A 56096-nucleotide genomic window follows, 5' to 3' on the forward strand; every position below is an offset into this window, starting at 1 on the left:
ATCGGGCTGCTGCGCACCAAGAAGATCAGACGTCGCACCTTCTACCGCCGCGACGAGTACCGCATCGCCGAGGTCAGCCACTTCTTCGAGAAGGGCTGGTAGGAGCCTCCGGGGCCCCGGTTGGGTGTGCGGGGCCGGCCCACCCGGCGTTACGCTGTTCACCGGCCGCGATCTTGCCTCGCGGCGCGGCGGTGGGGCCCGCCGTACCCGAACCGCGGTGTCGGTGCCGCCAACGGTCCCTACTTGCGATGGAGCGTGCTCGGGCGACCGGGCCCCGGCGAGTAGGAGACGTACGCACATGACAGTCCCACGGCCAGAGCGAGTCGACCGGGTCGGGATTCCCGCGCGGCCGGTGTCCCCGTGGCACGGCCAGGGGCCGGTCGTCGCGATGGTCGCGCTCGGCGGCGCCATCGGCGCCACGGCCCGCTACGGCGCGTCGCTGCTGTGGCCCGCGCAGCCGGGCGGATTCCCCTGGACCACGTTCTGGGTCAATGTCGTCGGCTGCGCCGTGATCGGCGTCTTCATGGTGGTCGTCACCGAGGTGTGGGTGGCCCACCGGCTGGTGCGGCCGTTCTTCGGCACCGGGGTACTCGGCGGATTCACCACCTTCTCGACGTACGCCGTCGACATCCAGAAACTGGTCGACGAGGGCCACCCCGGCACTGGTCTCGGCTACCTAGCCGCGACTCTGTTCGCGGCCCTCGCGGCGGTCTGGCTCGCGGTCGCGGCAGCACGCCGCGTACTGGCACGGAGGCGGCGATGACGAGTCGGAGGCGGCCATGACCAGGGCGGAGACGGCGATGACCAGGCGGAGGCAGCGATGACGAGGCTGACGGGTCGCGCCCTGCGCGTGACGATCTTCATCGGCGAGAACGACACCTGGCACCACAAGCCCCTCTACACGGAGATCGTGCACCGCGCCCGTGCGGCAGGCATCGCGGGCGCGAGCGTCTTCCGCGGTATCGAGGGCTTCGGCGCCTCTTCGCTGATCCACACCTCGCGGCTGCTCTCGCTCAGCGAGGACCTGCCGGTGGCCGTCGTGATCGTGGACACCGAGGAGCATGTACGCGCCTTCCTGCCGACGCTCGACGCACTGGTCACCGAGGGGCTGGTGATCCTCGACGACTGCGAGGTCATCCGATACGTCGGACGGGAGCCGAAGCAGGGCGAAACGGACAAGGAAGGTAAGAGGTAGTTGTGAACTGGCTGCTGGTGATCATCGGTGCCGCGGTCGGCGCGCCGCTGCGCTATCTGACCGACCGCGCGGTGCAGCTGAGACACGACTCGGTCTTCCCCTGGGGCACCTTCGCCGTCAACGTCACGGGCTGTCTGATCCTCGGCCTCCTGACCGGCGCGGCCTCGGCGGGACATGCCTCCTCCCACCTGCAGCTGCTGATCGGCACGGGCCTGTGCGGGGCACTGACCACGTACTCGACGTTCTCGTACGAGACGCTGCGGCTGACCGAGACGGGCGCCGGGTTCCATGCCGCGGCGAACGTGATCGCGAGCGTCGCGGCGGGCCTCGGGGCGGCGTTCGCGGGGGTCTCCTTCGCGCAGACTGTGTGGTCGTAGGCGACGAACGCTTGCTCGCACGTAGTAGGACGGTCGACAGCACTGTCGGCCAACTCCCAGAACTGGATCCCATGAGCGTCATCAACGTCGGTCAGGCCGTCGTCCTCGGAGCCGTCGAGGGGGTGACCGAATTCCTCCCCGTCTCCTCCACCGGACACCTCAAGATCACCGAAGGGCTGATGGGCATCCCCGTCGACGACAACGCCGTGGTCGGGTTCTCGGCCGTCATCCAGGTCGGCGCGATCGCCGCCGTGCTCGTGTACTTCTTCAAGGACATCGTGCGGATCCTCTCCGCTTGGGGCCGCGGCCTGCGCGACCGTGAGGAGCGCTACCACCACGACTACAAGTTCGCCTGGTGGGTCATCTACGCGACCATCCCGATCGTGATCGTCGGTCTGGCGGCGAAGCCGCTCATCGAAGGCCCGCTCGCCTCGCTGTGGGTGGTCGCGGCCTCGCTGATCGTCGGCAGCGGCGTGATGTGGGCGGCGGACCAGATGGGCCGGCACAAGCGGGGCGAGGACGACACCTCGTTCAAGGACGCGATGCTGGTCGGCAGCTCCCAGATCCTCGCCCTGCTCTTCCCGGGCTTCTCACGCTCCGGCGCCACCATGTCCACGGCGCTCATCCTCGACCTCGACCGCGTCGCCGCCACCCGGCTCTCCTTCTTCCTCGGCATCCCCGCCCTGACCGGCGCCGGTCTTTACGAGCTGAAGGACGCCCTGGGTACGGGGGTCGGCGCGGCCCCGCTCGTCGTCGGCACGCTGGTCTCCTTCGTGGTCGCGTACGGCTCCATCGCCTGGCTGCTGAAGTATGTCGCCAAGCACTCCTTCAACGCCTTCGTGATCTACCGGCTCGTGATCGGCGTCGCGCTGTTCGGCCTGCTCGGGGCGGGTGTGCTCAGCTGAGTCCTGCGACGGTGCGACGGTGAATCCGCCCGCGGTATGAGAGCCGGTGCCCGTTCCTCGGGCACCGGCTCTCACGCCTTCCACCCTTGACAGCCGCCTCCCGTTCCCCGGAGTATCACCCCCGTGAACCTGTCAGACAGCCAGACAGGTGGCTCGGTACCGCGGCGCGTCAGCGCCATGGAAGCGGTGCTCACCCACCTCCGCAGCGCCATCGAGCGCGGCGAGTACGCCATCGGCGACAAGCTTCCCTCCGAGGCGGAGCTGTGCCGCCGCCTGGAGGTCAGCCGCCCCGTGCTCCGCGAGGCGCTACGGGCCCTGCAGGTGATGGGCCTGACCGTCTCCCGTACCGGCAAGGGCACCTTCGTGCTCGCCAACACGGTCGAGGACCCCACCTTCGGCGACTACGCGGCCAGCGACCTGCTCGAGGTGCGCCGCCACGTCGAGATCCCCGTCGCCGGGTACGCGGCGGTGCGCCGCACCCCGGAGAACCTCGACCACCTCGCGCATCTCCTGGAGCGGATGGAGCGGGAGATCGACACCACCGCGTGGGTGGCGATGGACACGATCTTCCACATCGCCGTCGCCGAGGCCTCCCAGAACCCGGTCTTCCGCAGGGTCATCGAAGAGATCCGGGACGCCCTGGCACGTCAGTCGGCCTTCCTCAACGAACTCGGCGACCGCCGCGAGCAGTCCAACCGCGAACACCGCGCGATCGTCGAGGCGTTGATCGACGGCAGCGAGCACGACGCGGTGGAAGCCATGTCCCATCACCTCGACCGCGTCGAGAACACCCTCACCTCCATCGTGCACCCCGAGCGCACGGACACCCCCACGAAAGGCGGACCCGAGGCGTGAGCGAGCAGTCCCTGAAACAAGAAGCGCGCGCGGCGAGCGGCCATGTCGACGCCGGCGACGCGGGCTACAGCAAGTCGCTCAAGTCCCGGCACGTCAACATGATCGCCATCGGCGGAGCCATCGGCACCGGCCTCTTCCTCGGCGCCGGAGGCCGCCTCGCCGACGCCGGACCCTCGCTGTTCGTCGCCTACGCGGTCTGCGGCCTCTTCGCCTTCCTGGTCGTCCGCGCGCTGGGCGAACTCGTCCTGTACCGGCCGTCGTCGGGCGCCTTCGTGTCGTACGCCCGTGAGTTCCTCGGTGAGAAGGGCGCGTACATCGCGGGCTGGATGTACTTCCTCAACTGGGCCACCACCGGCATCGCCGATATCACCGCCGTGGCCCTCTACACGCACTACTGGGGCATGTTCTCCGACGTCCCGCAGTGGGTGATCGCGCTCATCGCGCTCGCCGTCGTCCTCACCGTGAACCTCATATCGGTGAAGATGTTCGGCGAACTGGAGTTCTGGTTCGCGATCATCAAGGTCGGCGCACTCGTCGCCTTCATGCTCATCGGCATCTTCCTCCTCGTCACCCAGCACCCCGTCGACGGCCACGCCCCCGGCCCGTCCCTGATCACCGACAACGGCGGTGTCTTCCCCAACGGCATGCTGCCGATGCTCCTGATCATCCAGGGCGTCGTCTTCGCCTACGCCTCCGTCGAACTGGTCGGCGTCGCGGCGGGCGAGACCGAGAACCCCGAGAAGATCATGCCGAAGGCCATCAACTCCATTATGTGGCGCGTCGGCATCTTCTACGTCGGCTCCGTGCTCCTCCTGTCGATGCTGCTGCCCTGGAACAAGTACACCGGGGGAGAGAGCCCCTTCGTCACCGTCCTGTCGAACATCGGCATCCCCGCAGCGGGCGGCGTCATGAACCTCGTCGTCCTCACCGCCGCCATGTCCTCGCTCAACTCCGGCCTGTACTCCACCGGCCGCATCCTGCGCTCCATGGCCATGTCCGGTTCCGCACCGAGGTTCACCGGAGTGATGAGCCGCAGCCAGGTCCCGTACGGCGGGATCCTGCTCACCAGCGGCATCTGCGTACTCGGCGTCGGCCTCAACTTCGTCGTGCCCGCCGACGCCTTCGAGATCGTGCTGAACTTCGCGGCGATCGGCATCCTCGCCACCTGGGGCATGATCATGCTCTGCCACCTGCTGTTCTGGCGCAAGACGGAGAACGGCGAGCTGTCCAGGCCGAGTTACCGCCTCCCCGGTTCGCCGTGGACCGAGGTCGTGACCATCGGCTTCCTGCTCTCCGTGCTCGTTCTGATGTACGCCGACGGTGGCGCCGGACGGACGACCGTGCTGTGTCTCCCGCTGATCGCGGCGGCTCTCGTCGCCGGCTGGTACGGAGTGCGCCGCCGGGTCGCCGGGATACGCGACGGAGCGGACGCGTGAACCAGGCAGTCAGGTACGGCAGTTCACTCGCGGCGGCTCCAGTGATCCGCGAGCCCCTGCACGCACCCGTCGCCCATCTCGTACGCGGCGGAGTCATCGAAGGCATCCACTACGGCTCGGTCGTCGTGCTGGCAGCCGACGGCCGCGTGGAGCTGCAGATCGGCGACATCGAGGCCGCCTTCTACCCGCGCTCGGCACTCAAACCCCTCCAGGCCGCGGCGATGCTGCGGGCCGGACTGCCGCTCGACGGCGAGCTGCTCTCGCTGGCCGCGGCCAGCCACTCCGGCGAGGAACGCCATCTGGCCGGCACCCGGCGGATCCTGGAGCTGGCCGGACTGCGCGAGGACCAGCTGCGCAACGTCCGGGACCTGCCCTTCGACCCGGTCGTACGCGAGGACTGGGTCCGTGAGGGGCGGCTGCCCTCCCGGCTCGCGCAGAACTGCTCGGGCAAACACGCCGCCATGCTGTACACCGCCAAGCTCAACGGCTGGTCGCTCGACGACTACCTCGACCCCGGGCACCCGCTCCAGCAGGCCATCGCGGAGATCGTCGAGGACCTCACCGGGCAGGCGATCGCGCGGGTGAGCGTCGACGGCTGCGGGGCGCCCCTGTTGTCGGTCTCACTGCACGGGCTCGCGCGCGCCGCCGCGCGGATCACCACCGCGGCCCCGGGCACCCCCGAGGCGATGGTGGCCGACGCCATGCGTGAGCACGCCGAGATGGCCTCCGGTTCCGGGCGCGACGTCGCCGCGCTGATGCGGGCCGTGCCGGGGCTGCTCGCCAAGGACGGATTCGAAGGTGTGCAGGTCGCGGCGCTGCCGGATGGTCGGGCTATCGCCGTGAAGATTGCCGACGGGGCCGATCGGGCGCGGGTTCCGGTGGCTGCGGCTGCCTTGGTCCGGGCCGGGGTCGATCCGGGCGCTCTTGCGGAGTTCGGCGGTGTGCCTCTCCTCGGGGGTGGCGTGGTGGTCGGTCACGTCCGCCCTGCCCGTGCGCTTGATCCGCTGCCGGCGCATGACATGTGCGCCTGAGCGCCGTGCGACGAGGGTTGTGGGGCGGGTGCGGGGCCGTTGTGGCTGGTCGCGCAGTTCCCCGCGCCCCTAGGTCCGCTGCCGCTTACCCATTCTTCTACGCCTCCCCCTTCGAAAGAGGACCGCTCAGCCATGATCACCGTCGCCGTAGCCCACCGCAGCGAACACGACCTGCTCGGAGACCGGGACGTTCCCGCCGAGGCGTACTGGGGGATCCACACCCTGCGGGCCACGGAGAACTTCCCCATCACGGGCACCGCGATATCCGCCTATCCGCACCTGATCGACGCCCTCGCCGCCGTCAAGGAGGCCGCCGCTCGCGCCAACGAGGAACTCGGCCTCCTTGAGCCCCGCAAGGCGGCCGCCATCGTCGCGGCCTGCCGGGAGATCCGGGACGGCGAACTGCACGACCAGTTCGTCGTCGACGTCATCCAGGGCGGCGCCGGCACCTCGACGAACATGAACGCCAACGAGGTGATCGCCAACCGGGCGTTGGAGCTCCTCGGCCACGCCAAGGGCGACTACCTGCATCTGCACCCCAACGAGGACGTCAACCTCGGCCAGTCGACCAACGACGTCTACCCGACCGCGGTCAAGGTCGCCACGGTCTTCGCGGTACGCGGGCTGCTCAAGGCGATGGCCGTGCTCCAGGATGCCTTCGCCCGCAAGGCGGTCGAGTTCCGTGACGTTTTGAAGATGGGGCGTACACAGCTCCAGGACGCGGTGCCGATGACGCTGGGGCAGGAGTTCTCGTCGTACGCCGTGATGCTGGACGAGGACCGGCTCCGCCTCGCCGAGGCCGTCGAGCTGATCCACGAGATCAACCTCGGGGCCACCGCGATCGGCACCGGGCTCAACGCCCCCGCCGGATACGCGGAGTCGGCGCGCCGCCATCTCGCGGACATCACCGGGCTGCCGCTGGTCACCGCCGCCAATCTGGTCGAGGCGACCCAGGACTGCGGCGCGTTCGTCCAGATGTCGGGCGTGCTGAAGCGGATCGCGGTCAAGCTGTCCAAGAGCTGCAACGACCTGCGGCTGCTGTCCTCCGGGCCGCGCGCCGGGCTGAACGAGATCAACCTGCCGCCCGTGCAGGCCGGTTCGAGCATCATGCCAGGCAAGGTCAACCCGGTGATCCCCGAAGTCGTCAACCAGGTCGCCTTCGAGGTGATCGGCAACGACGTCACCATCACCATGGCTGCCGAGGCGGGACAGCTCCAGCTCAACGCGTTCGAGCCGATCATCCTGCACTCGCTCTCGGAGAGCATCACGCACCTGAGTGCCGCCTGCCTGACCCTCGCGGAGAGGTGCGTCGACGGGATCACCGCCAACACGGAGGTGCTCCGCGCGGCGGTCGAGAACTCCATCGGCCTGGTCACCGCGCTCAACCCGCACATCGGGTACACGGCGGCCACCGACATCGCCAAGGAGGCCCTCGCCACCGGCCGCGGAGTCGCCGAACTCGTCCTGGAGAAGGGCCTGTTGCCCGCCGAACGCCTTGAGGCACTGCTCCGGCCCGAGGTGCTCGCGGGCAGCGGCACCCCGCAGGCCACCTCGGGGACCGCCCCGAGGGCGCTCTGAGCCGATGAGCACCGGGACCGGCCGGACGGCACAATGGTGATCATGTCCCCGTCGCTGACCTTTCAGCCGGTCCTGGAACGCATCGCCACCGAGATCGCGCAGACCCCCGGCCGCGGGCGGCCCGCCGACTACATCCCGGCGCTCGCCGCCTGCGACCCACGCCGCTTCGGCATGGCCGTCGCCGAGCTCGACGGCACGGTCTACGGCGTGGGGGACTGGCGTGTGCCCTTCTCCACCCAGTCCATCACCAAGGTCTTCACGCTCGCCCTCGACCTGGCCCGCGAGGGCGACGCGCTGTGGGAGCACGTCGGCCGCGAGCCCTCCGGCAACGCCTTCAACTCCCTGGTGCAGCTGGAGTACGAGAACGGCATCCCGCGCAACCCGTTCATCAACGCGGGAGCCCTCGTCGTCACCGACCGCCTGCAGACACAGACCGGAGACGCGGCCGGGTCCCTGCTCGCCTTCCTGCGCGCCGAGAGCGGCAACCAGGACCTGACCTTCGACAAGGACGTCGCCGCCTCCGAGGCCGCGCACGGCGACCGCAACGCGGCCCTCGCCCACTTCATGGCGTCGTACGGCAATATCGACAACCCCGTGCCGGTGCTCCTGGAGCAGTACTTCCGGCAGTGCTCGATCGAGGCCTCCTGCGCCGATCTGGCGCTGGCCACCGGCTTTCTGGCCAGACACGGCCTCCGGGCCGGCGGCTCCCGGCTGCTCACCCAGACCCAGGCCAAACAGGTCAACGCGGTGATGCTCACCTGCGGCGCCTACGACGCGGCGGGCGAGTTCGCGTACCGCGTGGGGCTGCCCGGCAAGAGCGGTGTGGGCGGCGGGATCATCGCGGTCGTGCCGGGGCGGTGCACGTTGTGCGTGTGGAGCCCGGGTCTCGACCAGAGCGGGAACTCGGTGGCGGGCGTCGCGGCTCTCGACCGGTTCACGACGCTGACAGGCGTGTCCGTCTTCTGATCTGCCGCCCCGGTGGCGGCTGTCCGTGCCCGGAACCGGTCCTCGTCGCGCGGATCTCACACGGAGGTCACGCGTAGGCCGCCGTCCGGAGAGAAGTACGTCGCTTTACGGCCACTCGGCGTTGACACGCTTCTCGAGTGTTGGCCATGGCTTTTCCCGTCGATCTCCGCCGCTGTCAGGCTCTCGGTCTGGCCGGCTCCGCCTTTCTCGCTCTCGGCGGTGAGACGGCCGGAGCCCTGCCCGCGCGGGAGTTTCTCGCCCCCGAGTCCGCCGAGGCCGTACTCGGCCTGGTCGGCGTGTACTTCGGCGTCGTCCTGCTCATAGCGGCATGGGCGCTCCTCGGCACCGTCGTACGCGGCCCCGAACCGCCGACTCCGCGGTCGCTGCTGCTCGTTCTGGCCGTCTGGGCGGCGCCGCTGCTGCTCGCGCCGCCGCTGTTCAGCCGCGACGTGTACAGCTATCTCGCGCAGGGCGCGATGGTCGACGCGCACATCGACGTGTACGCGCACGGCCCGGCGCAGCTCGGCGGTCCGCTCGCCGACGAGGTGGCGCCGGTGTGGCAGCAGAGCACGACGCCGTACGGCCCGGTCTTCCTCGCCGTCGCCTCCGCACTGTCCGGCCTCACCCGCGGGGAGCTCCCGGCCGGACTGCTCGGCATGCGTCTGGTCGCCCTGCTGGGTGTCGGCCTGATGGCGGCGGCGCTGCCCCGGCTCGCCCGGCACAGCGGAGCCGATCCGGCCGCCGCGCTGTGGCTGGGCGCGCTCAACCCCCTCGTCCTGCTGCACCTGGTGGCCGGAGCGCACAACGACGCCATCATGCTCGGACTGCTCGGCACCGGACTGGTGGCCGCGCGCGGCCGCTGGCCGGTCGTGGGCGTCGTCCTCATCACCCTCGCGGCGCTGGTCAAGGCGCCCGCCGCGCTCGGCCTGCTTGCGGTGATCGCGCTGCGCGGGCGGCGGGGGCTGGTGCGCTCCACCCTGACCACCGCCGTCGCGGCTCTCGCCACCACCGTCGTGGTGACCACCGTCACCGGCACGGGCTACGGCTGGATCGCGGCTCTGAAGACCCCCGTGTCGCCGCACAACTGGTCGCTCACCAGCCTGCTCGGCCGTGCCACCGGCACCCTGCTCGAGAAACTCGGCAGCGGCCTCGCACCGCTGGCCCTGCCCGCCTGGCACACGGCCGGAATCGTGGTGACCGTACTCATCGTCCTGTTCATATGGCTGCGCCTCAGGCCGGGACCGATCTACGCACTGGGCCTGAGCCTCGCCGCCGTGGCCGTGTTCGGTCCGGCGATCCGGCCCTGGTATGCACTGTGGGGGCTGTTCCTCATCGCCGCGGCGGCGCCCAGCGGTTCGGTGCGCCACCGGGTCGCGGCCGTGAGCGGAGTCCTCGCGCTCGCCGTGCTGCCGAGCGGGTACGCGCCGGACGCCGAACAGGTGATCCTGGCCGTCTCCGGCGGACTGCTCGCCCTCGTCGTCCTCTGGCAGGCCCATCAAGCGGCGCAGGCGCCGGTACTGGAGCGCACCGCATGAGACGCCCGCGCTCCTTTCCCGGACTTCCCCGCGTCACTCCGAGACTTCCCCGTACGGACCGGGGACGCCTGTTCCTGGTACTGGGACTCACCGCCGCCGTGACCGTGTTCACCGCCACCGTGCCGCTCCTGCGCGACTGGTTCGACCTGCGCGTCTACTACGGGACGATCGACGCCTGGGCCCACCACGACGGCCGGATCTACGACTACCTCGTGCCCGGGACGACGTACGGCTTCACCTATCCGCCGTTCGCGGCTCTCAGCATGCTGCCCATGGCGCTGGTCGGACTGCACACCGCGATCGCCATCGGACTGCTCCTCAACCTCGCCGCGCTCGCAGCCGTGGTGTGGATCCTCGTCGGGCCCGCGCTGCGCCGCTACGGCTGGTTCGGCTTCGCCCTGGCGGCCTGCCTGCTGGCCCTGTTCGAACCGGTCCGCGACACCTTCACCTTCGGCCAGGTGAACCTGCTGCTCCTGGCCCTCGTCCTGAGTGACCTGTGGCTGCTGGCCACCGGCCGGGGCCGCCGGGCGGGCGTCGGTATCGGCCTCGCCGCGGCCATCAAGCTCACCCCCGCGATCTTCATCGGCATGCTGCTGCTGGCAAGGCGCTGGCGTGCCGCCGGAGTTGCCACGGGCGTCGCCGCCGCGGCCACCGCCCTTGCGGCCTGGGTGGCGCCGGACGCCTCGCGTTTCTACTGGACCCACGCGCTGTGGGACACGGACCGCATCGGACGCCTCGGCTATGTCTCCAACCAGTCGTTGCAGGGCGTCCTGGCCCGGCTCGCCGCGCCGGGCGAACCGAGCAAGGCCCTCTGGGCGGCCACCGCCCTGGTGGTCCTGTGCGTATGGGCCTGGCGGACTTCCCGTGCGGTGGCCGCCGAGGACTGGACGGCCGCGTTCGCCCTCACCGGCCTCACCGCCTGCCTCGTCAGCCCGATCACCTGGGTCCACCACCTCGTCTGGCTGCTCCCGGCCTTCGCCGTGCTGCTGCGCAGGCGCCGACTGCGGGTCGCGGGCATCCTGTACGCGATCCTGTGCACCAGCGTGGTGTGGCTGTGGTTCGACGACGCGTCCGGCGTCGACGGCTTCGTCGGCAGCAACGCGTATACGTGGATCACGCTCGGGCTGCTGCTGTGGCTGCCGGTCGGTCAGCCGCGCGTCGGCCGGCCGACTCTGATCCGCAGGGCCAGGGCGACGATTCCCGCGCCGAGACAGGCCGCGCCCGCGATCGCGGCGGCCGCGGGCCAGCCGGGTCCGTCGGTCGCGGGCAGCGCCACCGGCAGGGCGGCGGCGGGTCCTGCCGCCGGCACGGGACGCGTGTCGAGGAGCGACCCGACGGGCTCTACCCGCCCGGACGCCTTGAAACCCCAGTCGAGCAGCGAGCGGGCCTCCTCGTACACCGTGAACCCGCCGCCCGCCTGAGGGTTCATCACGGTGACGATCAGGGTGCGCCCGCCCCGGCGCGCGGCGGCCACGAGTGTGCTGCCCGCGTTGCTGGTGGAGCCGTTCTTGACGCCGATCAGGCCCGGGTACGGCTCCACTCCGTCGGCGCCGGTCAGCAGCCGGTTGGTGTTCTCGATCTCGAAGGACCAGCCGCCCCCACCGGGGAACATGGCCTCGACGGTGGAGCAGTACCGTGCGAAGTCGGCGTTGCGCAGCCCGGCCCGCCCGAACACCGCCAGGTCGTAGGCCGACGAGACCTGCCCCGGCGTGTCGTACCCGTCGGGTGACAGGACATGTGTGTCGAGGGCGCCCAGAGCCCGGGCCTTGGCCTGCATCCGGGCGGCCGTGGTGCGCCAGCCGCCGTTCATCGCGGCGAGCACGTGGACGGCGTCGTTGCCGGAATTGAGGAAGACACCGCGCCAGAGGTCCGCCACCCGGTAGGTGCGTCCTTCGGCGACGCCCACCAGGCTGCTGCCGTCGCCGATGCCCTGCAGTTCCTCTTCGGTGACGGTGTGCCGGATGCCGCCGGGCAGTACGGGGAGCACCGTGAGGGCGAAAAGGGTCTTCAGTGTGCTCGCGGGCGGCAGTTTGCGGTGCGCGTTGTGCGCGGCGAGCACTCCGCCGGTGCGGGCGTCGGCCACCAGCCACGACAGTGCGGAGACGTCCTCGGGGACCTCGGGCGCTCCGGCTCGTGGCCGTACCTGCGTCCCGGCCCGGTACAGCGGCGGCTGCGAGGCCGAGGCTCTAGGTGTCCCCGGGTCCGTGCCGGCTCGGGCGGCGGCCGCACTCGGTGCGAGGGCCAGGGCCCCGGCCACACAGACGGCGGAACAGCGGACGGCGGCGCGGGAAGAGAATCCGATGGTCATTCCGCAAACGTAGGAACGTACATGCCGTACGCCGGGGTGCCAGGCCCGAACGGCGGGATCGAGCACCCGGATGCCGCACGCGGGAGGTGCGGACGGCAGTGGTCAGGCGTGCAGCGTGGGCTGGACCTGGCGGAGGAAGGACGCGTTGTCCGGGGTGGCGCGCATCCGCTCGAGGAGGGTTTCCAGGCCGGTCTGGCCGTCCCGGGTCTGCAGGGCGCGGCGCAGTCCTCGCATGGTGTTCAACTCGGTGGCGGGCACGAGGAGTTCCTCGCGACGGGTGCCGGACGGCGTGATGTCGACGGCCGGGAACACTCGCCTGGAGGACAGGGTGCGGTCGAGGCGGAGCTCCATGTTGCCGGTGCTCTTGAGCTCCTCGAAGAAGTAGTCGTCGGCACGGGAGCCGGTGTCCACCAGGGCGGTGGCGAGGATGGTCAGCGAGCCGCCCTCCTCGGCGAGGCGTGCGGCACCGAAGAACCGCTTGGGGCCGTGCACCGCGGCCGCGTCGACGCCGCCGCTCAGGGTGCGGCCACCCGAGGAGGCCGCGTTGTTGTGCGCCCGGCACAGCCGGGTGAGCGAGTCCATCAGGATGACGACGTCCTCGCCCTGCTCGACGAGCCGCTTGGCGCGCTCGATGACGAGTTCGGCGAGTGCGATGTGCTGCTTGGGCGCCTGGTCGAAGGTCGAGGCGAAGACCTCGCCCCGGACCGAGCGCCGCATGTCGGTCACTTCTTCGGGCCGCTCGTCGAGCAGCAGCACCATCAGGTGGACTTCGGGGTGGTTGCCCGCGACGGCCGCGGCGATCTGCTGGAGCAGCACCGTCTTGCCGGTCTTGGGCGGGGCGACGATCAGGCCGCGCTGGCCCTTGCCGACCGGTGACACCAGGTCGACGAGGCGTCCGGCGATACCGCTCGCGGGGTGCTCCAGGCGGAGCCGGTCCCGGGGGTGCAGCGGGGTGAGGTCACGGAAGTGCGGGCGGTGGCGCAGCTCTTCGGGAGTACGCCCGTTGATGCGCTCCACCTCGGCGAGGGCGCGGGGCCCGCCGCGTACGCCTTCGACGGTGTCGCCCTTGCGCAGGCCGTAACGGCGGATCAGCGCGGCGGAGACCTGGACGTCGGTCGGCGTGGGGAGGCAGCTCGCGGCGGCGCGCAGGTACCCCTGCCCGTTGTGCGCGATGTCGAGGACACCGGTGGCCTGGGCCGGGAGCTGCTGCTGTCGTACTGGAGGGTGTTCGAGTGTGGTGGTCATGATGGGTGGTCCTTTCAAGGACGGGTTCATGAGGTCATGAGGAAGGGAGGGGGATGTGCCGGGGGAGGCGGCGTGCTCACGCATCCGTGCGGCGGGGAGACATCACAGCGCGTACGGCGACGGCAGGAACTGCCTGTGGCCGTGCTCAAGAAGTGATGTGCTGGAAAGCTGTTCCGCCGGTCGGAAGTCGACGGGCGTGTCAGCGGGAAGAGATGAGATAAACACCGGCGCCCGAGACGGGGCGTACACAAGTGCTGATCGCACTGTAGCACCCCATGGCGGGGATCGGCTGTGATGTGTGTCTCAGCGGCCCGCGAGCAGGCCGTACAGCAGCGGGATGTGGGGCTCGGTCTCCGGCAGCCGCCACCAGCCGGACGGGGTACGGGTCATCTGCGGCCACCGGGGCCAGGGCAGCTCGTCGCTCTCCCGTAGTCGCCGGATGCGCAGGCCCGCCCCGATCAGCGCGTTGATGACGTCGTCCAGGCCGTGCATCCACTCGTAGCTGTCGGTCGCGCCGCGTACGGCCGGACCGTCCGTGTAGGTGTACGTCGCGTCCCGGTGGACGGCGTCCCTGCCGCCCAAGTAGTCGTGCCGCAAACGCAGTTCACCACCCTCGTCCGGCGCCGGCTTGGGACCCAGCGAGTTGAGCAGGGGATGGAACTCGGCGATGTACAACCGCCCCTCGGGGCGCAGGAGTTGGGCGATGGTGGTGGCCCAGCGGTCCAGGTCGGGCAGATAGCACAGGGCGCCCTTGCCGGTGTACACCACGTCGAAGCGCCGACCGCCCAGGGCTTCGACGGCGTCGTACACATTGGCTCGTACGTACGCGACGTCGGCGCCCGCCCGTGCCGCGATGCCGGTAGCGGCCGCCACCGAGGCCTCGGAGATGTCGAGGCCGACGGCGCGGGCGCCGCGCTCGGCGAAGGCGATCGTCTCGGTGCCGAGGTGGCATTGGAGGTGGAGCACGTCGCGGCCGGCCAGTTCGCCGAGGTCCTCCCACTCGAAGGCGCCGAACCAGCGGGCCGGGTCGAGTTTCTCGTGCAGCCCGTAGAACCGACTGGCGAGGTGAACGGGGGTACGCGCGTCCCAGTTGGCCTGGTTGGCCCGCATCATCCGCTCGTGCTCGTGCTCGTGCTCGTGCTCGCGTCCGTTCCGGTGCCCGCCGTCCATCTCGGTCATGGGGACATCCAATCGTGCGCGGCCGGGGAGCGGCGGGAAGAACTCCGGATCGGCGCGAGTTGGTGGGTGTCGAGTCGCCGACCACGAGAGAGGGTCCTCGCATGCGCGCACTGATCGTTGATCCCACGGCACCCGGAAGACTGCGCCTGGGCGACGCCCCTGATCCCGTACCCGGGCCAGGGCAGGTTCTGATCGAGGTCCGGCACACGTCCCTCAACGCGGCCGAGCTCTTCTTCGCGGAGCGGGCCGCGCCCGGCGAGGTCATCGGCTTCGACGCGGCAGGCGTCGTCGTGACGGCCTCCGCGGACGGCACCGGCCCCGTCGTCGGCAGCCGGGTGGTGGGATTCGCGGAGGGCGGCGGCTTCGGCGCGCTGCGGGCCATGGATGCGGCGGACGTGGCCGTGGTGCCCGACGGTGTCGAGCTCGGCGAGGCGGCCACGCTGCCGGTCGCCGCGGGCACGGCTCTGCGGGCCCTGGAACAGGCGGGGTCGCTGCTCGGCCGCAGGGTGCTGGTGACCGGCGCGTCAGGTGGCGTCGGGGGGTTCGCGGTGCAGCTCGCGGCGCTCGGTGGTGCGTACGTCATCGGAGTCGCCGGTTCCGAGGAGAGCGCCCGTGGTCTCGCCGAGCTCGGGGCGGACGAGGTGGCGATCGGGCTCAGCGGGGTGACCCTCCCGGTGGACGTGGTGGTGGACACGGCCGGCGGAGACCAACTGGTCGCCGCCTACGGTCTGCTCGCCCCCGGTGGCAGCCTCCAGAGCGTCGGCTGGGCCGCCGGACACGGAGCCTCGCTCCCCGTGGGCTCCACACTGGGCAGCCCCATCCCCAAGACGATCGTCTCCGTCTACAACGGCGCCGGACTCACCGACCGCCGGGCGCAGTTGGACCGGCTGCTCGCCCTGGTCGCGGCGGGGAGGCTGCGCGTGCCCGTCGGCTGGCGCGGGCCGTGGGACAAGGTCGCGGACGCGGTGGAGGCACTGGGGAACCGGCGGTTGCGGGGGAAGGCGGTGCTGGACGTCGGGTGACGCCCTCGCCGACATGTCCGACGCCCGAAGCCCGCTCAACAGTCCTTCGAGGGCGCCGGGTTGACCGTACGGTCCGAGAGGGCTCGCTGACGGCCGGCCAAGGCTCGATCGTCCTTCCCGGTTACCCGGCCGCCGGGCGCGAGGCGGCCGGAATCGACCGCCCGGGAACCTACCCTGGCTGACGCCGCGCATACCAGCCATACGACACCGCGATGGCCCTGAGCCGACCCTTTTCTTGTTCTGGTCAAAGGCCGTACCTACGCTTCCAGCACCGCACACCGGCGGCACTGGACAAGGGACATGGCAATCATGGGTCGACTGGCCGGGAAAATCGCTTTCATCAGCGGCACGGGGGCTGGAATAGGGCGGGCCGCGGCTCAGATATTCGCCGACGAAGGCGCCACCGTATTCGGCTGCGACATTGACTCCGACGCCGCCGCCGAAACGGTCGAACTCGTCGAGAAGGCCGGCGGAGTCATGAAATCCCTCGCCCCCGTGGACCTGTCCACCGAAGCGGGCGCCCGGGAGTGGATCGGCGCGGGCATCGCGGCCTTCGGCGGGGTCGACATCCTCTACAACAACGCCTCCGCCCTGCGGAACGGGCCGTTCGAGACCATGCCCGCCGAGGACTGGTACTTCACCATCAGGAACGAGCTCGACATCCCGTACTTCTGTACGCAGGCGGCCTGGCCGCACCTGATCGCCCGCGGCGGCGGAGCCGTCCTCAACGTCGCCTCGGTGGCCGCGGTGCGGGGCGCGCCGTTCATGCCGATGGTGCCGCACGGCGCCGCCAAGGGCGGGGTGCTGGCGATGAGCAAGCACCTGTGCGCGGCAGGCGCCCCGCACCACATCCGCGTCAATACCATCGCGCCCGGCATGACCTACACGTCCGCGACCGCGCCCTTCCTCGACGATCCCGACGGGCCGAAGGCGCAGTTGGAGGCGCGGATCCCGGTCGGGCGGGTGGGGCAGCCCGAGGACATCGCGCGGGCCGCGGCCTTCCTCTGCTCCGAGGAGGCCGCGTTCGTCAACGGCGCGAACCTCATGGTCGACGGCGGCGACAGCGCGATGGCGGGCTGAGCGCCCGTGACCACACGACTCGACCACGTGGGCGTCAACGTACGCGACCTGCCTGCCCAAACCGCCTGGTACCAGAAGGCGTTCGGCCTGAAGACCGTCTTCGAGTTCACCCTCGAAGGGCCCGGGCTGAGCGCCGTGGTCCTGGAGCATCCGCACGGCTGGCGCCTCGAACTGCTCGCCAGGCCCGGCTCCACGCCCGGGCTGCGCGCGCCCGACCCGCTGACCGCCGCCCTCACCGAGGGATACGGGCACTTCGCGGTCACCACCCCTGAACTCGACCCCGTCCACGCGGCCCTGGTGGCCCACGGAGCGGGTGAGGCCATGGAGCCGGGGCCGTCCCCTGAACCCGGTATTCGCATGGCCTGGGTCACCGACCCCGAGGGAAATCTCATCGAACTCATAGAGAAAAACGTCGAGCACGACCATCTGAAGAACGCAGAGTGAGGGCACGTACGATGACGGATTCGATCTCCTTGAACTCCCTGAAAAGACTGGACAGAGGGACACTCATAGCCTGCTGTCTCGCAGTGGCCGCGGCGCAGTTGTGCATTACCGTTCCCTCTCCCATCAACGGGGAAATTCAGGCCGCTTTCGGGGCCTCGGGTTCCCAGGTGGCCTGGGTGACCTCCGCCTTCATTCTGCCCACCGCGATTCTCGAGCTGAATTTCGGTGTACTGGGAGACCTGTTCGGCCGCAAGCGCCTGCTGGTGCTCGGCGGACTGGTGCTCGCGCTCGGTGAACTCCTCAACGCCACCGCGCAGAACATCACCATGATGTGGACGGGCCAGGCTCTCGCGGGTGTCGGTGCCGCCGCGCTCTTCCCCAGCTCCCTCGCCGTCATCGCGGCCGCCACTCCAGACGGGAAGGACCGTGCGAAGGCGGTCTCCACCTGGGCGCTCAGCATCTCGCTCGCCTCCGCCGTGGGCCCTCTGTCCTCCGGGATTCTCGCCACGGTCGCCGACTTCCGCTGGGCGTTCGTGCCGCCGGTCGTCCTCGGTCTGGTGGTCGCGGTCGCGTGCTGGAAGCTGGTCACCGACTCCAAGGCCCCCGAGGGCCGCAGCCTGGACTGGCCTGGGCAGATCACCATCGCCGTCGGTCTCACCGCTCTGCTCTGGGGCATCATCGAGGGCGGCGAGCGCGGCTGGAGCAGCCCGGCGATCGTCGGCTCGCTCGCCCTCGCGGCCGTGGCCCTCGTCGGATTCATCGTCGCGGAGACCCGCGCCGCCTCACCCATGTTCAACCTGGACCTGCTGAAGATCCCGTCGTTCGCCGCTGCCGCCGTCGTCGCGCTCGCCGGCATGTTCGGCTTCATCGGCACCGCATACTGCGTCTCGATCCGGCTCGGCGCGGTGATGCACCTGAGCGCGCTGCGGGCGAGCATGCCGTTCGTGATCCTCCAGCTGATCCCGCTGCTCCTTGCGCCGGTGCTCAGCAAGATGCTCACCCGCGTCGACGCCCGCTGGCTCCTGATGGGCGGCCTGCTGCCGATGGCCGTGGGACAGTTCTGGATCGCCGCGCTCCCCATCACCACGACCTCCCTCGCCGCCTTCATCGGCCCGGTGCTGCTGCTCGGCATCGGCTTCATCTGCGTCGTGTCCTCGCTGACCTCGGCCGCAGTGAACGCCGTACCGATCCACATGACCGGGATGGCCAGCGGCGCCACCAGCCTGGTGCGCGAGTTCGGCCAGGGCCTCGGCCCGGCCGTGATCAGCACCATCGCGATGAGCGCCGCGTCCTCGGCCCTTGTGGGCAAGCTCAGTGGGGCGGACGCGGGCATGGAGGCGGCGGCCGGTCCCCTCGCCGTGGTGAACGCGGGCAGCGACAGCGCCAGGGCGGCGGCCCAGACCGCGCTCGGCCACGGCATGGCCATCGGCGTGGTGATCTGCGGCTGCGCCTCACTGCTCGGTGCGCTGGTCACCCTGCTGCTGGTGCGGAAGAACACCGCACGCTCGACGGTCGGCGTCACAGGTGAGACGGCGGAGGCGGCGGCCGTCTAGTACATAGGCATACGAGGAGGGAGCCGGGGCCGAGCGCCCCGGCTCCCTCGTGTGTCCGTCCATGCGCAAGAGAACCTGGAAGGGTGTCGATTCGGCGCCTGCCCGTTCGTCGGTGGGGTGTAGGAGCTCAAGAGCACCAGGAGGAACCATGAAGTACATGCTGCTGGTCTGCGGTGACGACACCGTCGACGCCTCCGGCATGGCGCCCGTCGAACCCTGGGTCGAGGAACTGGGCGCCGAGCGCGGCGTACGGCTGCACGGCCACCGGCTGCGGCTCCCCGCCGACGCGGTCACCGTCCGCGTACGCGACGGCGAAGTGCTGCGCACCGACGGGCCGTTCGCGGAGACCAAGGAGTACATCGCCGGGTACGACATCCTCGACTGCGACACCCTGGACGAGGCCGTCGAGGCCGCTGCCAAGCACCCCGTGGCGAGCATCGGCGCCATGGAGGTGCGCGCGTTCTGGGACGACGAGGACGCCGAGGCGGAGATCCGCCGGATCGACGCGGAACTCACTGCGGCCGGCCGGGAGCGGGACTTCGACCGGGCGATGGCCTGTTACGCGCCCGATGTTGAGGTCTTCCACCCCGTGAGCGGCCTGGAACAGAGCGGGATCGAGGCGCTCCGTAAGGCGGAGGAGCTGTGGTTCTCGACGCTGACCGGACCCGTGGAGCGCGAGGTGCTCGACTTCCGCGTCCGGGTCGACGAGAGCGTCGCGTTCAGCCACGCGCTCGTGCGGATGCGCGCCACGCTCGTCACCGGTGAGCCCCTGGACGCAACGGCGCGGGTGACCACCGGTTACCGCGCCGCCGGCGACCGCTGGCAGATCGTCCACCAGCACACCTCGGTTCCGTTCGACGCCGGAATCACGGAGGGCCGGTCATGAAGTACGCGCTGTTCATCTGCACCCCCGTCGGCGGCGAGGAGCTCAGCCCCCAGGAGATCGCCGACGACCCCCGCTTCCTCTCGTACATCGAGGAGGTGCGCGGCCGCGACATCGTGAAGGGCGGCGCACGGCTGCGGCCGGCCACCGACGCCACCACCGTCCGCGTACAGGGTGACGAAGTGCTGCTCAGCGACGGGCCGTTCGTGGAGTCCAAGGAGTACGTCGCGGGCATCGACATCATCGAGGTCGCCGACCTCGACGAGGCCATCTCGCTCGCCTCGCGGCACCCCGCCGCGCTGGGCGGAGGCTCGGTCGAAGTGCGTCCGGTCTGGGAGTGAGCCGCCGGTGAACGACGTCGAGGAGGCGGTTGCCGCCGCCTTCCGGGAGGAGTGGGGCCAGGTCGTCGCCACCCTGATCCGGGTGACCGGCGACTGGGACCTCGCCGAGGAGTGCGCGCAGGACGCCTTCGCGCGGGCCCTGGACCGGTGGCGACGCGACGGCGTGCCGAGCCGCCCCGGCGCCTGGCTGACCACGACGGCCCGCAACCGCGCCCTGGACGTGCTGCGCAGGGAGGCGGCGGGCGCGGCGAAACTGCGGGAGGCGGCTGTGCTGGCACGGGACGAGGGGCCCTGCGACCCGGAGGACTCCGACTACGGGAGTGGGGTGGGGGACGACCGGCTGCGGCTGATCTTCACCTGCTGCCACCCGGCGCTCCCGATCGAGGCGAGGGTGGCGCTGACGCTGCGTACCCTCGCGGGGCTGACCACACCCGAGATCGCCCGCGCCTTCCTCGTACCCGAGGCGACGATGGCGCAGCGCCTGGTCCGCGCCAAGCGGAAGATCCGCAACGCGGGCATCCCCTACCGCGTACCGCCCGCGCATCTGCTGCCCGAGCGCACGACGGGTGTCCTCGGCGTGGTCTACCTGCTCTTCAACGAGGGGTACGCCGCCACGTCCGGGGCCGATCTGCTGCGCACGAACCTGTGCGCGGAGGCCCTCCGGCTCGCCCGGGTCCTCGCCCGCCTGATGCCCGACGAACCCGAAGTGCTCGGTCTGCTCGCGCTGTTGCTGCTGCACGACGCCCGGCGCGGCACACGGGTCGACGCGGCGGGCGAGCTGGTGACGCTGGAGGACCAGGACCGTACGGCCTGGGACAGGGCCGCGGCCGACGAGGGCGCCGCCCTGCTGGAGACGGCCCTGCGGCGCGGTCGTCCGGGGCCCTACCAGATCCAGGCGGCCATCGCGGCCTGCCACACCACCGCCGCCACGGCCGGGGAGACGGACTGGGCCGACATCGCGGCGCTGTACGGGGAGTTGGCCCGCTTCGTGCCCTCCGCCGTGGTGCGGCTGAACCGCGCGGTTGCCGTCGGTATGGCGGAGGGGCCGGAGGCGGGCCTGGCGCTGGTGGCGGAGTTGGAGGGGGAGGGCGAGCTGGACGGCTATCACCTGCTGCCGGCCACCCGTGCGGATCTGCTGCGCCGCGGCGGGCGTACGGCGGAGGCGGTCCAGGCGTACGGCAGGGCCTTGGAGTTGGTGGAGAACGAGGCGGAGCGGCGGTTCCTGGAGAGGCGGCTCGCGGAGTGTCGATCGGCTTAGGGCGTGTTCGTCGGTGGGGTGCAAGGACCCGACGACACAGGAGGCCCGATGTCCGCCACCGTCCCAACCCCGCGTGTCAGGAAGGTGTTCGCCCTGCTCCGGCGCCGGCCTCCGGGGCGGGATGCGCCGTTCGACGGCAGGACACCCGACCGTGAGCCGGGCGGGCCCGACGTCTGGCTCGCCGGTCTCCGGCTGGGCGGTTGAGCGCCACGCTCCGGATTTGGATCGGTCGCCCCGTCGTGGGGCGGCCGATCCGAGGGATGAAGCAGGTCAGGCCTTGACCTCGGATGCCTCGGGAGTGGAGTCCGACGTGGCGGTGGGCTCCAGCTCCGCGGCCGCCGCCCGGACGGGAATGAAGAAGGCGAGGATCGCCGCCCCGAGGCCCACACCGCAGCCGATCAGCATGGCGACGCGGAAACCGTCCTCGGACGGCAGGGCGTAGCCGCCGAAGTCCGTGGTCATCTGCGCGAGGACGACAGCGATCACGGCGGCCGACACGGAGCTGCCGATCGAGCGCATCAGGGTGTTGAAGCTGTTGGCCGAGGCGGTCTCCGACTGGGGCACCGCGCTCATGATGAGGGCGGGCATCGCGCCGTAGGCGAAGCCGACGCCGGTGTTGCAGACGATGGTCACGACCAGCAGGCCCCAGGTGGAACCGGTGCTCATCAGCGGCAGGGAGATGCCGTAGCCCACGGCGATGATGAGGCTTCCGACGGACAGGGTGACCTTGGGGCCCTTAGCGGCGGACAACTTGGCGCCGATCGGCGACATCACCATCATCATCAGGCCCGCCGGGGCCATCCACAGGCCCATGGCCAGCATCGACTGGCCCAGGCCGTACCCGGTGGCCTCGGGCAGCTGGAGCAGCTGAGGCACCACCAGCGACTGGGCGTACATCGCGAACCCGACCAGGATCGAGGCCGCGTTCGTCATCAGCACCTGCGGACGGGCGGTCACCCGCAGGTCGACCAGCGGCTCGCCGGTACGCAGCTCCCACCGGCCCCAGGCCAGCAGCAGGACGATCGCGGAGCCGAGCAGTCCGAGTGTGGTGCCGCTTCCCCAGCCCCAGTCGGCGCCCTTGGAGACACCGAGGAGCAGGCAGACCAGCGCGGCGCCGAGACCGATCGCGCCGAGCCCGTCGAAGCTGCCCGAGGAGGAGTTCTCGCGGCCCGCGGGCACGAAGAACGCGATCAGGGTGCCGACCGCGATGGCCAGCGCGGCGACGACCCAGAACAGCACGCGCCAGCTGGCGTTCTCGGCGATGGCCGCGGAGAACGGCAGGCCGAGTGCGCCGCCCACACCCATGGACGCGCTCATGATCGCGATGGACGAGCCGAGCTTCTCCGCCGGCACCACGTCACGCAGCAGGCTGATGCCCAGGGGCACCACGCCCATGCCCAGGCCCTGGAGACCGCGCCCGGCGATCATCGGGACCACCGAGGAGGACAGGGCACAGACCACCGAGCCCAGGATGAGCGGGACCAGGGAGGCGAGCAGCATGCGCCGCTTGCCGTACATGTCGCCGAGGCGCCCGGCGACGGGAGTCGCCACCGCAGCCGCCAGCAAGGTGGCGGTGATCACCCAGGAAGCGTTCGAGGGGGAGGTGTCGAACATGGTCGGCAGCTCCCCGATGAGCGGCACGACCAGGGTCTGCGTCAGCGCGGCCACGATGCCCGCGAAGGCGAGGATGCCGACAACACCGCCGGAGCGGGGTGTGGGCTTGGAACTGTCCACGGGGGTACTCCCTGTTGCTCTTCCGGATCATGGCGAGATGCATCATGCAAGCGATGTGCATCATGCACGTCTGATGCATCATACACATCGCGCCTGGTATAACTGTCTGGGGAGGTGGCTTCCCTGCGGGGAAGCGAGCCAGGAGCCGAAGGAAGCGTCGCGTGGACAAGCCCCTTGACCTGATCGAGTTCGAGACCATGCTGCTCGGGCGGTACATGGCCCTGCTCACCCCGCGCGCACGGGGTATGGAGGGGCGCCTCGACCGGAGCGCCTACCTCCTGCTCAGCCGTATCCAGGTCGAAGGTCCGATGTCCATCGGCCAGCTCAGCGAGGCCTTCGGCCTGGACACCTCCACCCTCAACCGGCAGACCGCCGCCATGCTGCGGAACGGGGTCGTCGAGCGCATGCCCGACCCCGAGGGGGGCATGGCCCGCAAGTTCGCCATCACCACTGAGGGCGAGCGCCGTCTGGCCGCCGACCGGGCGGAGAACATCAGCGGTCTGGAGAAGGTCATGGTCGAGTGGTCGGCGGAGGAGGTGGCCGAGTTCGCCGGTTATCTCAGCCGACTGAACAGCGACGTCGAGCGCCTCGACGGGCGTCCCTGGCCGCGGGACTGAGACCCGGGCGACACCGTATCGGCGCGCTGGGTGGACCGCCGCCCCTCGTCGTCACCGCGCGTCGAGCGCGTTCGTGATCGCCTTCACCCCGCCGTGCGCCGAGTAGCCGCCGTCCACGGTGATCTCCGCGCCGTTCACGTACGAGGACTCGTCGGAGAGCAGATAAACGACCAGCGGCGCCACCTCGTCGCAGGTGCCCGGGCGGCCCTGCGGAGTCATCGACAGGTGCGCCCGCGTGAACACCGGGTCGGCCGTCGCCATCAGCGGGGTCTCGATGTAGCCGGGGTGGATCACGTTCGTACGGATGCCACGCGGGGCCAGCTCCAGGGCGGCCACCTTCGACAGCCCCCGCAGCGCCCACTTGCTGGCCGTGTACGCGACCGCGTGATGGGCGGTGAGACCGGCGACCGAGCCTACGTTGACGATGGAGGCGCCCTCGCCCATGAGTGGGGCGAGGGCCTGGATGCCGAGCATCGGTCCGGTGGTGTTCACGGCGAACGCCCGCTCCCAGTCGGCGAGTTCGACCGAGCCGAGGCGGGCGCGCATGGGGATCCCGGCGTTGTTGACGAGTCCGTGCACGGCCGGGAGGGACGAGGCCAGGGCTGACCAGTCGTCCGGGGACGACACGTCCAGGTGCTCGTAGCGCACGTCCAGGCCGTCGGCGCGCAGGGACGCGGCCAGCTTCTCGCCCAGGTCGTCGAGTACGTCCGTCGCGAGGACCGTGGCGCCCTCGCGGGCCGCGGCGGCCACCTCGGCGGCACCCTGGCCCTGCGCGGCTCCCGTGATGACGACGGTGCGGCCCGCCAGACGTGCACGGCTCACGGCTTCCTCCAAGGGGGTTGCGGGCCACCGGAAAGGTGGGCGCTCCCGCTCCACGCTAGGAAGCCGGGGCCAGCTCCGGAAACGCGCGTTCCTCATGGCTGGCATCCACGTCGGCGATCTCGACCGCCTCCGGCCGCCCGGGCTCGTCCAGCGCCGCCCCCACCTTCCGCAGCGTCTCGCGGAGCCACCGGTGCGCCGGGTCCGAGTGCCGGTTGTGGTGCCAGTACATGGCCTCCACCAGGGGTACGTCGGGGAAGGGCGCCGGCACGGTGACACAGCGGGCGAACCCCTCGTACCGCCGCGCGAGCCGTTCCGGCACCATCGCGACCAGGTCGGTGCCGCCGACCAGGAACGGCAGCACGCTGAAGCCCGGCGCGCTGACCTGCACCCGCGGGGTGATCCCGAGGGTCTCCAGCTGGCGGTCGGCTGGGGTGAGGCTTTTGCCGAAGGCCGAGGCGGCGTGCGGGAGTTCGGCGAGGTCGCGCAGCGTCAGCCGCCCGTCGACCAGGCGTGGATTGTCGGGGTCGACGATGCACACGAACCGGTCGTGCATCACCGCTTCGCTGATCCCGGGCAGCCGGTAGCCGAGCGGCACCACCATCAGGTCGTGGCAGCGCAGATGCGTCTCGCTCTCGGGCTGCCCGTGCACCAGCGGATGGAAGTCGATGCGGACGCCGGGTGCCTCACGAGCGATGACCCGGAGCAGCGGCTCCATGAACACCGTCATCACGTAGTCCGACATGACGACCGAGAAGCGCTGCCGACTGCGTTCCGGGTCGAAGCTGCGCGTGAGCGACATCGCCTCCTCGGCCTTGTACAGGGAGGCCTGGACGACGGGAAGCAGCCGCTCCGCGAGTGGCGTGAGCTCGTACTCCCGGCCCACCCGCACCAGCAGCTCGTCGTTGAAATGCCGCCGCAGCCGGGCGAGCGAGCCGCTCATCGCGGACTGGCTGGTGGAGAGCCGGACCCCTGCGTGCGTGACGTTCTTCTCCTCCAGGAGGGCTTCCAGCGCCACCAGAAGATTCAGGTCGATTGCTCCGAGACCCATGCGTGTTTCCTTCCGGCCGCGTCGTTGAAGCTCGGTGAAACCGGAGCGTAACGACCGGTTTCCCGTCGAGGAAGGGGCCGGGAGGGAACTCACAGGGATCCGATAGCAGCCATCGGATCCCTGAATGTGTGCAGGTCGTAAGGGGTAGGGGGAGCGCTACGGCCGGGGCGTCCGGCCGCGCTTGCGGGCTCGCGGGAGATACACGTCCGTGCGCCCGGGCACGATCCGGTTGGACAGGCACCCGAGGCGCTCCACGGTGAGCGTCACCTCGTCGCCGGGCTTCAGCGGCGGGGGTGTGCGTTCCCCGACGCGGCCCCAGAACTCGGCGAGCGCGCCCCAGCCGCAGGTGCCCGAGCCGAGGATGTCGCCGGGGCGCACCCAGGCGTCGCGGGAGGCGTACGCCGTCATCTCGCCGAAGGTCCAGGACACGTTCGCCAGGGTGTCTCGGCCGATCAGCTCGCCGTTGAGCGTGACGGTCATCTCCAGGTCGAGGAAGCCGTCCGGGTCGAGCCGGTCCGCCACCTCGTCCGCGGTGACCAGGTACGGGCCGAGGGTGTTGGCGAAGTCCTTGCCCTTGGAGAAGCCGAGGCCGAGGTTCTTCTCCGGCTTCTGCAGATCGCGCGCGGACCAGTCGTTGAACACGAGGTAGCCGACGATGTGCTCATGGGCCTCCTCAGGCGTGAGATCCCGGCCGCTGCAGCCGATGACCGCGCCGACCTCCAGCTCGAAGTCGAGGACCGAACACCCGGCGGGAATGGGCACGTTGTCGTGCGCGCCGTACGCCGCGTGCGGATTGGTGAAGTAGAAGTTCGGCGCCCGGTACCACTCCTCGGGCACCTGCTCCAGACCGTCCAGCGACTTGGCCACGCCCTCGATGTGCGCCTCGAAGCCGACGAAGTCCCGGATGGACGGGGGCTTCAGTGGAGGCAGCAGCCGTACCTGATCTACCGTCAAGTCACTGTCCGTGGCGAGGGCTTCGGCCCCCGCGTCGTGCAACTCCTGCCCCTCGATGAGCGCGAGGACGGTGGTGCCGGTCGGCAGCGGATGAATGATCCCGGCGCGGACGACGCCGGCGCGCTCCACGCCCTCGTGTTCATATGTCGCGAACCGCATGCTGCTCCCAGTGGTTGGTGTTGGTGACGGTGCCCGCGCTCAGATAGCCGGCGAAGAGCCCCTTGGGGTCGCGCACGGCTCGTATCTCCTGGAGCCGCCGCCATTGCGCGTCGCCCATGAACTTCAGCTGCCGCACGGTGAAGTCGGAGTCCCCGAGGTACTGGCCCGCGGTCACCGGCCGCATCAGCGCCATCGCGTCGTCGAGCCAGGTCCGCAGCTCGGCGTCCCGCCCGGGGTCGTCGTGAATGACGTACGTCGCGCAGTAGATCTCCGACTGCAAGGAGAAGGCCATGTCGGGGAGTTGGCGCAGCGGGGCCATCGAGAACCAGATGGTGAAGGTCTGTTGGGTGGGCTGCTCGGTGAACGCCTTGCGGATCGCCGGGACCACCTTGGCGGCGGGCCCGGTCAACCAGGCGTTGTCGACGAGATAGCGGTGACCCTCGGGGTTGGCGACGCGCTGGTTCCGGATCTGCTCGGCGAGCGTGGTCGGCTGGGCCTCGATGCGGAACAGCGCCCGCTCCGCGTACGGGTTGGCGTGCAGCGGGGCCAGCGCCTCGGCGGCCTGTTCGGGCGTGTCGGTCATCGAGACGCCCGTGACCAGCAGCACTGGTCCCTCGTGACCTGGTGGAGTCTGCGTGAGCGCGACGATCTCCACCAGGTCGGAGACCGTGTGGTGCATGCCGTGCAGCCAGGTCATGACCTCTTCGAAGAGGTCGAGCGGGTACGCGTGGACGGTGTGTGCCAGGTGCTTCGGCAACGAGCGGGTGCGCAGGTGGAAGCGGGTGACCACCCCGAAGAAGCCGGGGCCCGCACCGCGCGCCGCCCAGAAAAGGTCGCTGTGCCGCGTCTCGTCCGCGCGCACCATCTCGCCCTCGGCGGTGACGACGTCGATCGCGACGATGTTCTCCGCCGCCCAGCCCCAGCCGCGCGCGTTCCAGCCCTGCCCGCCCTGCAGCAGGAAGCCGCCGATGCCGACGGACGGACAGTGCCCGCCGTTGAAGAACCGCCCGAACTCACCGAGATACGGGTTGAGTTCGTCGCCGCCCCGAACGCTGGGCGTCGCTGTCACGATCCCGGTCGTCTCGTCGTACGACAGCTGCCGAAAGCCCTCGAGGTCGATCAGCAGCGCCTCGTCACGCACCGACCAGGCGGCCCAGCTGTGCCCTCCGGAGCGTACGGCGACCTGCCAGCCGCGCTCGACGGCGAGCCGTACTCCTTCGACGACGTCCTGCTCGCAGACCGCCTTCAGTACGGCCGCCGGTGAACGGTCCGACGGGCGACGGGCGTTGAAGACCGGCCCGAAGCACGCCTCCTCGAAGTCCTCGTCACCGGGGAAGTGGAGCGTGCCGGAGAACCTGTCGGTGTTCATCGGGGCACTCACTTGACCGCAATCGGATTGACGGGCGCGCCCACCGCGCCGGTCACCGGAAGAGGCGCCGCGACCAGCAGGAATTCATGGACGCCGTCCGCCGCGCAGTCCTCGGCCAGCTCCTCCAGGTCCCACATCTCACCCAGCGGGAGACCCATGTTGGGGATCGCGATCTGGTGCAGCGGAGACATCGCGGGCTGGGGGAACTCGTACGGGCGTACCTCAAGTCCCCAGGTGTCGGAGGCGATCGCCGCGATCTCCGTGCGATGCAGCCAGCCGAGCGTGGTGAAGGAGAGGCCCGGGGCGTCCCCGGCGGCGTACCCGCCCCACTCGCCTAGCCGCCGTACCCTGCCCAACTGCCCGGTGCGGATGAGCACAAGGTCTCCGCGGCGTACGGAGGAGGTGGCGCCCTGGGCCTCGATCGTGGCGCGCAGATGTTCCTCCAGGATCGCGAATCCGTCCGGGAGTTCACCGTGTTCGTCGCCGACCGCGCGGCCCACGTCGAGCAGGACACCGCGGCCGGTGAAGGCGTTCCTCATGTGCTCGATGCCGGTGACCGAGTCGCCGTCGCCGTTGACGATGGTGCACGGACGGCCGTTCCACGCCTGCTTGTTGTCGTAGATGTGGCCAAGGCCGTCCCACTGTGTGGAGGCCTGGAGCGGCATCACGACATGGTCGTCGGCGCCGCCGAAGCCGTGCGGGAACCCCTGCGTCCCGGCGGCCGCGTCGGAGCCGGTGTCCTTCATGTAGTGGACGGGGTTGATACGGCCGCGGAAGCCGCGCTGCGGGCCGTCCTCGTTGAACTCCTGGGCGAGCGAGAAGGACCGGCCGCGGCGGACCAGGCCCGCCGCGTGCGCGCGCATCGCGTCGTCGATGTGGTTGAGCGTGCCCAGCACGTCGTCCTCGCCCCAGCGGCCCCAATTGCGGTACGCGGAGCGGGCCTTGGCGAGCTCTTCCTCGATGGGACCGAGGCTCATCGGATACGTCCTTTCAGCAGCAGGTCGAGGGCGTTGCCCCCGGCGACGGCGGCACGGTCGGCCGGTGACAGGCCGGCGGCGTCCAGCCTCGCCACCGGATTGTCGACCCCCATGTCGAACGGGAAGTCCGTGCCGAGGACGACCCGGTCCACGCCGACCTCCTCGACGAGAGCGCGCAGGGCGCGCGGGGTGTAGACCAGCGCGTCGAACCACATCCGCTTCAGATACGCGCTCGGCGGCTCGGCGCAGCCCCGCGCGTCCTCACGTACGTGCCAGGCGTGGTCCGAGCGGCCGATGTACGTCGGGAGATAGCCCCCGCCGTGCGCGGCCACCAGCTTGAGGCGCGGGAAGCGGTCCAGGACGCCGGTGAAGATGAGATGCGACAGAGCGACCGTCGTCTCCACGGGCTGGCCGACCGTGTTGCCCAGGTAGTGGCCGGCCAGCCGCTCGCCGAGCGAGCAGCCCCAGGGGTGCACGAACACGACGGCGCCCAGCTCCTCGGCCTTCTGCCACACCGCGTCGTGCGCCGGGTCGGCGAGTTCCCGGCCGTCGACGGTGGTGGACACGCTGATCCCGTACAGGCCGTACTCGGTGACCGCCCTGTCGAGCAGCGCGACGGCGAGGTCGGGGTGCTGAAGCGGGACCGTGCCCAGGCCGTACAGCCGCTCGGGTGCGTTGGCGCAGTGCGCGGCCACCGCCTCGTTGACGGTACGGGCCAGGCGTACGGCGAGATCCTCGTCCGCCCAGTAGTGGTGCATCGGCATCGGGCCGACCACCTGGATGTCGACTCCCATCGCGTCCAGGTCGGCAAGCCGGACGGTGACGTCCGTCAACTTGGGCGCCAGGCACTGGAGTTGGGCGCGATTGACGGTGAGTGACGCGGAGGAGTGCGCCCGCTGTTCGGCTGCCAGCTCGGCGGCGAGGCCCGGAGTTCCCGCGCAGAGCGCGTCGGCGGCGGGGACCGCGAGATGGCCGTGGAAGTCCACGACGGGAGTGCTCATGCCGCCGCCGTCAGATAGTCCAGGGTCTCTGACATGATCCGTCCGGGGTCGGCGCCCGGCGTGTCGGGGTGGATCTCCCAGTCGGCGAGGCGCAGCGAGTTCTCCAGGACGACTCGCACCCGGGGCAGCCGGCGCGCCATGAACGTGTCGAGTGCCTGGTCGAGCGGCTCGGCACCGGTGACCAGTTCCGCGAGTACGACCGCGTCCTCCGCGCACATCGCCGCGCCCTGGGCGATGAGCGGCGGGCAGGCGTGCGCCGCGTCGCCGATGATCACCGTCCGGCCGCGGTGCCAGGGCTCGTCGACGAGGATCGCCTCGATCCACCGGTAGTCGACCGCCGTGTCCTCGGGCAGCGAGGCGAGGATCTTGCCCCAGACGCCCCCGTACCCGGCGCCGCGCTCTCGCAGTAGCGACAGGGGAGCGCGCGGCCCGATCAGCGAGGCGTCCAGGTTCTCGTCGAGGAGATAGGCGTAGCACTGGTCCGCCGAGATGGGGGAGTAGCCGGCCTTGTAGCGCGGGCCGCCGTAGTAGACCTCGGCGCAGTCCATCTCGGCCGGGCGCTCCGCGACCACCCGGAAGATCGACATGCCGACCGTACGGGGCTCGGTGGTGATGCCGATCAGCGAGCGCATCGCGGAGTTGATGCCGTCGGCGCCCACCACCAGGTCGTAGCGTCCGGCGGAACCGTCGGTGAAGGTGACGTCCACGTGATCGGCGGACTGGTCGAGCTTCTCGACGCTCAGTCCGAGGCGGACCCGCACCCCGTGCGCGTACACCGCGTCGCACAGCGCGTTCTGCAGGTCCGAGCGCAGCGCGCCCGCCGTCGACGGGAGTTCGTCGCCGCCGGTGTGCGGGGTGGGCAGCTCCGCGATCAGGCCGCCGTCGGCCCGGCGCAGCCGCATCCGGTCGAAGGGGACGGCGCGGGCGAGCACCCGGTCCAGTACGCCGACGGAGCGCAGCGCCTTGAGGGCGTTGCCCTGGATGGTGATGCCGTGGCCCACACCGAACCACTGGGGCGCTATCTCGGCGAGCTCGACCTCGACGCCGCGCTGGGCGAGTGCGAGGGACAGCACGCTTCCGGTGATGCCGCCGCCGACGACGAGCACCTTCTGTACGGGCATGGGCGATCCTTGCGAACGTAGAAGAGGGGGAGTGGCGCGGTCAGCCGGCCCTTGCGAACGTAGAAGAGGAGGAGTGGCGCGGTCAGCCGGCGAAGCGGTCGCCGAGCAGCCGGAAGTGCCCGACCGACGGTGGCTCGGCGAAGAACGGGCCGACCAGCGCCCGCCACCGCTGGAAGCGCTCCGACTCGCGGAATCCCACGGTGTGGGCCTCGACCGACTCCCAGCCGACCAGCAGCAGAAACGTCTGTGGCCGCTCCTCGCAGCGCAGCAGCTCGGTCCAGCGGAAGCCGTCGGCCTCGGCGAGCACCTCGCGCGCCTTCTCGAAGACGGCCTCGAAGTCCCTTTCACGGCCGGCCACCACGGTCAGCTCGGCATGCTCGACGATCACGCGCATCTCCTCGGGTCAGACGGTGCTCCGAGCCTGCTGGGAGGCCGGATGCAGGGTCAACGGATCGAGGCATCGGCAAGGGGCACGTCATCCATCCCGTACGACGATGGGCCGCTGATCACGGGGCGCCCGGGGCCCTGATGCCAGGCATCGCGGATCGCTATTTCCGCCGCACCCCGTGCGGTGCCTAGCGTCGGTGACACGCCACCCATCCCCGCGAGGAGCACCCGTGCCCGACCGACTCCCCACCCATACCGGACCGTTCGCGCTCGGCACCTTCGCAGCCGACGGATTCGGCGCCTTCCCGGGCCTCGTCGTCGGGCGGAGAGTACGCAGCCTCTCCGATCTGGCGCCGTCCGTGCGGGCGGTCGTCGAGGACTGGGACGTCCTCTTCCCCCGTCTGGAGCTCCTCGCCGTCGAGCCGGACGACAGCTGGTACGACCTCGCCGATCTTCGCGTCCTCGCCCCCGTCGAGCCCGGCCAGATCCTGCAGAGCGGCGCCAACTACCGCAAGCATGTGGTCGATCTGGTCGCCGCCGAGAAGGAGAGCGTGCACGGCGCCACACCCGAGGAAGCGCGTGCCGACGCCGAGGAAATGATGGACGAACGGATCCGCAGCGGCGTCCCGTACGTCTTCCTCGGCTCGCCGCGCGCGATCTGCGGCCCGTACGACGACGTGGTGCTCCCTGTACTCGGCGAACAGCACGACTGGGAACTCGAACTCGCCCTGGTCATCGGCAAGTCGGGCAAGAACATCCCCGCCGAGGAGGCCATGGAGTACGTCGCCGCGTACACCATCTGCAACGACCTCACGACCCGCGACCGGCTCTACCGGCCCGACCTGAAGGCCATCGGCACCGACTGGTTCACCGCCAAGAACGCCGACACCTTCCTGCCGACCGGGCCCTTCCTGGTGCCGGCCGCCTTCGCCGGGGATCCCTCCGACCTGCGGATCACCCTGCGCCACAACGGAGTTGTCCGGCAGGACGAGTCCACCAAGGACATGATCTTCGACATCCCGAGGCTCATCGCGTACGTCTCCACGACCACCACCCTGCTCCCCGGCGACCTGCTGCTCACCGGCTCCCCGGCAGGCAACGGAGCGCACTGGGGTGTCTTCCTCAAGCCCGGGGACGTCGTGGAGTCGGAGATCACGGGCCTGGGTCACCAGCGCAACACCGTCAGGAGCCACGCATGAGCTTCCAGCCGATCACCCATCTGCGCCATGTCGACCTGGCCGTACCGGACTTCGCCGCGCAGCGCGCCTTCTACGGCAGCACCTGGGGCCTGACCGAGGTCGCGAACGACAGCGGTATCGCGTTCTTCGCCGCGGAGGGCAGCCCCGAGCAGTACATCGTCCGGATCCGCGAGGACGAGCGGAAGCGGATGGACCTGGTCGCGTTCGGCGCGGTCTCGCCGGCCGCCGTGGACGAGCTGCATGTACGGCTCGGCCGGGCCGGGATCCAACTCATCGGCGAACCAGAGGTGTTGGACACCCCGGGAGGCGGATACGGATTCCGTTTCTTCGACCCGGACGGCCGGGTCGTCGAGGTGTCCGCGGACGTCGAGACCCGTACCCACCGCAGGATCGAGGAACGCGAGGCGATCCCCGTCCGGCTGTCGCACTGCGTGGTCAACTCCCAGGACCCGGAAGGGTTGCGGGACTTCTACGTCCAGCACCTCGGGTTCCGGCTCACCGACACCCTGTACTCGACGCACATGGGCGACCTCATGTACTTCCTGCGGTGCAGCCCCCTGCACCACTCCTTCGCCATCGCGCGCGGCCCCCATGTCTCCCTGCACCACGCCTCGTTCGAGATGCGCGGGGTCGAGGAGTACATGCGCGGCACCGGGCGCGCGCTGCGCGCCGGGACCCGCCTCACCTGGGGACCTGGCCGCCATCTCGCGGGCGACAACACCTTCTCCTACTTCCACGACCCGCACGGCAACACCGTCGAGTACACGACCGAACTCGCCGTTCTCGAAGAGGACTTGTGGCACCCCGGCCGCCATGACGTCGACGATCCGGTCACCCAGGACCAGTGGGGCACCGCCGACCCGATGAGCGAGTCGGTCGCCAAGGAGCAGTTCAACGACCCGGACGTGCTGTTCGTCGCTCCGCCGGTCTGATCCGACTACCCCCAGAAGGGCCGCAGTTGTGGCAACGATACTGAAGCAGGCCGTCCCGAAGGCCGAGGTCACCGCCTCGCTCGACCTGGTGCGCGAGACCGTGACGGGCGTCATCGCGGACATCCGCGAGCGCGGTGACGACGCCGTGCGCGCGTACTCCGAGAAGTTCGACAAGTGGAGCCCCGACTCCTTCCGGCTCTCCGCCGAGGAGATCGAGAAGATCGTCGCCTCGATCCCGCGGCAGGTGATCGACGACATCCGGTTCGTGCAGGACCAGGTGCGCTCCTTCGCCCGCCACCAGCTCGACTCCATGGGCGAGTTCGAGGTGGAGACACTGCCGGGCGTGCGGCTCGGGCAGAAGCACATCCCGGTGCGGGCGGCGGGCGCGTACATACCCGGTGGCCGCTACCCGCTGACCGCGTCCGCGCACATGACCATCGTGACGGCGAAGGTCGCCGGCGTCCCGCGCGTCGTCGCCTGTACGCCGCCGATCCACGGCGAGATCCCGGCGGCCACCGTCGCCGCCGCGCACCTCGCGGGCGCGGACGAGATCTGGCTGCTCGGCGGGGTGCAGGCCGTCGCCGCGATGGCCGTCGGCACCGACACCATGCGGCCGGTCAACCTGATCGCCGGGCCCGGCAACGCGTACGTCGCCGAGGCGAAGCGGCAGCTCTTCGGCGAGATCGGGATCGACCTGTTCGCGGGCCCGACCGAGATCCTGGTCCTGGCCGACGACGCCGCGGACCCTTTCGTCTGCGCAGTCGACCTGCTCTCCCAGGCCGAGCACGGACCCGACTCCCCGGCCGTCCTCATCACCACCTCCCGGGAGGTGGCCGAGAAGACCATCGCCGAAGTGGAGCGCCTCCTGCCCGGCATGCCCACGCGTGACTTCGCCGGGCCCGCCTGGCGCGACCACGGGCAGGTGCACGTCGTGGACACCGTCGACGAGATGTACGCACTCGCCGACGAGTTCGCCTTCGAACACGTGGAGGTCCTGACGGCCGAGCCGAGGCTGGCGCTGACGCGCATGTCCCAGTACGGCGCTCTCTTCCTCGGCGAGGGCACCTGTGTGTCGTTCGGCGACAAGGTCATCGGGACGAACCATGTGCTCCCCACACGTGGTGCCGCCCGCTACACCGGCGGTCTGTGGGTGGGGAAGTACCTCAAGACGGTGACGTATCAGGAGGTCACCGACACCGGGTCGCAGGAACTGCTCGGCCGGCTGTGCGGGCGTGCCTCGCGTGTCGAGCTGTTCGAGGGACACGCCCGCTCCGGTGACGTACGGGCCGCGAAGGCCGCGGGCGACGAGTTGCCCTGGAACGGCGCATGACACTGCGCGGGCGTACGGCGCTGATCACGGGCGGCGGCGGACCGCTGGGGCGGGCCTTCGCACTCGCCCTGGCGGGATCCGGCGCCCGGGTGATCCTCGTCGGCAGGAGCGAACAGGCCCTCACGGACGCGGCGACCCGTGTGGTGAAGGAGGGCGGCCGGGCTCGTGCGGCGGTGTGTGACGTCTCCGATCCTGAGTCGGTGAGCGCGCTGGCCACCGAACTCATCGACGAGGACGTGTCGTTGCTCGTCAACAACGCTGGCGTCGCGGGCCCGGTCAAGCCGCTCACCGACATCGATCCGGACGAGTGGGACGACGTGTTCGCGGCCAACGTACGCGGGGTGTACCTGCTGTGCCGGGCCTTCCTGCCGCCGATGATCGAGGCCGGGCACGGCGACATCGTGAACATTGCATCCGTGAGCGGCAAACGGCCGCTGCTCAACCGGACCCCGTACACCGCGTCCAAGATGGCGCTCCTCGGCCTGACCCGGACCCTGGCGGGAGAGGTCGGACCGTACGGCGTCTCCGTCAACTCCCTGTCTCCGGGGCCGGTTCGGGGTCCGCGCATGGACCGCAACTTCCGTCTGACCGCCGAGCTGACCGGCACCACAGTCGAGGCCGCCGAGCAGGACTTCGCCTCCCGCGCGGCCCTGAACCGGCTGGTGGAGGAGGACGAGGTCGCCCGGGCGCTGGTGGCGATGCTCGCCATGCCGGGCTTGTGCGGAGCGGACATCGATCTGTCGGCGGGGATGATCGCACCCGCCTGACCGGATGCTCCAACCCGACGGCGGGGCGGGTGACTTCGGTCGCCCACCCCGCCTTTCCGCATGCCCTGTGGGCACTCTGTGTGACCGCCATGAAGCGGGCGGCCTGATCCGAAGCATCGGGCTCCGATATGCGTGTGCACGGCTCCTGTTCCCCGGTGTGCAGGGCTGATTCACTCCCTCGTGCGCACCTTCGGTGCCTCGGCCCGAGCCCTCGCCACCCTGTATCCGGCGGCCGGCCGGTCACCCTGCGCGACGGCGTACTCGAACCCTCGGAAGGCATGCAATGACGCTGATCACCCGACGCTCGATCCTGATCGCAGGCACCGCCACGGCCGGCGCCCTGCTGGTCCCGGTGGCCTCGGCCACCGCCGCGCCGACAAGAATCGCGTCCGGCACGAAGATCTCGGTCGGCTCCGGCGAGACGTACGAACTCTCCGCCACCACGCGCCTGAGCGAGCTGTCCATCGCCGAAGGCGGCAGGATCACCGCGCCCGACGGCTACAGCGTCACGCTGACCGTCGACGGTGTGGAGACCGGCCAACTCCTCACCGAGACGGGCGGAACCGAGACGCTCATCTCGGCCGGCACGTATCGAGGTGCCGTCGTCCTCACTGTCGCGGAGGCCAACGCGGTGACGTACGAGACCCTCACGTTCCCGTTCCGGCAGGCCGTCTACGTCGGCGCCGACGGCGTGGTGACCGCGAAGTCGGTCCTCAGTAGCGTGCGCGGAGGCAAACTCACCAACACCCTCGCCAAAGGCGTCGCCATCACCTCGACCGGCGAGTGCTTTGACGGCGTCTTCGTGCAGAACGCCAGTTATACGCTCCAGAAGCCCGTCATCTCCCTGACAGGCAACGGCCGTTGCGACTTCGCGGGCTACGGCGCCGCGGTCGTAGGCACCGGCTCGTCCACCACGCTCGTCGTGGACGGCGCCCGGATAGCGACCAAGGGCGTGGTCCGCACCACCGTCATCGCCAACGACGGCGCCAACGTCATCGTGAAGAACTCCGAGCTCCGGGCGAGGAACGGCGTCCTGCCCGCCGACTACCAGGCGACCGTGGAGACCCCGTACATGGAGTCGGTGCCCTGGATGCTCGGCCTCGACGGCAACGTCCGCGCCACCAACCTGATCGGCGCGAACACCAAGGCCACGTACATCAACTCCTCGGTGTTCTCGGAGACTTGGGGAGCCCTGTCGGTGGAGGGCGGTCGCGGCCTCCAACTGACGGCGATCAACAGCAGTGTCGGCAACACGGGCACGTACGGCTACGGCACGTACGCCATCGGGGATGCCACCGTCCGGGTCCTCGGCTCGCGGTTCGACGTCGGCAGCTACGCGACGATCATCGCGGGCCCCGCCGCCTCGGTCCACTACGGAGACAGCACCCGGGCAGCCGTCGCGGAACTCAACTCCTCGCTCGGACTCGGGCTGAGCGCAGCCGAGTTGGCCGCGCTCCCGGTCCGGAACACGGTCGTCAACTCGGGCCACTTCGGCTACATGTTCTTCGGCGCGGGCGCGCTGAAGCTCGACGGTGGCACGGTCGTCAACTCCGAGAAGGCCACCTTCCTCAACAAGGGGCAGCAGACCGCGATCACCGTGGACGGCTCCGGCGGGGCCCGGCTCAACCCGCGCAACGGGATCATCCTGCAGATGATCGAGCTCGACGACCCGGGACCGGTGAACGTCGACGGCAAGATGCTCAACACCGGCGTCTACACCGAGCCCACGGGCGACCCGACGAAGGACTCCGCCTTCGACGTGACCGCCGTCCACCCCGCCGACGGCGCCGCCACCTTCAGCTCCATCGCCCTGAAGGGCGACTTCTACAACGGCATGCGCAAGGGCAAGAACATGGTCCTCACCTTCGAGGACTCCACCGTCCAGGGCGTCATCTCGGCGACCGGGGCCAAGCACCACGTCAGCACGATCGACGCCTCGAACTTCTACGAGCTGGGTGAGGTCACCAACACCGTGCAGCCCGCCGTCAACAACGGTGTGGTCGTGCAGTTGAACAGCGGCTCGGCCTGGACGGTGACCGGCACGTCGTACCTGACCAAGCTGGCCCTCGCAGCCGGTGCGGCCGTGCGTGCGCCGCGCGGCAAGTCCGTGACCATGACGGTCGACGGCACGGCGACCGCCGTCGAGCCGGGCGGTACCTATTCCGGGGCGATCGTCCTGACCGTTCAGTGAGCGATCTCTGACGCCCCACGGGGGGTGCCCGGCATCCCACGGGATGCCGGGCACCGGTCTGCACCGGGCTATCGGCCGAGGTCGAAAATCCCGTACGCGAAGCCTTCCGCGGCGACGGTCCCGCCGTCGACCCGGACGCCGGACACCTCCAGAGGTCGTGGCTCCACCGGGATGTCGTACGCGTAACTCACCGCATTCCGCTGCGGATTGACGACGACGAGGTACCGCCCGCCCCGTACGTACACGAACGGGTAGCCGGCATGCAGGACCTCCACCGAGCCGCCGGAGCCGAGCTCCGGTGTCGCTGTGCGCAGGGCGATGAGGCGGCGTACGAAATGGAGCAGCGAGGTCTCGTCGGCACGCTGTGCCGCGACCGTGGGGCGGTCGGGCGCCGGATCGAGCGGGAGGTAGAGACGGTCGGCGGGGGCGGTGGAGAAGCCGGCGTTCGGGCCGTCGTCCCACTGCATCGGAGTGCGGGAGCCCGCGCGGTTGTAGCGCGGGCCCAACACGCTGCCCTCCTTGTCGGGGAGGCCCGGGACGTAGCGCATGCCGATCTCGTCGCCGTAGTAGATCGCCGGAAGAGTCGGCCAGGTGAGCTGGAAGGCGAAGGCGGCGGGGAGCTGTTCGGCCGTGCGGGGGCCGCAGTTGAGGCGGGAGAAGTCGTGGTTGGCGGTCGGGAGGGAGATGAAGCTGCTGTCGGCCACGGCGGCCGACGCCTTGCGCCAGGCTTCGACGAACAGGCCCGGCGTGCCCTGGCCGCTCGGGTCGAAGAAGCAGTCGAGCGGGTCCCAGGACTCGTTGACCGTGCCCTCGCTGTTGCTCCACAGCGACCGCAGAGCGCGACCGTCGGTGGGGCCGCCGAACTGGAGGAAGAAGTCCGTGTGGAAGCCCGCCGGAACCGACACCTCCGGCTCGCCCCACTCCGAGAGCAGCACCGCGTCCGGATGCTTGTCGTCCAGCCAGTGGCGCAGCTCCGTCCAGATCCTGGCCGTCTCGGTCTTGTCGGGGTCGTCCTTGACGAGCGACGCGGCCATGTCGACACGGAACCCGGACAGACCGAGCCCCAGCCAGTGGTCCATGACCGCACGCAGAGCCGCACGGTTGGCGCGCGGGCCCTCGGCGTCGACCGGCTGACGCCAGGGCTCGGCCGGATTCTCCTGCGCGTAGCCGAAGTTGAGGGCGGGCTGAAAGGCGAAGAAGTTCGGCAGGTACGCGCCGGGGCGGGTGCCGGGGGAGTCGACGAAGCCGTCGGGGCGGCCTCCGTCAGGACCCTCGGCCGCCCAGATGTACCGGTCGTCGGCCGGGTCGTTCGCCGAGGCCGTGAACCAGGGGTGCTGGTCGGAGGTGTGACCGGCCACGAGGTCCAGCAGTACGCGGATGCCGTGGCTGCCCGCCTCGTCGACGAGCTTGGCGAGGTCGTCGTTCGAGCCGTAGCGGGGCGCGACGTTCAAGTAGTCGGAGACGTCGTATCCGGCGTCCCGGAACGGTGAGACGAAACAGGGGTTGAGCCAGACGGTGTTGACGCCCAGCCACGCGAGGTGGTCGAGGCGCTCGGCGATTCCGTCGAAGTCGCCGATGCCGTCGCCGTTCGAGTCGGCGAACGACTGCGGATAGATCTGGTAGAAGACGGCGTCGGCCAGCCAGCTGGGAGCGGGGCGGAACGAAGTCATGAAGTGGACCTTAGACCGGCGCGTGAGGCACGCGCTGCCCCTATGCTGAGCGCGATGTTCACCCCGCAAGGTCCCACCCTCCGCGAACTGGCCGTGCAGGCCCTGTCGTCCGTCGAGCACGGCTACGACCTGCTCGCACCGAAGTTCGACCACACTCCGTTCCGGACACCGGACTCGATCCTCGACGCCGTGGCAACGGCACTGGACCGGATCGGCCCCTTCGACCGCGGACTCGACCTGTGCTGCGGCACCGGGGCGGGGATGGAGGTGCTGAGCGGGCTGTGCCGGGAGAGCGTCACCGGGGTCGACATCAGCGCGGGGATGCTGGCGGTGGGGCGGGGGCGCGTGGATGCGGCTCGCGCGCGGGAGCGCGGCGAGGCCGAAGGGCCGGGGCGTGGGGAAGCCGAGGCGCCGGGGCGTGGGGAAGCCAAGGCGCCGGAGAATGGCGGAGCCAATGCGCCGGAGCGTGGCGAAGCCAAGACGCCGGGGCGTGCGCTTCCCGACGGCGCGCCGCGTGTCGGATGGGTGCGCGGTGACGCCCGTGCCCTGCCCTTCGCGCCCGTCTTCGACCTGGTGGTGAGCTTCGGGGCGTTCGGCCATTTCCTGCCGCGTGAGCTGCCGGGGCTCTTCGCCGAGGTCCACTCCGTGCTGAGGCCGGGCGGGCGCTTCGCATTTCCGATCATGGCTCCGCCCCGGCCGAGCTCGCCCGGGTACTGGGCCCTGCTGGCCTTCGACCTGGTGATGCGGGTGCGCAACGCCGTCTGGCGTCCGCCGTTCGTCATGTACTACCGGGCGTTCCGGCTCGACGATGTACGCCGGGAACTGGAGCGGGCCGGGTTCGAGGTCGAGTTGCACGCCCTGCCCGAGTTCGGCCGACGCCCGGACGACAGCCCGCGGTGCCGGATGGTCGTGGCCACGCGGGTAAGCGGTCCGACGTCCGCGTAGGTACCTCAGGTCGACTGGTCGGGGCGCACGCTCGCCTTGGCGAGGGTTTGGTTTTCCAACTCTTGAGGCTATAGTGAGTCTGCTTTTCAAACTTGCTGAATCGAGTTCTCAAACTTGGTAACTCGAGCCCCATACGGAACCCGACCGTGCGAGGAAACGCGATGAGGGCCTCACCACCGGACAGCACGCACGCCACGAGCGACGCCGTGGCCCGTATAGACCCCCTGTGGTGGTCATGGGCGGGCGCACATGGGGGACACGTCGCGGCGGCGGCGCTCTCCGCCGTACGGGATCGCGCGGCCGCCGCGGGGCAACACCCGGCACGCACCCTGACCACCCACTTCCTGGCCCCGGTCGACGCACGCCCCCTGCCGCTCACGGTGACCGTGCCGTCGGCCGGGCGCCGCGCCTCGACCTGCACGTTCACCGGGCAGCAGGACGGGAGGCCGGTGCTCGTCGGCTCGGCGGTGTTCGGTCCGGGCCGCCCGGGACCCTCGTACGAGGGCAGCACCGCGCCCGCTGTGCCGGGAGCGCCTGACTGCCCGCCCCTCGACCTGCCCGTCGGTCTTGCGCCCTTCGCCAAACAGGTCGAGATACGCCCCGCCTCCGAGGACCTGCCACTCGCCGGAGGTGAGAAGGCCGAACTCGTCGCCTGGGTGCGGTTCGCCGACGACCGCCCCCTGGACGCGGAGGCGGTCGTCACCCTGACCGACGTCCTGCCTCCCGGCCTCTACGCGCACTGGCGCACCCCGCGCCCCGTGCCGACCGCCGAGCTGACCGTCCACTTCACCGACGCGCTCGACGACGGTGCACCTCGCGGCTGGGCCCTGGTCCGTATCCGCACCGAACAGGCAGGCAGCGGCTGGGCCGTCGACGACAGCACGGTGTGGTCGGCGGACGGCAGGCTGCTGGCCCTCGCCCGGCAGGCCCGGGTCGTCCAGAGAGCTACTGCCCCCGTACGGGAGGCTTTGTGAACATCACCCGAGCCACGGGGTGACGCAAGGCGCCGCAACCGCACGCTTCCTGTCGCGGACCTCACGGCTCCGCCCGCCACGTGCCCCCCAGGGCCAGCGCCACCGCCGCGTCCGGGCCCAAGTCGTGGCCCTCGCGCACGGCTTGGGCGAAACGGATGTCACCAAGGTCCGCGCGCAGCAGACGGGCGTACTCCCGGCGGAAGACGGTCGTCTCGGAGTGACCGAGCCGCGGAAGCCCGGCGGCGTACCAGAGGCGTCTGCTGACGCCGAGGAGCCGGGCGGCGAGCTCCGGCTCGCCCCGGCAGGCCTCCGCGACCACCAGCAGATCGGCGACCGCAGCGGCACCCAGCCGGTCGTTCATCCGCCACTTGGCGGCCAGCGCCTCACGTCCCGCCCGCAGCGCCTCCTCCGGGTGGCCCAGACCGATCCGGGAGAGCGACACGAAGAAGTCACCCCAGGCCCGCATCCACAGCTCACCGCGTTTCGCGCAGTCCGCGCGCAGCCGCTCGGCCACCGTCGCGCACCGCTCGAAGGCGCCCTGGCCGGCCAGCAGGTACGCCTGCACGGCGAGCGTCAGCAGCTGGAAGAACTCCGCGCCGCCGCCACCCCCGGGCCCCTGCGGCGCACTCCCGTACAGCACGGCCGAGCGCGCCGACTCCCCGCGCACGGCCAGGCTCGCACCGGTCAACGGGAGAGCGGGTACCGACAGTTGTCGTTCCTCGGCGAGCCAGACATACGCGGCGCTCACGGACTCCGCGGCATCCAGATCGTCGGGTACGACGGTGACCAGGCGGTGTGTCCAGATGGCGAGCGTGTGCTCGGGGCCGCCGTCGCTCTCCCGGCGCAGTGCCCGTTCGAGATAGCCGCGCCCCTCCTCGGCGAAGCCGCAGGCGAACCAGAAGTACCAGAGGATTCCCGCGAGTTCGAGCGCGGTCTCCGGTTCCGGCGCGGCCAGGCACTCCTCCATCGCGAGCCGCAGATTCGCGTGCTCCGCGGTGAGCCGCTCGGCCCACATCCGCTGTCCGGGACCGAGCCACTCGGCCTCGCCCTGCCGGGCGATCCAGCGGAAGTAGTCGCGATGGCGACGGCGTACGGCCTTCTCCTCGCCGAGACCGCTGAGCCACTCGGCGCCGAAGGACCGGACCGTGTCGAGCATCCGGTAGCGCACCGCCGCGCTGTCGCCCTCACGCGTCACGATCGACTTCTCGGTGAGCGACGCGAGCAGCGCGAGAATCTCCTCGGCGTCCAATGGGCCGCCGTGGCACACGAATTCGGCCGCCTCCACGTCCCAGCCGCCGGCGAAGACCGACAGCCTGGCCCAGAGCAGCCGCTCCAGCGGGGTGCACAGCTCGTGGCTCCAGCCGATCGCCGTACGCAGTGTCTGATGCCGGGCGAGGCGCGGCCGGGCGGGCGAGACCAGCAGTTCGAAGCGGGAGTCCAGGCCCTCCAGGAGCCGGTCGAGGGGGAAGCCGCGCAGGCGCACCGCCGCCAGCTCCAGGGCCAGCGGAATCCCGTCGAGACGGGCGCACACGGCGGCCACGCCCGCCCGGTTGGCGTCGGTCAGCGCGAAGGACGGCACGGCCGCGGCGGCGCGCGTCGCGAACAGTGCCACCGCGTCGTCCCGTTCGCCGAGCGGCAGCGGTGCCACCGTCAGCAGATGCTCGCCCGGTACCCCCAACGGCTGTCGGCTGGTGGCCAGCACGTGCAACTCCGGCACCCTCGCGAGGAGTTCCTGCACCACCCGCGCGCACTCGTCGAGTACGTGCTCGCAGGTGTCGAGGACGAGCAGCAGCGGGGCCCGGGCGAGATGCTCGGAGAGCGCCTCCAGGAGCGGCAGCAGGGTCTGCTCGGCCAGCCGCGTGGCCTGCGCCACGGCGTTGGTGAGCAGACCCGGGTCCTGCAGCTCCGAAAGCTCTACGAGCCACACCCCGCCCGGAAAATCCTCCAGCGCGAGGTCCGCCGCCCGCAGCGCGAGCCGTGACTTGCCGACACCCCCGGGGCCCGTGAGAGTGACGAGACGGTTGGTGTCCAACAGACCGGAGACAGCGGCGAGTTCGCCCTTCCGTCCGACGAAGGCGTTGGCCTCGGCGGGCAGATTGCCGGTCCTGCCCTTGCGTACTGAGGCCGCCATCGTTCCCCCTCACCCGACCGGATGGCGGTCACCATAACCCTCTGACGCGCGGCCCGCTTCCGGCGTAGCGTGGATGGGTCCCAGCACACCAATCCTTGGGGGGTGCGGGAGATGGCCGTAGTACCGGCACTGCGAGTCGTCGGGCAGATGCGTTCCGGAGACCATCTGCTGCTCGGCTACGACACGGACGAGGAGCGGGAGACCGTACTCGCCGCATTCCTCCTCGACGGACTGGCCAGCGGGCAGCGCGGGCTCGTGCTGACCCCGGGAGAGATTCCCGCGGGGCTTGCCCTGTCCTTCCTGGAGGCGCACGGCTGCGCCGTGGACGACGAGATCGCCGCCGGAGGGCTGGCGGTCGACCCGCATCTGGCCACGCCCGAAGGACTGTGGGATCTGGACGAGGTGATCCGCCGCGAGGCGCGCCGCGCGGTCGGCGACGGCTTCCTCGGCCTGCGCGTCAGCATGGAGGTGCTGCGCGGCGGGGCGGACAAGGGGCTGAAGATGCTGCACGACAGTGAGCTGCTCCTCGACCCCGTCTTCGCCACCCTGCCCGTGCTCGGCATCTGTCAGTACGACCGACGCGTGTTCGACGAGGGTGACCTGGCCCGGCTCGACGGACTGCACCACGGCCGGGTCGCCGCCGACCTCGTCTGGCAGGACGACCTGCTCTCCATCACCCGCACCTTCGCACCCCCTGGCCTGGCCCTCGCAGGGGAGATCGACGACACGAACGTCACCGCGGTCGCCCGCGCCCTGCACGACGAGACGGCCCGCGCCCGCGCCCGCACCGCGACCGGCATCCGCGCCCGACTCGACCTGCGCGACCTGAGCTTCGTCGACGTCGGCGCCCTGCGTCTGCTGGTCTTCTCGGCACTCGGCCTGTACGCGGGCGGCGGCACCCTCGTCCTGTACGGCGTCGCCCCGCATGTCCAGAGGGTGATGCGGGTGACCGGCTGGGACCGCGTTCCCGGCCTGCGTCTGGAGCAAGGAGAAGAAGTGCCATGACCCGCACCGGGTTCGTCCACCAGGCGCTCTGCTACGGCTCGGACGACGAATTCCTCGAAGGGACCCTCGAGTTCACCCTCGACGGCCTGGACTCGGGCGACGTCGTCCTCGCCGTCGCCAAGGACCACAACATCACTCTCCTCGAATCAGCCGTCGGCACTCGCGCCCACGACGTCGAGTTCGTCGACGCCGACGACTGGTACCGCTACCCCTCCCGCACCCTGGGCCAGTACCACGCGTACTGCGCGGACCACGGCCCGGACCGCCGCGTCCGCATCATCGGCGAACCGGTCTGGGCCGGACGCACGGAGTTCGAGGCGCGCGAGTGGACGCGTTACGAGTCGCTGCTCAACGTCGCCTTCGCCGACTCGGGCCACTGGATCGTCTGCCCCTACGACACCCGGACCGTCCCCGCCGACATCGTGCACACGGCGACCCGCACCCATCCCGAACTCGCCCTCGGCGCCCGTATCTCGGCCTCCAGCAGCCGCTACACCGCGCCGGCCGACTTCTACGCCGAGTGCGACGCCGCCGGCCCGGCGGGCCGCCTGCCCGACGGCGCCGACGACATCCCCTTCGGTCGCGGCCGGTCGGCGGCCCTGCGTGCGGCCGTCGCCGCGTACGCCCGCCTCTCGGGAATGCCCGAGCAGCGGACGTACGACATGGTGGCGGCCGTGCACGAGGTGGTCGCCAACGCCGTGCGGTTCGGCGGCGGGGGAGGTGTGCTGCGGCTGCGCAGCGACCCCGACTACCTGATCTGCGAGGTCGCGGACGACGGCGCGCACAACTCCCCGGCGCCCGCGCGGTTCCCCGGTCATCTGCCGCCCGCAAAGCGGGCCGCGGGCGGCCACGGGATGTGGGTGGTACGACAGTTGAGCGACCTCGTCGCCGAGGATCTCGGGCCCGCGGGCTCCACCGTACGCGTGTACTTCCGCCGCCCCGGAGACCTCACCCCGCGGCCGGCAGCGTGAACTCGTAGACCAGGGCGTCCTGTTGGGCATCCACCACGAGGTCGGTGATCTCCAGCGGACGGTCGTACTGGTCGTGGACGCGCCGGGTGACCAGTACGGACCGGGGAAGCTGGGTGATCGAGTCCCGGTGGTGCAGGGTCAGCCCCGCCTTGCGCATCCAGTCGTAGGCGCGCCTCAGTTGGGCCGACGCCGTGCCGTCGGCCCGGTCGCGGTAGCGGGCCAGCTCCTCGACCTCGGTCACCGCGACGGCGGAGAAGGAGGTCACGGCCGTACGCAGTCCGCTTCCGTCCGCGGCGGCCGACTCGTAGCGGTGCACCAGCGTCGGCCGGCGAGGGGCGAGCCCCAGCGCGTGCGCGTGTTCCGGTGGGGGAGCCTCCCAGGTCACGGTGGTCCGGTGGACGGTGCACGGTTCGGTGGTCTGTGCCCCGACGGGGAAGTCGAGGGACGGGACGTGTTCCGCGGTGCTGCCGGGCAGTGTCGCGTGACTGCCGCGCCGGTCGGTGGAGACCAGACCGCCGCGCCGCAGCATCTGCAGCGCCTGCCGAACGGTCTCGCGGCTCACGCCGAACCGGTTGGCCAACTCCCTTTCTCCCGGCAGGCGTTCACCGGGTGGAATGGTCCCGTCGCGCAGATCGCCGAGCAACTGCGCGGCGATCTGCGAATAGCGGGGCTCGTGGTCGGACGGGTGGACGGTGCGGGCCATGTCCGCGCCCCTCCTGAGTGGTGACGTACGTGGTGACGAAACGTAGCCGTGCGGGCTCATTGCGCGACCAGATCTAAGCATTGGTCTAAACCACCAGGGAAGAGCGGCCGGGCAGTTCGGCCGATTTCAGCCCGCACCCCCGTGCGGCGCGGGAGTGTTCAGAGCGCGCTGTACAGGGCGTCCACAAGCGCCATCTTCCTTGGGTCGTCGGCGATGTGCGGGCCCATGCGGTTCATGACGTACCCCAGTGAGATGCCCGCCTCAGGGTCGGCGAGACCGCAGGATCCGCCGAAGCCGTCATGTCCGAAAGCCCTCGGGTTGGGCCCGTACGAACCGTTGGGCCCGCTCAGCCACAGCCCGAGCCCGATCTCCGTCTCGTACTCGAACCCGGCACCGAGCACCAGGTCGCGACAACTGCCCTGCCCCTCGCGCACCCGCTCGGCGGCCTGAGGTGAGAGCACCTCCCGTGAGCCGTACGAGCCACGCCCGGCGAAGATCCCGTACAGGGCGGCGATCGCGCGGGCCGTGCCGTGGCCGTTCGCGGCCGGGATCTCGGCGGCCCGCCACTGCGGCGTGTTGGCCTCGGTCGCGCCGACAATCGGATTGGTGAGAGCCGCCAGCGCGGCGGGCGCCAACTGGGCGTAGACCGCCGCCTGTTCACTGGTCGGAGCGGCCCGCGGGTGCACCAGCTCGGCCGCCCGCCCCGACTCCTTCTCCGGCAGCCCGATGGTGAAGTCGATCCCGAGCGGACCGGTCACCTCCCGCTCCAGGAACGCACCCGGCAGCAGCCCGGAGACCCGCCGCACCACTTCACCCACCAGATGGCCGAACGTGATCGCGTGATAGCCGGACCGCGACCCCGGCTCCCACCAGGGCTCCTGTGCCGCGAGGCGCTCGACGGTCAGCTCCCAGTCCAGCAGCTGCGCGAGCGTGTGCGGCTCGCGGAGTCCGGACAGCCCCGCGCGGTGCGACAGCAGGTGCCGTACGAGCACCGACTCCTTGCCCGCCGCCGCGAACTCCGGCCAGTACGCGGCCACCGGGGCGTCGAAGTCCAGCAGCCCGCGATCGGCCAGGATGTGCGCGCACAGGGCGGTCGGGCCCTTGGACGTCGACCACACGTTGACCAGGGTCTCGCGCTCCCAGGGCCGGGTGCGTGCCGCGTCCGCCCAGCCGCCCCACAGGTCCACCACGCTCTCGCCGTCGAGGGTGACCGTCACCGCCCCGCCCAGCTCGCCGCGGTCGCTGAAGTTCTCCTCGAACGCGGTGCGCACCGCCGAGAAGCGTGTGTCGCAGTGGCCTTGAACGTGCGGCGCGTGCTGGGACATGGGACCTCCGTTGCCCGTAGAGAAGCCCGGAGTCGGATCCGGGCCGGCTGAAACATACCGCTGGAACGTACCGACTGGTCGGACTGGGCGGAAGCGGTCGCACCGCATTCGTCATCGCGTGATCTCCCGCGGGCCACCCAACACCCCTACAGTGCTGGCCAGTTGACCGAACAGACGCAGGAGGCATGGGGACAATGCGGAGACACGTGAAAGTGCTGGCGCGGACCGGGATCGCCGTGGGCACAGCGACCGTGCTGGCCCTCGCCACGGGACCCCAGGCGACGGCCGCCGACCTGTCGTACTCGTCCAGCACCTCCGTGGGCGTCCACAACGCCTACGAGAAGACGAAGTACCCGTACTTCGCCGACGCCCTGGACTCCGGCGCCGGAATGCTCGAACTCGACGTGTGGACCAATGTGTTCGGGGCCTCCTGGCGGGTCTCGCACAGCAACCCCCTCGGCAACGACAACAACTGCGTGAACGCGGCGAACGCCTCCGAGCTGCGCGCCAAGGCCACCAACCGCGACCTCGGCGGCTGCCTCGCCGACATCAAGGCCTGGCACGACGCGCACCCGGGCCACCGGCCGATCCAGCTGAAGATAGAGATGAAGGACGGCTTCCTGGGCACCAGCGGCCGTGGTCCCGCCCAGTTGGACGCCCTGCTCACCTCGAAGCTCGGCGACGCCCTGCTCCGCCCCGCCGATGTCGTCGGCTCCCACCCCGACCTCGACACCGCCGTGCGCGCCGACGGCTGGCCCGCGCGCTCGGCCCTGGCCGGCAAGTTCATCGTCGAACTGATCCCCGGCACCGTCGAGGAGGGCAACCCCTTCGACACGCTGTGGACCGACCGCGAGTACGCCACCTATCTGCGCGACCTCGCCGCCGCCGGACGCCTGCGCGAGGCAGGTGCCTTCCCCGCCGTGCACAAGGCGGCCACCGGCGACCCCCGCACCCGCTACACCGACGCGACGATCCGCCCCTGGCTCGTCGTCTTCGACGGCGACGCCGCCACCTACGCGAACGGCACGATCGACACCGCCTGGTACGACGACCGGCACTACCTCGTCGTCATGACCGACGCCCAGAACGTGCCCCCGGCCATCGACGGCACCAACCCCACCCAGCAGCAGGCACTCGACCGGGTCGCCCTGCTGGCCGGGCAGCACGCCAGCGTCGTCTCCGCGGACTGGTACCCGCTGCCCGCAGTCCTGTCCATGGTCGTACCGCGGGGGACGGCGGGCTGAGACCTACCCGGCCGCGAGGTGGGACAGCCAGCTCAGCTTGGCCGCCTCCTGGTAGGTTTCGCCGCCCTCGTGGTCGTTGAAGTCGTACACCTCGATCGTCTTGTCCTCGGTCGCCCACGCGTTGAACGCCGCGAACACCGTGGAGGGCGGGCAGGTCTGGTCCTCCAGGGCGACCGAGAAGAGGGCCGGCGCCCGGCCGCGCGCGGCGAAGTGCACGCCGTCGAAGTAGGAGAGCGTGCGCAGCACTTCGTCGGTGCGGCCGCGGTGCGTCTTGAGGAAGTTGCCGATCTCCCGGTACGGGTTTCGGTCCGTCAGCGTCGCGGCGCGGGGGAAGTCGCACAGGAACGGCACGTCCGGCGCGATCGCCGCCAGGTCGGGGACCAGGCCGCCCACCGCGATCGTGATGCCGCCGCCCTGGCTCCCGCCCACGACCGCCGTGCGCGCGGCGTCGACCAGAGGATGTGAGCGGGCCGCCTCCACGGCGCGCACCGCGTCCGTGAACACCCGGCGGTAGTAGTAGTTCTCGGGGGCGTCGACACCACGGGTCATGTACCCGGGGTACGCGGGCCCGCTGCCCACCGGATCGGGGGTCTCGCCGCCGCCCCAGGCGCTGCCCTGGCCGCGCGTGTCCATCACGAAGTGCGCGAAGCCCGCCGAGGCCCACAGCAGATGCGTGTGCGGAAGGCCGCGCCCGCCGCCGTACCCGACGAACTCCACGATCACGGCCAGCGGCGAGTTCGCCCAGGCGGGCAGTGTCAGCCAGCCCTTGACCGGGTGCCCGCCGAACCCGGCGAACGTGACGTCGTACACCTTGACGGTCTTGAGGTGTGTCTCGACCGGCTCGAAACGGGCGCCGAGTTCGTGTTCGCGGGCCTCCTGGAGCGTCTTGGCCCAGAAGGTGTCGAAGCCCTCGGGCTCGACGGACGCGCTGCGGTAGTCGCGGAGTTCGTCGAGGGGGAGGTCGAACAGGGCCATGAAGGACCACCTTTGGTGTCGGGTGCGGATGATCACACCGTACGTGTGCCCTCTCCGGGGCCGCCAGGCCCTTGCCTCCGGCCGGCCGCGCCCCCGCGGGGGAATCCGTCCCCCCGCACGACTGATCGGCGCCCACTGTGGAACCCGCCCGCCACCGGCAAGTCCTGGCAGGCGGCCGTCCTCGACGCCCGCCCCGACACCTGAAAGGCACGCGCCATGAACCCCGGCACCCGCACCATCACGGTAGGCATCGACGGTTCGCGGGCGAGTCTCGACGCCGCGGACTGGGCCGCCCGCGAGGCCCAGCGCCGCCGCCTCCCGCTGCGTCTGCTGCACGCATCGCCCGGACCGGCCGTGCCCGCACGGATCCCGGACGTCGACGTCCCGGCCGGGCGCACCCGTACCACACTCGACCGGGCCGCGATCCAACTGGCGTACGCACACCCGGCGTTGAACATCATCGCGCGCACCACCGACACGCCCGCCGTTCCCGCGCTGCTTGCGGCGGCCGCGGAGGCCGAGACCCTGGTGCTCGGCTCACGCGGCCTGACCGGGTTCGCGGGCTTCCTGGTCGGCTCGGTCGCTCTCGCCGTCACGGACCGGGCCGCACGCCCGGTCGTTGTCGTACGCGCGGGCGAACTCGCCGCGGACGAAAGGATGCCCACCGCCGACGGCACACCGCCGAGCACGGCTCCCTATCTCCCCGTCGTCCTCGGCCTGGACCTGAGCCACCCGGCCGACGACCTCATCGGGTACGCCTTCGACACCGCGGCCGTCCGCTCCGCGCCGCTGCACGTCGTGCACACCTGGACCCTGCCCCCGCCGCGCGGCTACGCGCCCGGCGTGCCCGTCCCCGGCCACCCGGACGAGCGGGAGGACGGCAAGTGGCATGTGCTGACCAGCACGTTGCAGCCATGGCGCCACAAGTTCCCGGAGACGCCCGTCTCCGAGCAGGTGATCTACGGCCACCCCGGGCACCAGCTGCTGAGGGCGTCCAACCGGGCCGGTCTGCTGGTCACCGGGCGCCGTTCGGGCGAGGGCCTGAGCCGCGCCGCGCACTCACTCATCCACCACGCCATGTGTCCGGTGGCGGTGGTGCCGCACAGCTAACCGCAGTGCAGGGCCGGCTTGCAGTGCAGTGCAGTGCAGCGCAGGCGTGGCAGAACGCCACACGAACCGCTCAGCCGAAGCGCTCGATACGAATGCGGTCCACCGGCTGCCCGGCCTCCACCAGCAGCCGCGACGCGTGCTCCGCGAACCCGTTGGAGCCGCACACATAGGCCTCCCACCCACCGGGTGGCTGCTCGGCCAGGAGCGGCGCCACATGTGCCGCCGCCATACGTCCTACCGGCACACCCTCCGGCGCGCTGCGCGTGAAGACGGTCGTCGTCTCCTCGCCGTACTCCTGCGCGTAGATGAGTTCTTCGGGACCGCGCGCCGAGACGAGCAGGCGCAGCGGCACGTCCAGACCTTGCCCGCGGTGGTGCCGCAGCATCGACATCAGCGGTACGACACCGGATCCGGCGCCGATGAGCAGTGCGGGCCGGTCGCCGGGCCAGGCGAAGAAGCCGCTGAGCGGGCCCCGCACCTGCACCGTGTCGCCGGGCTCGGCGATGGTGTGGAACCAGCCGGAGACCTCGCCGCCCTCGACATGGTCCAGCGTCAGTTCGACGTGCCCGGCGTCGTCGGGCGGAGAAGCGATGGAGTAGTGGCGCTGCGCCACATATCCGTCCTCGGCGGTCAGCCGCAGCATCAGGTGCTGCCCCGGCAGATGCCCCATCCACTGCGGCACCGCGAACCGGAACGTGGAGGCGTACGGCGTCTCCCGGCGGATCTCGGTGAGCGTGGCGGTCTGCCAGGTGGCCGCGGCGCGGGTACTCACCGCGATCCGCCCGGGCACGGCGAAGCCGGTGTGCGGCACGAAGGTCTTGGTCGTCGTCTCAGTCACCGGAGTACCGCTGCTCTTCCCAGGGGTTGCCGCGTGCGTGGTAGCCGTTCTGCTCCCAGAAGCCCGGCTCGTCGTGGTCGAGGAGCCGCAGGCCGGCGATCCACTTGGCGCTCTTCCAGAAGTACAGGTGCGGCACGATCAGCCGAGCCGGTCCACCGTGCTCGGCGGACAGCGGCTTCCCGCCGTACTCCCACACGATCCAGGCGCGGCCGCCGGTCAGATCGGCGAGCGGGAGGTTCGTGGTGTACCCGGTGTGCGAGTAGGCCACCGCGTGAGTGGCGGTCGCGTCCGGGCGTACCGCGTCCAGGAACGCGTCCAGGGACACACCCCCGAAGCGCACGCCGAACTTCGACCAGCTCGTCACACAGTGGATGTCGCCCTCGTACGCCGAAGCGGGCAGCGTGTGTGCCTCGTCCCAGTCCCAGGTGCGCGGCGCGGCCACCAGACCGTCGACCCGGAAGGTCCAGTCGGCGGGCGCCAGGTCGGGGGTGACCTCGGCGGACAGGACGGGCCAGTCGTCGCCCGCGTCGTACTGACCGGGCGGCAGTCCGGCGTTGTGGACGCGCGGGCGCCCGGTGAAACCTCGGGTGACGTTCATACGGGTGGTGCCTCCAGGCCGCCGGGAGCGGTGGCCCGCGGGTCGGGTGTGATCAGTGCTTATGCATTCAACCGTACGTGGCCGCCGCCTATGCCCGGGCCCTCATGGGCCCCCGATCATTGCGGACATATGAACTCTCCCGAGGCTTGGGAATAGCTGTGGCGTGATCTTCCTTGCCGCTACTGCCGACGCCGGTGGCCCCGACGGCTCCAGCGGGTGACAGTGGTCCCGGCAACCGGTGACAGCGAAGGAGAGTGAGGAAGCACATGCCCAAGGCGTACGTCTTCACGCGGTTCGGCGGCCCCGAGGCCGAGGCACTGGTTGAGCAGGACCGGCCGAGCCCGGGTCCCGGCCAGGTACTCGTCGCGGTACGCGCGGCGGGCGTGAACCCCGTCGACTGGAAGCAGCGGACGGGCCACAGCCGCCCGGGCGGCCCCGCACGCGAACTGCCCGCGGTGTTCGGCAACGAGGTCGCGGGGGTCGTCGAGGAGGTCGGCGCCGAGGTGACCGGCTTCGCCGTCGGGGACGAGGTCTTCGGCAATCCGGTGGCGGGCGGATACGCCGAGTACGCCCTGCTTCCCGCGACCGTGACCGCGCACAAGCCCGCCGAGCTGTCGTATCAGGACGCCGCGACGCTGCCCGTCGCGGCGGCGACCGCGTACGACGGAGTCCGCCAGCTGGATCTGCCCGAAGGCGCGACCCTGCTGATCACCGGTGCGGGCGGCGGTGTCGGCGTCGCGGCCACGCAGATCGCGCGCGCGTTCGGGGTGCGTGTCATCGGGGTCGCGAGCGACGCCAAGAAGGACTTCGTCGAGTCGCTCGGGGCCGTGCACGTCCCGTCGGGGCCGGACCTTGCGGAGCGGCTGCGCGGGGCGGCGCCGGACGGTGTGGACGGCGTGTTCGACCTGGTCGGGGGCGAGGTCCAGGAAGCAGCGGCGACGCTCCTCGGCGACCCCGCGAAGCTGATCACCGGCGCCGACCGGAGGACCGCCGCGCGGCTCGGCGGCGGGCCCGTCGAACGAGCCCGCAATTCCGCCGTGCTCGACGAGGTGGCGAAGCTCGTGGTCGAGGGCAAGCTGCGGCCGTTCGTCACGCAGACCTTCCCGCTCGACCGGGCGGGCGAGGCACTGCGCACGGTCGAGGACGGCCACGCGCGCGGCAAGATCGTGATCGAGGTCGGCGGATGAGCGCACATCCCCTGGACAATCCGGCGTTCGGCGCCCTGACCGGCCCGCACGCCCACTTCGCCGAACGCCGTGGCCGCGTCCTGCGCTACCCCCTGGACGTATCGCCGTGGCTGGCCCTCCCCGACGACCCGGACGCCGACGACTGGGCTGACCTTGCCGCCCTGGTCGGCCCGGGTGGCGAAGCCCCACTGGCCGGTTTCACCGGGCAGACCCCGGACGGCTGGGAGGTGACCTTCAACCTGGAGGGCGTTCAGCTGGTCGACGACGGCATAGCCGCGGCCCCGGACGCCGAGGCGGTACGGCTCGGCCCCGCCGACGTGCCCGAGATGCTCGACCTGGTCGAACGGACCAGGCCGGGACCCTTCCTGCCGCGCACCGTCGAACTCGGCACCTATCTGGGGATACGCCGGAACGGCGCGCTGATCGCCATGGCGGGGGAGCGGCTGCACCCGCCGGGCTGGACCGAGATCAGCGCGGTCTGCACCGACCCGGACTTCCGCGGCGAGGGCCTGGCGACCCGGCTGATCCTGGCCGTCGCACACGGCATTCGCGAACGCGGCGAGACCCCGTTCCTGCACACCGCCGCGAACAACACCAATGCCATCCGCCTCTACGAGTCCCTGGGCTTCCGGCTCCGCCGCAGGACCCGCTTCCTCGCGGCGCGTGTGCCTGAGCAGGTGGCGGTGTCCTGACGCCCATGAGCGCGTGGACGGGTCGCCGACCGGCCAGTCCGTGAACGGGCCACGGACCGGTCAGTCCGCCAACGGGCCACTGACCGGTCAATCCGCGGACGGGTCGCCGGCCGGCTCGTCCGCGCCCGCCGCGTTGTAGCGCAGCAGATACGAGGCGAAGCGCGCGAGATCCTCCTCGGGCCAGCCCGCGAGCCGCTCACGGAACGCCACCCGGCGGCTCTCGGTCACCTGGGCGAGGATCTCCGTGCCCGTCTCCGTCAGATGCAGTACCTGCACCCGATGGTCCTCCGGGTCGAGCCGTCGCTCGATGAGCCCGGACCGCTCCAGCGCGGCCACCTGCCGGCTCACCGTGGACTTGTCCAGGGCGTAGTGCGCGGCGAGGTCGGTGGCACGGCAGCCGCCGCGCTCCTCCAGATGCCCGAGCAGGGTGTACGAGACCAGGGACAGCTCGGGGTGCATACGGCCCGCCGTGGCCCTGGCCCGCCGGGCGAAGGACGTCATCTCGCGCTGGATGGTCTCGACGGCCGCGTCGGCGGCGGCAGTGACAACGGTCTCATCAAGCTCTTCGGCTGCCTTCATGGGAACCTCCTCGCGCTACTAGTTGTATAGTACAACTTGAAGTGAGAGTTGTATTTGCCAACCAATATGTCGACCAAGTGGGAGTTCGCATGGTCACCGGGCTGCGGTCACCGGCGCTGCGTCATGTGCTCACGCACCTGATCACCCCGCTGCTGATGTGCATCGGTATGGGGCTCGCCTATATGGGCGCCTTCGTCACGCCCGAGCCGAACCACCTGCCCGTGGCCGTTGTGGGCAGCGGACCCGAGGTCAAGGTGTTCGCGCAGTCGGTCAAGGACGAGGCGGGGGAGAAGCTCGACGTCCGTACCGTCGCGAGCCGCGCCGAAGCGGTCGACCTGCTCAAGTCCCGTGACATCACGGGTGCGTACATCCCGAGCTCGAAGACGCCGGAGCTGGTCGTCGCCACCGCCGGGTCCGACATGGGAGCCACGGCGGTCGAGAAGGTCTTCACCCCGGTCGCCGCCCAGGAGGGCCTGCCGCTGAAGGTCACCGATGTCGTCCCGCCGGCCGCCGACGACCCCACGGGCCAGGGCCTGTTCTTCCTGCTGATCGCGCTGAGCATCGGCTCGTACGCGTCCGTCGCCGCACTCGGCGCCGCAGGCGGCGAGCTCCCCATGCGGGCACGCGCGCTGCTGGCCGTCGGCATCTCCGGTGCCGTGAGCGTCATCGGCACGCTGCTCGCCGGGCCGGTGTTCCACCTCGCGGACCACGGCCTGGCGAGCGTGTGGGGGATGAGCTGGCTCTACTCCGCGGGCATCCTCTTCATCGGCGTCGGACTCCACACGTTCCTCAAGCGGTGGACCACGCTCGCCATGATGGTGCTCTTCGTGATGCTCAACTTCACCAGTTCCGGTGGTCTGTTCAGGCCCGAGCTCCAGAACGGCTTCTTCGGCACCCTGCACGCCTTCTGGAACGGCGCCGGGTTCGTCGAGGGAGTCCGGGGCCTCCTCTACTTCGACGGCGACGGGCTGTCCGGCAACCTCTGGACGCTGGTCGCCTGGCTCCTGGTCGGCCTCCTGGTCACGGCCGTCGCCGGTGGCGTGGAGCGAGGGCGCGCCCGTGGTCACGTACAGCCGGAGCCCGTCGAGGAGGCCGAGGAAGAGCTGGAGGAGACGGTCGCCGTCTGACCGTTCCTGTTAGTGTTGCGGCGTCGGCTGTGGAACGCCCCAGCCAAAGAGTTGCCCAGGAGGTGGGACCCATCAACGCTTGGTCAGGTCGGGTGCTCTCACCTCAAAGCAACGCGGCTCACCGCCAGTAGGCGGCCGCGAGAGCGCCCTTCGGCTCACCGAAAGGCCCTCGGCTTCCATGCCTCTTCTGTCCCCTCTCTTTGATTCCGTTGTCACCGCGCTC

The 56096-nt window shown here is 70.7% G+C and carries 55 protein-coding genes and 1 pseudogene (2 of these 56 running past the window's edge); 36 read left to right on the forward strand and 20 right to left on the reverse strand.

All coding sequences use genetic code 11. The features are described from left to right. From OG246_RS29130 to OG246_RS29185, 12 genes are all read left to right on the forward strand, one after another. Positions 1-102, forward strand: partial view of a winged helix-turn-helix domain-containing protein gene (locus tag OG246_RS29130; protein WP_266471001.1) — the 3' end only. 186 nt of this gene lie to the left of the window's left edge; the window shows 102 of its 288 coding nt (coding positions 187-288); the start codon falls outside the window, past its left edge; the stop codon is at positions 100-102. A gap of 196 nt (positions 103-298) precedes the next feature. Beyond that, the gene (crcB, locus tag OG246_RS29135; protein ID WP_266469837.1) at positions 299-763 is read left to right on the forward strand and encodes a fluoride efflux transporter CrcB; all 465 of its coding nucleotides are present in this window, start codon (positions 299-301) and stop codon (positions 761-763) included. 57 nt (positions 764-820) lie between these two features. Further along, positions 821-1195 (forward strand): DUF190 domain-containing protein, encoded by a 375-nt coding sequence (locus tag OG246_RS29140; protein WP_266469839.1) that lies wholly within the window; start codon positions 821-823, stop codon positions 1193-1195. A gap of 2 nt (positions 1196-1197) precedes the next feature. Continuing rightward, a complete protein-coding gene (gene crcB, locus OG246_RS29145; RefSeq protein ID WP_266469841.1) occupies positions 1198-1572 on the forward strand; it encodes a fluoride efflux transporter CrcB in 375 nt (124 codons plus the stop codon). A gap of 71 nt (positions 1573-1643) precedes the next feature. Beyond that, complete coding sequence (locus OG246_RS29150; protein ID WP_266469842.1) at positions 1644-2477, forward strand: undecaprenyl-diphosphate phosphatase; 834 nt, start codon at positions 1644-1646, stop codon at positions 2475-2477. A gap of 123 nt (positions 2478-2600) precedes the next feature. Further along, positions 2601-3332, forward strand: coding sequence for a FadR/GntR family transcriptional regulator (locus OG246_RS29155; protein ID WP_266469844.1), 732 nt, complete (start codon positions 2601-2603; stop codon positions 3330-3332). Next, the gene (locus tag OG246_RS29160; protein WP_266469845.1) at positions 3329-4768 is read left to right on the forward strand and encodes an amino acid permease; all 1440 of its coding nucleotides are present in this window, start codon (positions 3329-3331) and stop codon (positions 4766-4768) included. The genes OG246_RS29155 and OG246_RS29160 overlap by 4 nt, the downstream gene beginning before the upstream one ends. Beyond that, positions 4765-5799 (forward strand): asparaginase, encoded by a 1035-nt coding sequence (locus OG246_RS29165; protein ID WP_266469847.1) that lies wholly within the window; start codon positions 4765-4767, stop codon positions 5797-5799. The genes OG246_RS29160 and OG246_RS29165 overlap by 4 nt, the downstream gene beginning before the upstream one ends. Positions 5800-5931: 132 nt before the next feature. Continuing rightward, the gene (aspA, locus tag OG246_RS29170; RefSeq protein ID WP_266469849.1) at positions 5932-7377 is read left to right on the forward strand and encodes an aspartate ammonia-lyase; all 1446 of its coding nucleotides are present in this window, start codon (positions 5932-5934) and stop codon (positions 7375-7377) included. 33 nt (positions 7378-7410) lie between these two features. Continuing rightward, complete coding sequence (locus OG246_RS29175; protein ID WP_266469851.1) at positions 7411-8343, forward strand: glutaminase; 933 nt, start codon at positions 7411-7413, stop codon at positions 8341-8343. A gap of 146 nt (positions 8344-8489) precedes the next feature. After that, on the forward strand, positions 8490-9878 hold the full coding sequence (gene mptB, locus OG246_RS29180; protein WP_266469853.1) for a polyprenol phosphomannose-dependent alpha 1,6 mannosyltransferase MptB: 1389 nt from the start codon (positions 8490-8492) through the stop codon (positions 9876-9878). Beyond that, positions 9875-11299 (forward strand): glycosyltransferase 87 family protein, encoded by a 1425-nt coding sequence (locus tag OG246_RS29185; protein ID WP_323178340.1) that lies wholly within the window; start codon positions 9875-9877, stop codon positions 11297-11299. Before mptB ends, OG246_RS29185 begins: the two co-directional genes overlap by 4 nt. Positions 11300-11310: 11 nt before the next feature. Here the strand turns inward: OG246_RS29185 and OG246_RS29190 are convergent. The 3 genes and pseudogenes from OG246_RS29190 to OG246_RS29200 all read right to left on the reverse strand — a co-directional run. Continuing rightward, positions 11311-12186 (reverse strand): annotated as a pseudogene (locus OG246_RS29190) (D-alanyl-D-alanine carboxypeptidase family protein); the annotation flags it as partial. 102 nt (positions 12187-12288) lie between these two features. Beyond that, positions 12289-13431 carry a transcription termination factor Rho gene (rho, locus tag OG246_RS29195; RefSeq protein WP_266469857.1) on the reverse strand — a complete coding sequence of 381 codons (1143 nt, stop codon included), beginning with the start codon at positions 13429-13431 and terminating at the stop codon, positions 12289-12291. A gap of 303 nt (positions 13432-13734) precedes the next feature. Continuing rightward, entirely contained in the window at positions 13735-14601 is an 867-nt protein-coding gene (locus OG246_RS29200; protein ID WP_266471003.1) for a bifunctional 2-polyprenyl-6-hydroxyphenol methylase/3-demethylubiquinol 3-O-methyltransferase UbiG, read from the reverse strand. A 110-nt stretch (positions 14602-14711) separates the two neighbouring features. Here OG246_RS29200 and OG246_RS29205 point away from each other — a divergent pair, with 110 nt between their 5' ends. From OG246_RS29205 to OG246_RS29240, 8 genes are all read left to right on the forward strand, one after another. Then, positions 14712-15632, forward strand: coding sequence for a zinc-binding dehydrogenase (locus tag OG246_RS29205; protein WP_266469858.1), 921 nt, complete (start codon positions 14712-14714; stop codon positions 15630-15632). Between the two features lie 300 nt (positions 15633-15932). Then, positions 15933-16712, forward strand: coding sequence for an SDR family NAD(P)-dependent oxidoreductase (locus OG246_RS29210; RefSeq protein WP_266469860.1), 780 nt, complete (start codon positions 15933-15935; stop codon positions 16710-16712). 6 nt (positions 16713-16718) lie between these two features. Further along, entirely contained in the window at positions 16719-17156 is a 438-nt protein-coding gene (locus tag OG246_RS29215; RefSeq protein ID WP_266469862.1) for a VOC family protein, read from the forward strand. A gap of 11 nt (positions 17157-17167) precedes the next feature. Continuing rightward, a complete protein-coding gene (locus OG246_RS29220; RefSeq protein WP_266469864.1) occupies positions 17168-18709 on the forward strand; it encodes an MFS transporter in 1542 nt (513 codons plus the stop codon). 148 nt (positions 18710-18857) lie between these two features. Then, positions 18858-19595 (forward strand): nuclear transport factor 2 family protein, encoded by a 738-nt coding sequence (locus OG246_RS29225; RefSeq protein WP_266469865.1) that lies wholly within the window; start codon positions 18858-18860, stop codon positions 19593-19595. After that, the gene (locus OG246_RS29230; RefSeq protein WP_266469866.1) at positions 19592-19933 is read left to right on the forward strand and encodes a YciI family protein; all 342 of its coding nucleotides are present in this window, start codon (positions 19592-19594) and stop codon (positions 19931-19933) included. The genes OG246_RS29225 and OG246_RS29230 overlap by 4 nt, the downstream gene beginning before the upstream one ends. A gap of 7 nt (positions 19934-19940) precedes the next feature. Next, entirely contained in the window at positions 19941-21191 is a 1251-nt protein-coding gene (locus tag OG246_RS29235; protein WP_266469868.1) for an RNA polymerase sigma factor, read from the forward strand. Positions 21192-21239: 48 nt separating this feature from the next. After that, positions 21240-21395, forward strand: coding sequence for a hypothetical protein (locus OG246_RS29240; RefSeq protein ID WP_266469870.1), 156 nt, complete (start codon positions 21240-21242; stop codon positions 21393-21395). A 66-nt stretch (positions 21396-21461) separates the two neighbouring features. Here the strand turns inward: OG246_RS29240 and OG246_RS29245 are convergent, their stop codons facing one another. Further along, complete coding sequence (locus OG246_RS29245) at positions 21462-22925, reverse strand: MFS transporter (protein ID WP_266469872.1); 1464 nt, start codon at positions 22923-22925, stop codon at positions 21462-21464. Between the two features lie 161 nt (positions 22926-23086). Here OG246_RS29245 and OG246_RS29250 point away from each other — a divergent pair, with 161 nt between their 5' ends. Continuing rightward, the gene (locus tag OG246_RS29250) at positions 23087-23542 is read left to right on the forward strand and encodes a MarR family winged helix-turn-helix transcriptional regulator (RefSeq protein ID WP_266469874.1); all 456 of its coding nucleotides are present in this window, start codon (positions 23087-23089) and stop codon (positions 23540-23542) included. 51 nt (positions 23543-23593) lie between these two features. On the opposite strand, the gene OG246_RS29255 is transcribed toward OG246_RS29250, so the two are convergent. The 8 genes from OG246_RS29255 to OG246_RS29290 form a co-directional block, all read right to left on the reverse strand. Continuing rightward, positions 23594-24364: an SDR family NAD(P)-dependent oxidoreductase gene (locus OG246_RS29255; protein WP_266469876.1), complete on the reverse strand. Its 771-nt coding sequence runs from the start codon at positions 24362-24364 to the stop codon at positions 23594-23596. 55 nt (positions 24365-24419) lie between these two features. Continuing rightward, a complete protein-coding gene (locus OG246_RS29260; RefSeq protein ID WP_266469877.1) occupies positions 24420-25412 on the reverse strand; it encodes a LysR family transcriptional regulator in 993 nt (330 codons plus the stop codon). Between the two features lie 156 nt (positions 25413-25568). Beyond that, positions 25569-26525, reverse strand: coding sequence for a fumarylacetoacetate hydrolase family protein (locus OG246_RS29265; protein WP_266469878.1), 957 nt, complete (start codon positions 26523-26525; stop codon positions 25569-25571). Then, positions 26506-27894 (reverse strand): FAD-binding oxidoreductase, encoded by a 1389-nt coding sequence (locus OG246_RS29270; RefSeq protein WP_266469880.1) that lies wholly within the window; start codon positions 27892-27894, stop codon positions 26506-26508. Before OG246_RS29270 ends, OG246_RS29265 begins: the two co-directional genes overlap by 20 nt. Positions 27895-27902: 8 nt before the next feature. Next, a complete protein-coding gene (locus OG246_RS29275) occupies positions 27903-28871 on the reverse strand; it encodes a cyclase family protein (RefSeq protein WP_266469882.1) in 969 nt (322 codons plus the stop codon). Further along, positions 28868-29872, reverse strand: coding sequence for an amidohydrolase family protein (locus tag OG246_RS29280; RefSeq protein WP_266469884.1), 1005 nt, complete (start codon positions 29870-29872; stop codon positions 28868-28870). Before OG246_RS29280 ends, OG246_RS29275 begins: the two co-directional genes overlap by 4 nt. Then, positions 29869-30993: an FAD-dependent monooxygenase gene (locus OG246_RS29285; RefSeq protein WP_266469886.1), complete on the reverse strand. Its 1125-nt coding sequence runs from the start codon at positions 30991-30993 to the stop codon at positions 29869-29871. The genes OG246_RS29280 and OG246_RS29285 overlap by 4 nt, the downstream gene beginning before the upstream one ends. Positions 30994-31075: 82 nt before the next feature. After that, positions 31076-31381: an antibiotic biosynthesis monooxygenase gene (locus tag OG246_RS29290; protein WP_266469888.1), complete on the reverse strand. Its 306-nt coding sequence runs from the start codon at positions 31379-31381 to the stop codon at positions 31076-31078. A 229-nt stretch (positions 31382-31610) separates the two neighbouring features. On the opposite strand from OG246_RS29290, the gene OG246_RS29295 reads away from it, so the two are divergent. The 5 genes from OG246_RS29295 (at position 31611) to OG246_RS29315 (ending at position 37799) form a co-directional block, all read left to right on the forward strand. After that, on the forward strand, positions 31611-32579 hold the full coding sequence (locus tag OG246_RS29295; RefSeq protein WP_266469890.1) for a fumarylacetoacetate hydrolase family protein: 969 nt from the start codon (positions 31611-31613) through the stop codon (positions 32577-32579). Continuing rightward, entirely contained in the window at positions 32576-33511 is a 936-nt protein-coding gene (locus OG246_RS29300; protein WP_266469895.1) for a VOC family protein, read from the forward strand. The genes OG246_RS29295 and OG246_RS29300 overlap by 4 nt, the downstream gene beginning before the upstream one ends. 28 nt (positions 33512-33539) lie before the next feature. Next, positions 33540-34841, forward strand: coding sequence for a histidinol dehydrogenase (gene hisD / locus OG246_RS29305; RefSeq protein ID WP_266469897.1), 1302 nt, complete (start codon positions 33540-33542; stop codon positions 34839-34841). Next, a complete protein-coding gene (locus OG246_RS29310) occupies positions 34838-35608 on the forward strand; it encodes an SDR family NAD(P)-dependent oxidoreductase (protein ID WP_266469899.1) in 771 nt (256 codons plus the stop codon). The genes hisD and OG246_RS29310 overlap by 4 nt, the downstream gene beginning before the upstream one ends. Positions 35609-35891: 283 nt before the next feature. Then, positions 35892-37799 (forward strand): hypothetical protein, encoded by a 1908-nt coding sequence (locus tag OG246_RS29315; RefSeq protein WP_266469901.1) that lies wholly within the window; start codon positions 35892-35894, stop codon positions 37797-37799. Positions 37800-37867: 68 nt separating this feature from the next. Here the strand turns inward: OG246_RS29315 and OG246_RS29320 are convergent, their stop codons facing one another. Beyond that, positions 37868-39469, reverse strand: coding sequence for an alpha-amylase family glycosyl hydrolase (locus tag OG246_RS29320; protein ID WP_266469903.1), 1602 nt, complete (start codon positions 39467-39469; stop codon positions 37868-37870). Positions 39470-39523: 54 nt separating this feature from the next. On the opposite strand from OG246_RS29320, the gene OG246_RS29325 reads away from it, so the two are divergent. Beyond that, positions 39524-40414, forward strand: coding sequence for a class I SAM-dependent methyltransferase (locus OG246_RS29325; protein WP_266469905.1), 891 nt, complete (start codon positions 39524-39526; stop codon positions 40412-40414). A 161-nt stretch (positions 40415-40575) separates the two neighbouring features. Beyond that, positions 40576-41388 (forward strand): acyl-CoA thioesterase II, encoded by an 813-nt coding sequence (locus tag OG246_RS29330; protein WP_266469907.1) that lies wholly within the window; start codon positions 40576-40578, stop codon positions 41386-41388. Between the two features lie 61 nt (positions 41389-41449). Here OG246_RS29330 and OG246_RS29335 read toward each other — a convergent pair whose 3' ends face one another. Continuing rightward, positions 41450-43519, reverse strand: a complete 2070-nt coding sequence (locus tag OG246_RS29335) for an AAA family ATPase (RefSeq protein ID WP_266469908.1) — start codon at positions 43517-43519, stop codon at positions 41450-41452. A gap of 111 nt (positions 43520-43630) precedes the next feature. Between OG246_RS29335 and OG246_RS29340 the strand changes: the two genes are divergently transcribed. Both OG246_RS29340 and OG246_RS29345 read left to right on the forward strand, forming a co-directional pair. Continuing rightward, positions 43631-44524 carry an MEDS domain-containing protein gene (locus OG246_RS29340; protein WP_266469910.1) on the forward strand — a complete coding sequence of 298 codons (894 nt, stop codon included), beginning with the start codon at positions 43631-43633 and terminating at the stop codon, positions 44522-44524. Further along, positions 44521-45495 (forward strand): sensor histidine kinase, encoded by a 975-nt coding sequence (locus tag OG246_RS29345; protein ID WP_266469912.1) that lies wholly within the window; start codon positions 44521-44523, stop codon positions 45493-45495. Before OG246_RS29340 ends, OG246_RS29345 begins: the two co-directional genes overlap by 4 nt. On the opposite strand, the gene OG246_RS29350 is transcribed toward OG246_RS29345, so the two are convergent. Beyond that, entirely contained in the window at positions 45473-46198 is a 726-nt protein-coding gene (locus OG246_RS29350) for a GntR family transcriptional regulator (RefSeq protein WP_266469914.1), read from the reverse strand. The genes OG246_RS29345 and OG246_RS29350 overlap by 23 nt on opposite strands. A 158-nt stretch (positions 46199-46356) precedes the next feature. Continuing rightward, positions 46357-47523 (reverse strand): serine hydrolase domain-containing protein, encoded by a 1167-nt coding sequence (locus OG246_RS29355; RefSeq protein ID WP_266469915.1) that lies wholly within the window; start codon positions 47521-47523, stop codon positions 46357-46359. A gap of 194 nt (positions 47524-47717) precedes the next feature. On the opposite strand from OG246_RS29355, the gene OG246_RS29360 reads away from it, so the two are divergent. Next, positions 47718-48767 (forward strand): phosphatidylinositol-specific phospholipase C domain-containing protein, encoded by a 1050-nt coding sequence (locus OG246_RS29360; RefSeq protein WP_266469916.1) that lies wholly within the window; start codon positions 47718-47720, stop codon positions 48765-48767. A 3-nt stretch (positions 48768-48770) separates the two neighbouring features. Here the strand turns inward: OG246_RS29360 and OG246_RS29365 are convergent, their stop codons facing one another. Next, complete coding sequence (locus OG246_RS29365) at positions 48771-49742, reverse strand: acetylxylan esterase (RefSeq protein WP_266469918.1); 972 nt, start codon at positions 49740-49742, stop codon at positions 48771-48773. Between the two features lie 216 nt (positions 49743-49958). On the opposite strand from OG246_RS29365, the gene OG246_RS29370 reads away from it, so the two are divergent. After that, entirely contained in the window at positions 49959-50852 is an 894-nt protein-coding gene (locus OG246_RS29370) for a universal stress protein (RefSeq protein WP_266469921.1), read from the forward strand. A 70-nt stretch (positions 50853-50922) separates the two neighbouring features. Here the strand turns inward: OG246_RS29370 and OG246_RS29375 are convergent, their stop codons facing one another. Together OG246_RS29375 and OG246_RS29380 are read right to left on the reverse strand one after the other, a co-directional pair. Beyond that, on the reverse strand, positions 50923-51690 hold the full coding sequence (locus OG246_RS29375) for a ferredoxin reductase (RefSeq protein ID WP_266469923.1): 768 nt from the start codon (positions 51688-51690) through the stop codon (positions 50923-50925). Beyond that, the gene (locus OG246_RS29380; RefSeq protein WP_266469926.1) at positions 51683-52288 is read right to left on the reverse strand and encodes a sulfite oxidase-like oxidoreductase; all 606 of its coding nucleotides are present in this window, start codon (positions 52286-52288) and stop codon (positions 51683-51685) included. The genes OG246_RS29375 and OG246_RS29380 overlap by 8 nt, the downstream gene beginning before the upstream one ends. A gap of 266 nt (positions 52289-52554) precedes the next feature. Here OG246_RS29380 and OG246_RS29385 point away from each other — a divergent pair, with 266 nt between their 5' ends. Both OG246_RS29385 and OG246_RS29390 read left to right on the forward strand, forming a co-directional pair. Then, on the forward strand, positions 52555-53475 hold the full coding sequence (locus tag OG246_RS29385; RefSeq protein ID WP_266469928.1) for an NADP-dependent oxidoreductase: 921 nt from the start codon (positions 52555-52557) through the stop codon (positions 53473-53475). After that, complete coding sequence (locus tag OG246_RS29390; RefSeq protein WP_266469930.1) at positions 53472-54167, forward strand: GNAT family N-acetyltransferase; 696 nt, start codon at positions 53472-53474, stop codon at positions 54165-54167. Before OG246_RS29385 ends, OG246_RS29390 begins: the two co-directional genes overlap by 4 nt. A gap of 87 nt (positions 54168-54254) precedes the next feature. Here the strand turns inward: OG246_RS29390 and OG246_RS29395 are convergent, their stop codons facing one another. Then, positions 54255-54746, reverse strand: a complete 492-nt coding sequence (locus tag OG246_RS29395; protein ID WP_266469933.1) for a MarR family winged helix-turn-helix transcriptional regulator — start codon at positions 54744-54746, stop codon at positions 54255-54257. Between the two features lie 89 nt (positions 54747-54835). Here OG246_RS29395 and OG246_RS29400 point away from each other — a divergent pair, with 89 nt between their 5' ends. Together OG246_RS29400 and OG246_RS29405 are read left to right on the forward strand one after the other, a co-directional pair. Then, positions 54836-55873, forward strand: a complete 1038-nt coding sequence (locus tag OG246_RS29400) for a hypothetical protein (RefSeq protein WP_266469935.1) — start codon at positions 54836-54838, stop codon at positions 55871-55873. A 178-nt stretch (positions 55874-56051) separates the two neighbouring features. Continuing rightward, on the forward strand, positions 56052-56096 hold the 5' portion of the coding sequence (locus OG246_RS29405) for a putative protein N(5)-glutamine methyltransferase (protein ID WP_266469936.1). The gene runs 738 nt beyond the window's last position; 45 of the gene's 783 nt are visible here — the first part of the coding sequence; it begins with the start codon at positions 56052-56054; the stop codon falls past the right edge of the window.

The organism is Streptomyces sp. NBC_00620 (assembly GCF_026341825.1).
Taxonomy (GTDB): Bacteria; Actinomycetota; Actinomycetes; order Streptomycetales; family Streptomycetaceae; genus Streptomyces.

Bases quoted from the DNA above. Each gene is read 5' to 3' on its own strand.
- crcB (WP_266469837.1), top strand. From the start codon at position 299: ATGACAGTCCCACGGCCAGAGCGAGTCGACCGGGTCGGGATTCCCGCG.
- OG246_RS29140 (WP_266469839.1), top strand. From the start codon at position 821: ATGACGAGGCTGACGGGTCGCGCCCTGCGCGTGACGATCTTCATCGGC.
- OG246_RS29150 (WP_266469842.1), top strand. From the start codon at position 1,644: ATGAGCGTCATCAACGTCGGTCAGGCCGTCGTCCTCGGAGCCGTCGAG.
- aspA (WP_266469849.1), top strand. From the start codon at position 5,932: ATGATCACCGTCGCCGTAGCCCACCGCAGCGAACACGACCTGCTCGGA.
- OG246_RS29175 (WP_266469851.1), top strand. From the start codon at position 7,411: ATGGTGATCATGTCCCCGTCGCTGACCTTTCAGCCGGTCCTGGAACGC.
- mptB (WP_266469853.1), top strand. From the start codon at position 8,490: ATGGCTTTTCCCGTCGATCTCCGCCGCTGTCAGGCTCTCGGTCTGGCC.
- OG246_RS29185 (WP_323178340.1), top strand. From the start codon at position 9,875: ATGAGACGCCCGCGCTCCTTTCCCGGACTTCCCCGCGTCACTCCGAGA.
- rho (WP_266469857.1), bottom strand. From the start codon at position 13,431: ATGACCACCACACTCGAACACCCTCCAGTACGACAGCAGCAGCTCCCG.
- OG246_RS29200 (WP_266471003.1), bottom strand. From the start codon at position 14,601: ATGGACGGCGGGCACCGGAACGGACGCGAGCACGAGCACGAGCACGAG.
- OG246_RS29205 (WP_266469858.1), top strand. From the start codon at position 14,712: ATGCGCGCACTGATCGTTGATCCCACGGCACCCGGAAGACTGCGCCTG.
- OG246_RS29210 (WP_266469860.1), top strand. From the start codon at position 15,933: ATGGCAATCATGGGTCGACTGGCCGGGAAAATCGCTTTCATCAGCGGC.
- OG246_RS29220 (WP_266469864.1), top strand. From the start codon at position 17,168: ATGACGGATTCGATCTCCTTGAACTCCCTGAAAAGACTGGACAGAGGG.
- OG246_RS29225 (WP_266469865.1), top strand. From the start codon at position 18,858: ATGAAGTACATGCTGCTGGTCTGCGGTGACGACACCGTCGACGCCTCC.
- OG246_RS29230 (WP_266469866.1), top strand. From the start codon at position 19,592: ATGAAGTACGCGCTGTTCATCTGCACCCCCGTCGGCGGCGAGGAGCTC.
- OG246_RS29240 (WP_266469870.1), top strand. From the start codon at position 21,240: ATGTCCGCCACCGTCCCAACCCCGCGTGTCAGGAAGGTGTTCGCCCTG.
- OG246_RS29260 (WP_266469877.1), bottom strand. From the start codon at position 25,412: ATGGGTCTCGGAGCAATCGACCTGAATCTTCTGGTGGCGCTGGAAGCC.
- OG246_RS29265 (WP_266469878.1), bottom strand. From the start codon at position 26,525: ATGCGGTTCGCGACATATGAACACGAGGGCGTGGAGCGCGCCGGCGTC.
- OG246_RS29270 (WP_266469880.1), bottom strand. From the start codon at position 27,894: ATGAACACCGACAGGTTCTCCGGCACGCTCCACTTCCCCGGTGACGAG.
- OG246_RS29275 (WP_266469882.1), bottom strand. From the start codon at position 28,871: ATGAGCCTCGGTCCCATCGAGGAAGAGCTCGCCAAGGCCCGCTCCGCG.
- OG246_RS29280 (WP_266469884.1), bottom strand. From the start codon at position 29,872: ATGAGCACTCCCGTCGTGGACTTCCACGGCCATCTCGCGGTCCCCGCC.
- OG246_RS29285 (WP_266469886.1), bottom strand. From the start codon at position 30,993: ATGCCCGTACAGAAGGTGCTCGTCGTCGGCGGCGGCATCACCGGAAGC.
- OG246_RS29300 (WP_266469895.1), top strand. From the start codon at position 32,576: ATGAGCTTCCAGCCGATCACCCATCTGCGCCATGTCGACCTGGCCGTA.
- OG246_RS29310 (WP_266469899.1), top strand. From the start codon at position 34,838: ATGACACTGCGCGGGCGTACGGCGCTGATCACGGGCGGCGGCGGACCG.
- OG246_RS29315 (WP_266469901.1), top strand. From the start codon at position 35,892: ATGACGCTGATCACCCGACGCTCGATCCTGATCGCAGGCACCGCCACG.
- OG246_RS29320 (WP_266469903.1), bottom strand. From the start codon at position 39,469: ATGACTTCGTTCCGCCCCGCTCCCAGCTGGCTGGCCGACGCCGTCTTC.
- OG246_RS29325 (WP_266469905.1), top strand. From the start codon at position 39,524: ATGTTCACCCCGCAAGGTCCCACCCTCCGCGAACTGGCCGTGCAGGCC.
- OG246_RS29330 (WP_266469907.1), top strand. From the start codon at position 40,576: ATGAGGGCCTCACCACCGGACAGCACGCACGCCACGAGCGACGCCGTG.
- OG246_RS29335 (WP_266469908.1), bottom strand. From the start codon at position 43,519: ATGGCGGCCTCAGTACGCAAGGGCAGGACCGGCAATCTGCCCGCCGAG.
- OG246_RS29340 (WP_266469910.1), top strand. From the start codon at position 43,631: ATGGCCGTAGTACCGGCACTGCGAGTCGTCGGGCAGATGCGTTCCGGA.
- OG246_RS29345 (WP_266469912.1), top strand. From the start codon at position 44,521: ATGACCCGCACCGGGTTCGTCCACCAGGCGCTCTGCTACGGCTCGGAC.
- OG246_RS29350 (WP_266469914.1), bottom strand. From the start codon at position 46,198: ATGGCCCGCACCGTCCACCCGTCCGACCACGAGCCCCGCTATTCGCAG.
- OG246_RS29355 (WP_266469915.1), bottom strand. From the start codon at position 47,523: ATGTCCCAGCACGCGCCGCACGTTCAAGGCCACTGCGACACACGCTTC.
- OG246_RS29360 (WP_266469916.1), top strand. From the start codon at position 47,718: ATGCGGAGACACGTGAAAGTGCTGGCGCGGACCGGGATCGCCGTGGGC.
- OG246_RS29365 (WP_266469918.1), bottom strand. From the start codon at position 49,742: ATGGCCCTGTTCGACCTCCCCCTCGACGAACTCCGCGACTACCGCAGC.
- OG246_RS29370 (WP_266469921.1), top strand. From the start codon at position 49,959: ATGAACCCCGGCACCCGCACCATCACGGTAGGCATCGACGGTTCGCGG.
- OG246_RS29380 (WP_266469926.1), bottom strand. From the start codon at position 52,288: ATGAACGTCACCCGAGGTTTCACCGGGCGCCCGCGCGTCCACAACGCC.
- OG246_RS29385 (WP_266469928.1), top strand. From the start codon at position 52,555: ATGCCCAAGGCGTACGTCTTCACGCGGTTCGGCGGCCCCGAGGCCGAG.
- OG246_RS29390 (WP_266469930.1), top strand. From the start codon at position 53,472: ATGAGCGCACATCCCCTGGACAATCCGGCGTTCGGCGCCCTGACCGGC.
- OG246_RS29395 (WP_266469933.1), bottom strand. From the start codon at position 54,746: ATGAAGGCAGCCGAAGAGCTTGATGAGACCGTTGTCACTGCCGCCGCC.
- OG246_RS29400 (WP_266469935.1), top strand. From the start codon at position 54,836: ATGGTCACCGGGCTGCGGTCACCGGCGCTGCGTCATGTGCTCACGCAC.